This window comes from Lysinibacillus sp. NPDC056232 (assembly GCF_042267565.1).
Lineage (GTDB): Bacteria > Bacillota > Bacilli > Bacillales_A > Planococcaceae > Lysinibacillus.
On the sequence record NZ_JBHJTF010000001.1, the window covers coordinates 102603 to 160273 of the forward strand.

The 57671-nt window shown below is 37.2% G+C and carries 56 protein-coding genes and 2 pseudogenes (2 of these 58 cut by a window edge); 51 read left to right on the top strand and 7 right to left on the bottom strand.

Annotated features, from left to right (window positions below):
* Positions 1–1383 carry the 3' portion of a polyribonucleotide nucleotidyltransferase gene (gene pnp / locus ACFCYJ_RS00520; protein ID WP_376069244.1) on the top strand. It extends 732 nt beyond the left edge of the window, so the window shows 1383 of its 2115 coding nt (coding positions 733–2115); its start codon lies off the left edge, out of view; its stop codon occupies positions 1381–1383.
* 106 nt (positions 1384–1489) lie between these two features.
* Here pnp and ACFCYJ_RS00525 read toward each other — a convergent pair whose 3' ends face one another.
* Entirely contained in the window at positions 1490–1687 is a 198-nt protein-coding gene (locus ACFCYJ_RS00525; RefSeq protein WP_376069246.1) for a hypothetical protein, read from the bottom strand.
* A gap of 111 nt (positions 1688–1798) precedes the next feature.
* Here ACFCYJ_RS00525 and ACFCYJ_RS00530 point away from each other — a divergent pair, with 111 nt between their 5' ends.
* From ACFCYJ_RS00530 to ACFCYJ_RS00545, 4 genes are all read left to right on the top strand, one after another.
* Entirely contained in the window at positions 1799–3022 is a 1224-nt protein-coding gene (locus tag ACFCYJ_RS00530; RefSeq protein ID WP_376069248.1) for a M16 family metallopeptidase, read from the top strand.
* A 416-nt stretch (positions 3023–3438) separates the two neighbouring features.
* The gene (locus ACFCYJ_RS00535) at positions 3439–4164 is read left to right on the top strand and encodes an ABC transporter ATP-binding protein (protein ID WP_376069250.1); all 726 of its coding nucleotides are present in this window, start codon (positions 3439–3441) and stop codon (positions 4162–4164) included.
* A gap of 72 nt (positions 4165–4236) precedes the next feature.
* On the top strand, positions 4237–5064 hold the full coding sequence (locus ACFCYJ_RS00540) for an ABC transporter permease (RefSeq protein ID WP_376069253.1): 828 nt from the start codon (positions 4237–4239) through the stop codon (positions 5062–5064).
* Positions 5065–5078: 14 nt separating this feature from the next.
* Positions 5079–5861: an ABC transporter permease gene (locus ACFCYJ_RS00545; protein WP_376069255.1), complete on the top strand. Its 783-nt coding sequence runs from the start codon at positions 5079–5081 to the stop codon at positions 5859–5861.
* Between the two features lie 607 nt (positions 5862–6468).
* On the opposite strand, the gene ACFCYJ_RS00550 is transcribed toward ACFCYJ_RS00545, so the two are convergent.
* Both ACFCYJ_RS00550 and ACFCYJ_RS00555 read right to left on the bottom strand, forming a co-directional pair.
* The gene (locus ACFCYJ_RS00550) at positions 6469–7935 is read right to left on the bottom strand and encodes a HAMP domain-containing sensor histidine kinase (protein ID WP_376069257.1); all 1467 of its coding nucleotides are present in this window, start codon (positions 7933–7935) and stop codon (positions 6469–6471) included.
* Entirely contained in the window at positions 7923–8609 is a 687-nt protein-coding gene (locus tag ACFCYJ_RS00555; RefSeq protein WP_376069260.1) for a response regulator transcription factor, read from the bottom strand. Before ACFCYJ_RS00555 ends, ACFCYJ_RS00550 begins: the two co-directional genes overlap by 13 nt.
* A 323-nt stretch (positions 8610–8932) precedes the next feature.
* On the opposite strand from ACFCYJ_RS00555, the gene ACFCYJ_RS00560 reads away from it, so the two are divergent.
* Positions 8933–9124, top strand: a complete 192-nt coding sequence (locus ACFCYJ_RS00560; protein WP_376069263.1) for an ATP-binding protein — start codon at positions 8933–8935, stop codon at positions 9122–9124.
* Here ACFCYJ_RS00560 and ACFCYJ_RS00565 read toward each other — a convergent pair.
* Both ACFCYJ_RS00565 and ACFCYJ_RS00570 read right to left on the bottom strand, forming a co-directional pair.
* Positions 9118–9663: pseudogene (locus ACFCYJ_RS00565) on the bottom strand (ATP-binding cassette domain-containing protein). The gene ACFCYJ_RS00560 and the pseudogene ACFCYJ_RS00565 sit on opposite strands and share 7 nt — an antisense overlap.
* Positions 9664–10025 (bottom strand): annotated as a pseudogene (locus ACFCYJ_RS00570) (GntR family transcriptional regulator).
* Positions 10026–10166: 141 nt separating this feature from the next.
* Between ACFCYJ_RS00570 and ACFCYJ_RS00575 the strand changes: the two are divergent.
* From ACFCYJ_RS00575 to ACFCYJ_RS00730, 32 genes are all read left to right on the top strand, one after another.
* Positions 10167–10430 (top strand): YlmC/YmxH family sporulation protein, encoded by a 264-nt coding sequence (locus tag ACFCYJ_RS00575; RefSeq protein ID WP_376069266.1) that lies wholly within the window; start codon positions 10167–10169, stop codon positions 10428–10430.
* A gap of 9 nt (positions 10431–10439) precedes the next feature.
* Positions 10440–11219 (top strand): dipicolinate synthase, encoded by a 780-nt coding sequence (locus ACFCYJ_RS00580; protein WP_376069269.1) that lies wholly within the window; start codon positions 10440–10442, stop codon positions 11217–11219.
* Positions 11213–11803 carry a dipicolinate synthase subunit B gene (locus ACFCYJ_RS00585; protein WP_376069271.1) on the top strand — a complete coding sequence of 197 codons (591 nt, stop codon included), beginning with the start codon at positions 11213–11215 and terminating at the stop codon, positions 11801–11803. The genes ACFCYJ_RS00580 and ACFCYJ_RS00585 overlap by 7 nt, the downstream gene beginning before the upstream one ends.
* A gap of 82 nt (positions 11804–11885) precedes the next feature.
* A complete protein-coding gene (locus ACFCYJ_RS00590; RefSeq protein WP_376069274.1) occupies positions 11886–12923 on the top strand; it encodes an aspartate-semialdehyde dehydrogenase in 1038 nt (345 codons plus the stop codon).
* Positions 12924–12936: 13 nt separating this feature from the next.
* Complete coding sequence (gene dapA, locus ACFCYJ_RS00595; RefSeq protein WP_376069277.1) at positions 12937–13854, top strand: 4-hydroxy-tetrahydrodipicolinate synthase; 918 nt, start codon at positions 12937–12939, stop codon at positions 13852–13854.
* A gap of 440 nt (positions 13855–14294) precedes the next feature.
* On the top strand, positions 14295–15962 hold the full coding sequence (locus ACFCYJ_RS00600; protein WP_376069280.1) for a ribonuclease J: 1668 nt from the start codon (positions 14295–14297) through the stop codon (positions 15960–15962).
* A 335-nt stretch (positions 15963–16297) separates the two neighbouring features.
* Positions 16298–18586 carry an FtsK/SpoIIIE family DNA translocase gene (locus ACFCYJ_RS00605; protein ID WP_376069283.1) on the top strand — a complete coding sequence of 763 codons (2289 nt, stop codon included), beginning with the start codon at positions 16298–16300 and terminating at the stop codon, positions 18584–18586.
* A 186-nt stretch (positions 18587–18772) separates the two neighbouring features.
* Positions 18773–19501, top strand: coding sequence for a GntR family transcriptional regulator (locus tag ACFCYJ_RS00610; protein ID WP_376069285.1), 729 nt, complete (start codon positions 18773–18775; stop codon positions 19499–19501).
* 53 nt (positions 19502–19554) lie between these two features.
* Positions 19555–20643, top strand: coding sequence for a BMP family lipoprotein (locus ACFCYJ_RS00615; RefSeq protein ID WP_376069287.1), 1089 nt, complete (start codon positions 19555–19557; stop codon positions 20641–20643).
* A 596-nt stretch (positions 20644–21239) separates the two neighbouring features.
* Positions 21240–22787: an ABC transporter ATP-binding protein gene (locus ACFCYJ_RS00620; RefSeq protein ID WP_376069289.1), complete on the top strand. Its 1548-nt coding sequence runs from the start codon at positions 21240–21242 to the stop codon at positions 22785–22787.
* The gene (locus tag ACFCYJ_RS00625; protein WP_376069292.1) at positions 22787–23833 is read left to right on the top strand and encodes an ABC transporter permease; all 1047 of its coding nucleotides are present in this window, start codon (positions 22787–22789) and stop codon (positions 23831–23833) included. Before ACFCYJ_RS00620 ends, ACFCYJ_RS00625 begins: the two co-directional genes overlap by 1 nt.
* Position 23834: 1 nt before the next feature.
* Positions 23835–24794 (top strand): ABC transporter permease, encoded by a 960-nt coding sequence (locus ACFCYJ_RS00630; RefSeq protein ID WP_376069294.1) that lies wholly within the window; start codon positions 23835–23837, stop codon positions 24792–24794.
* A 257-nt stretch (positions 24795–25051) separates the two neighbouring features.
* Positions 25052–26323: an EF-P 5-aminopentanol modification-associated protein YfmF gene (gene yfmF / locus ACFCYJ_RS00635; protein WP_376069297.1), complete on the top strand. Its 1272-nt coding sequence runs from the start codon at positions 25052–25054 to the stop codon at positions 26321–26323.
* The gene (gene yfmH / locus ACFCYJ_RS00640) at positions 26320–27621 is read left to right on the top strand and encodes an EF-P 5-aminopentanol modification-associated protein YfmH (RefSeq protein ID WP_376069300.1); all 1302 of its coding nucleotides are present in this window, start codon (positions 26320–26322) and stop codon (positions 27619–27621) included. The genes yfmF and yfmH overlap by 4 nt, the downstream gene beginning before the upstream one ends.
* A complete protein-coding gene (gene ymfI, locus ACFCYJ_RS00645) occupies positions 27618–28346 on the top strand; it encodes an elongation factor P 5-aminopentanone reductase (RefSeq protein WP_376069303.1) in 729 nt (242 codons plus the stop codon). Before yfmH ends, ymfI begins: the two co-directional genes overlap by 4 nt.
* Positions 28347–28390: 44 nt before the next feature.
* Positions 28391–28648: a DUF3243 domain-containing protein gene (locus ACFCYJ_RS00650; protein WP_376069306.1), complete on the top strand. Its 258-nt coding sequence runs from the start codon at positions 28391–28393 to the stop codon at positions 28646–28648.
* Positions 28649–28862: 214 nt separating this feature from the next.
* Positions 28863–29645 carry a DUF3388 domain-containing protein gene (locus ACFCYJ_RS00655; protein WP_197141989.1) on the top strand — a complete coding sequence of 261 codons (783 nt, stop codon included), beginning with the start codon at positions 28863–28865 and terminating at the stop codon, positions 29643–29645.
* A gap of 39 nt (positions 29646–29684) precedes the next feature.
* Positions 29685–30602, top strand: coding sequence for a helix-turn-helix domain-containing protein (locus ACFCYJ_RS00660; RefSeq protein ID WP_376069308.1), 918 nt, complete (start codon positions 29685–29687; stop codon positions 30600–30602).
* 50 nt (positions 30603–30652) lie between these two features.
* A complete protein-coding gene (pgsA, locus tag ACFCYJ_RS00665) occupies positions 30653–31231 on the top strand; it encodes a CDP-diacylglycerol--glycerol-3-phosphate 3-phosphatidyltransferase (RefSeq protein WP_376069311.1) in 579 nt (192 codons plus the stop codon).
* A gap of 17 nt (positions 31232–31248) precedes the next feature.
* Entirely contained in the window at positions 31249–32505 is a 1257-nt protein-coding gene (locus ACFCYJ_RS00670) for a competence/damage-inducible protein A (protein ID WP_376069314.1), read from the top strand.
* A 99-nt stretch (positions 32506–32604) separates the two neighbouring features.
* A complete protein-coding gene (locus ACFCYJ_RS00675) occupies positions 32605–32772 on the top strand; it encodes a hypothetical protein (RefSeq protein WP_376069317.1) in 168 nt (55 codons plus the stop codon).
* 103 nt (positions 32773–32875) lie between these two features.
* The gene (gene recA, locus ACFCYJ_RS00680; protein ID WP_376069320.1) at positions 32876–33940 is read left to right on the top strand and encodes a recombinase RecA; all 1065 of its coding nucleotides are present in this window, start codon (positions 32876–32878) and stop codon (positions 33938–33940) included.
* Between the two features lie 692 nt (positions 33941–34632).
* Positions 34633–36192, top strand: a complete 1560-nt coding sequence (gene rny / locus ACFCYJ_RS00685; protein ID WP_376069323.1) for a ribonuclease Y — start codon at positions 34633–34635, stop codon at positions 36190–36192.
* Positions 36193–36298: 106 nt separating this feature from the next.
* On the top strand, positions 36299–37096 hold the full coding sequence (locus tag ACFCYJ_RS00690; RefSeq protein WP_376069326.1) for a tyrosine-protein phosphatase: 798 nt from the start codon (positions 36299–36301) through the stop codon (positions 37094–37096).
* A 289-nt stretch (positions 37097–37385) separates the two neighbouring features.
* On the top strand, positions 37386–38099 hold the full coding sequence (locus ACFCYJ_RS00695) for a YveK family protein (protein WP_376069329.1): 714 nt from the start codon (positions 37386–37388) through the stop codon (positions 38097–38099).
* Positions 38099–38782: a CpsD/CapB family tyrosine-protein kinase gene (locus ACFCYJ_RS00700; RefSeq protein WP_376069332.1), complete on the top strand. Its 684-nt coding sequence runs from the start codon at positions 38099–38101 to the stop codon at positions 38780–38782. Before ACFCYJ_RS00695 ends, ACFCYJ_RS00700 begins: the two co-directional genes overlap by 1 nt.
* Positions 38783–38915: 133 nt before the next feature.
* On the top strand, positions 38916–40007 hold the full coding sequence (locus ACFCYJ_RS00705) for an EpsG family protein (protein WP_376069335.1): 1092 nt from the start codon (positions 38916–38918) through the stop codon (positions 40005–40007).
* 35 nt (positions 40008–40042) lie between these two features.
* Positions 40043–40957 (top strand): glycosyltransferase family 2 protein, encoded by a 915-nt coding sequence (locus ACFCYJ_RS00710; RefSeq protein ID WP_376069337.1) that lies wholly within the window; start codon positions 40043–40045, stop codon positions 40955–40957.
* 121 nt (positions 40958–41078) lie between these two features.
* A complete protein-coding gene (locus ACFCYJ_RS00715; RefSeq protein ID WP_376069340.1) occupies positions 41079–41999 on the top strand; it encodes a glycosyltransferase family protein in 921 nt (306 codons plus the stop codon).
* Between the two features lie 228 nt (positions 42000–42227).
* Complete coding sequence (locus ACFCYJ_RS00720) at positions 42228–43766, top strand: lipopolysaccharide biosynthesis protein (protein ID WP_376069343.1); 1539 nt, start codon at positions 42228–42230, stop codon at positions 43764–43766.
* A gap of 18 nt (positions 43767–43784) precedes the next feature.
* Positions 43785–44804 carry a glycosyltransferase family 2 protein gene (locus ACFCYJ_RS00725; RefSeq protein WP_376069346.1) on the top strand — a complete coding sequence of 340 codons (1020 nt, stop codon included), beginning with the start codon at positions 43785–43787 and terminating at the stop codon, positions 44802–44804.
* A 176-nt stretch (positions 44805–44980) separates the two neighbouring features.
* Positions 44981–45778, top strand: coding sequence for a TIGR00282 family metallophosphoesterase (locus tag ACFCYJ_RS00730; protein WP_376069349.1), 798 nt, complete (start codon positions 44981–44983; stop codon positions 45776–45778).
* Positions 45779–45835: 57 nt separating this feature from the next.
* Here ACFCYJ_RS00730 and ACFCYJ_RS00735 read toward each other — a convergent pair whose 3' ends face one another.
* Entirely contained in the window at positions 45836–46090 is a 255-nt protein-coding gene (locus ACFCYJ_RS00735; RefSeq protein ID WP_376069352.1) for a hypothetical protein, read from the bottom strand.
* A 645-nt stretch (positions 46091–46735) separates the two neighbouring features.
* Here ACFCYJ_RS00735 and ACFCYJ_RS00740 point away from each other — a divergent pair.
* From ACFCYJ_RS00740 to ACFCYJ_RS00780, 9 genes are all read left to right on the top strand, one after another.
* Positions 46736–47002 (top strand): stage V sporulation protein S, encoded by a 267-nt coding sequence (locus tag ACFCYJ_RS00740; RefSeq protein WP_010858535.1) that lies wholly within the window; start codon positions 46736–46738, stop codon positions 47000–47002.
* A gap of 450 nt (positions 47003–47452) precedes the next feature.
* Positions 47453–49192 carry a 2-oxoacid:acceptor oxidoreductase subunit alpha gene (locus tag ACFCYJ_RS00745; protein ID WP_376069355.1) on the top strand — a complete coding sequence of 580 codons (1740 nt, stop codon included), beginning with the start codon at positions 47453–47455 and terminating at the stop codon, positions 49190–49192.
* Positions 49192–50058: a 2-oxoacid:ferredoxin oxidoreductase subunit beta gene (locus ACFCYJ_RS00750; RefSeq protein WP_376069357.1), complete on the top strand. Its 867-nt coding sequence runs from the start codon at positions 49192–49194 to the stop codon at positions 50056–50058. The genes ACFCYJ_RS00745 and ACFCYJ_RS00750 overlap by 1 nt, the downstream gene beginning before the upstream one ends.
* Positions 50059–50289: 231 nt before the next feature.
* Positions 50290–50445 carry a hypothetical protein gene (locus ACFCYJ_RS00755; protein WP_376069360.1) on the top strand — a complete coding sequence of 52 codons (156 nt, stop codon included), beginning with the start codon at positions 50290–50292 and terminating at the stop codon, positions 50443–50445.
* Positions 50446–50628: 183 nt separating this feature from the next.
* The gene (locus ACFCYJ_RS00760; RefSeq protein ID WP_376069363.1) at positions 50629–51336 is read left to right on the top strand and encodes a lantibiotic protection ABC transporter ATP-binding protein; all 708 of its coding nucleotides are present in this window, start codon (positions 50629–50631) and stop codon (positions 51334–51336) included.
* A gap of 1 nt (position 51337) precedes the next feature.
* The gene (locus ACFCYJ_RS00765; protein ID WP_376069365.1) at positions 51338–52066 is read left to right on the top strand and encodes a lantibiotic immunity ABC transporter MutE/EpiE family permease subunit; all 729 of its coding nucleotides are present in this window, start codon (positions 51338–51340) and stop codon (positions 52064–52066) included.
* A 3-nt stretch (positions 52067–52069) separates the two neighbouring features.
* Complete coding sequence (locus ACFCYJ_RS00770; RefSeq protein ID WP_376069368.1) at positions 52070–52825, top strand: lantibiotic immunity ABC transporter MutG family permease subunit; 756 nt, start codon at positions 52070–52072, stop codon at positions 52823–52825.
* A gap of 28 nt (positions 52826–52853) precedes the next feature.
* Complete coding sequence (locus tag ACFCYJ_RS00775; protein WP_376069371.1) at positions 52854–53516, top strand: response regulator transcription factor; 663 nt, start codon at positions 52854–52856, stop codon at positions 53514–53516.
* A complete protein-coding gene (locus tag ACFCYJ_RS00780) occupies positions 53504–54886 on the top strand; it encodes a sensor histidine kinase (protein WP_376069374.1) in 1383 nt (460 codons plus the stop codon). Before ACFCYJ_RS00775 ends, ACFCYJ_RS00780 begins: the two co-directional genes overlap by 13 nt.
* 243 nt (positions 54887–55129) lie before the next feature.
* Here ACFCYJ_RS00780 and ACFCYJ_RS00785 read toward each other — a convergent pair whose 3' ends face one another.
* Entirely contained in the window at positions 55130–55339 is a 210-nt protein-coding gene (locus tag ACFCYJ_RS00785) for a hypothetical protein (RefSeq protein ID WP_376069377.1), read from the bottom strand.
* On the opposite strand from ACFCYJ_RS00785, the gene ACFCYJ_RS00790 reads away from it, so the two are divergent.
* The 4 genes from ACFCYJ_RS00790 to ACFCYJ_RS00805 form a co-directional block, all read left to right on the top strand.
* On the top strand, positions 55338–55490 hold the full coding sequence (locus ACFCYJ_RS00790) for a hypothetical protein (protein WP_376069380.1): 153 nt from the start codon (positions 55338–55340) through the stop codon (positions 55488–55490). The two genes, ACFCYJ_RS00785 and ACFCYJ_RS00790, sit on opposite strands and share 2 nt — an antisense overlap.
* Before the next feature lie 265 nt (positions 55491–55755).
* Positions 55756–56130, top strand: a complete 375-nt coding sequence (locus tag ACFCYJ_RS00795) for a 2-oxoglutarate ferredoxin oxidoreductase subunit beta (protein ID WP_376069382.1) — start codon at positions 55756–55758, stop codon at positions 56128–56130.
* Positions 56131–56377: 247 nt separating this feature from the next.
* Positions 56378–57466 carry an ABC transporter substrate-binding protein gene (locus ACFCYJ_RS00800; RefSeq protein ID WP_376069385.1) on the top strand — a complete coding sequence of 363 codons (1089 nt, stop codon included), beginning with the start codon at positions 56378–56380 and terminating at the stop codon, positions 57464–57466.
* Positions 57456–57671: the 5' portion of an alkaline phosphatase family protein gene (locus ACFCYJ_RS00805; RefSeq protein ID WP_376069387.1), read on the top strand. 621 nt of this gene lie beyond the right edge of the window; the window shows 216 of its 837 coding nt (coding positions 1–216); its start codon is at positions 57456–57458; its stop codon lies beyond the right edge, outside the window. The genes ACFCYJ_RS00800 and ACFCYJ_RS00805 overlap by 11 nt, the downstream gene beginning before the upstream one ends.

Here is a 57671-nt window from a genome sequence, read left to right on the forward strand (position 1 = left end):
ATAAAAGCAACTTGTGAGACTGACATGCATGATGCTATTCAAACAGCTGAAAAACATGCACGTGATGAGGCTATTAAAGCAGTAAAAGATCGTGTTATTGCTTCTTATGAAGAGCAAGAAGCTGATGAAGTAACAATGAAGCAAGTTCATACAATTCTAGATAAAATGGTTAAAGACGAAGTACGTCGTCAGATCACAGAAGATAAAGTTCGTCCAGATGGTCGTAAGTTAGACGAAATCCGTCCACTTTCTTCTGAAACAGGCTTATTGCAACGTACTCATGGTTCAGCATTATTTACGCGTGGACAAACACAGGCCCTTTCTATTTGTACATTAGGTGCACTTGGGGATGTACAAATTATCGACGGTTTAGGTGTAGAAGAATCAAAACGCTTTATGCATCACTATAACTTCCCACAATTCTCTGTAGGGGAAACTGGCCCAATTCGTGGACCAGGTCGTCGTGAAATCGGTCATGGTGCATTAGGAGAACGTGCTCTTGATGCGGTTATTCCAGATGAATCTGTATTCCCATATACAATCCGTTGTGTATCGGAAGTACTTGAATCAAACGGTTCTACATCTCAAGCTTCTATCTGTGCTTCAACGTTAGCGATGATGGATGCTGGTGTTCCATTAAAGGCTCCTGTAGCAGGTATTGCAATGGGTCTTATTAAAAAAGGAGAACACTACTCTATTTTAACTGATATTCAAGGTATGGAAGACCACCTTGGAGATATGGACTTTAAAGTTGCAGGTACAGCTAAAGGTGTAACAGCACTTCAAATGGACATTAAAATTGATGGTTTATCACGCAATATTTTAGAAGAAGCATTAACACAAGCTAAAATTGGCCGTATGCACATTTTAGAATCAATGCTTGCTACTCTTGCAGACCCACGTGAAAAATTATCTAAATTTGCACCGAAAATTGTGATCGTGAAGATTAATCCTGATAAAATTCGCGATGTCATCGGACCTGGTGGTAAACAAATTAACAAAATTATTGAAGAAACTGGCGTAAAAATTGATACGGAGCAAGATGGTACAATTTACATCTCTTCTGCAGATGAAGAAATGAACGCTCGTGCAAAACAAATTATCGAAGACATCGTACGTGAAGCAAAAGTTGGCGAGTATTACTTATCAACAGTTAAACGTATTGAAAAATTCGGTGCGTTCTGTGAAATATTCCCAGGTAAAGATGGTTTACTTCACATCTCTGAAATTCAAGAGGAACGTACAAAACAAGTTGAAGATGTCTTAAAACTTGGCGATCAATTACTTGTAAAAGTTATTGAAATTGACAAGCAAGGTCGTGTGAATTTATCTCGTAAAGTAGTGATCCAAGAGGAAAAAGAACGCGCTGAGCAAGATAAATAATAAATTGTAGAAAAGGCTGCGTATAATGCGCAGCCTTTTTTAAATCAAGTATAAGGAATTTGGTTCAATAAGGGATATTTTGGGGGAAGCTTCACATTATGGTTCATCATAAAAGTCGTGGATGACTTTTAGTAAAACGTATACTATGTAAATAAGTTGATTGGAGTGGAGAATGGGCGACTCCTTGGGGATTAGCGATAGAGGAACGAAGGCTAAAACCATCACATCCTGTGATAACGCCTTCGTGACCAACATCGTGTTGGCCCGAGACCCTGGAGCGAGCATCGCGAGTGAAGCGGCTCATCGGACGCCCCCAGGAAAGCGTCCAGTCGGAACGGAAATCAACCACACGTTTTGGTGATGATCCCACATTATGCCTTTGATATAGAACCAGAGATAAATTGGGGGAGATTTTTTGGTACAAGTACATACATGTCAGAATGGTGTGCGTATTGTGTCTGAGCAAATCGATCATGTAAGATCCGTTGCGCTAGGCATTTTTGTTAATGCAGGATCTCGTTATGAGCTATCTGAGGAAAATGGGATTACGCATTTTATCGAACATATGCTTTTTAAAGGGACAAAAACTCGAACAGCTCGCCAAATTGCAGAAGAATTTGACCGTATTGGTGGAGAGTTAAATGCTTTTACATCCAAGGAAAACACTTGTTATTATGCAAAGGTTTTAGACCATCATGCTGAGCTTGCCGTTACAATATTAGCAGATATGTTCTTTAATTCTACGTTTGCAGAGGAAGAGTTAGAGAAGGAAAGACAAGTTGTACTAGAGGAAATACTAATGAGTGAAGACGCGCCTGATGACGATGTTCATGAAAAGCTATGGGAAGTCATGTATCCAAACGATGCACTGGGTCGTCCAATACTAGGAACTGCGACTACTTTAAAAACATTTACAGCAGATATGATACGTAACTATATGGCTAAACATTATGGTCCAGAATCAGTTGTTATTTCAATAGCGGGAAATATCTCTACAAAGCTTATACAAACAATTGAAGACTTATTTGGCCAATATCAGCCATCTCCACTTGTGGTTGAGCCTGTGCTAATGAATCCTCATTTTTATCCAGGAGAGATTTCAAAAACTCGCGATACGGAGCAAGCGCATTTAGCCATTTCTTATCCAGCAATTGGTGTAAAAGATCCAGATATGTATAGCTTTATTGCACTTAATAATATTATTGGTGGTAATATGAGTTCTCGTCTGTTCCAAGAAGTACGCGAAGAACGTGGTTTAGCCTATTCAATATTTTCTTACCAATCCTGTTATGCAGATGTTGGCGCATTTACGATTTATGGTAGTACAAGTCGTCAGCAATTATCACAGCTTCAACATACAATTGATGCGACATTACTTGATGTCGTAGCAGGTGGCGTGACTGAGGAAGAACTTATGAATGCGAAGGAGCAGCTGAAGGGTAGTTTTGTACTCGGTCTAGAGGGGACAGGCGCTCGTATGAATCGCAACGGTACAAGTGAGTTAGTGCATCGCAGACATCGTTCTGTAGACGAAGTATTAGCGTCCATCGATGCCGTATCAATAGACTCGATTGATCGCTTAATAGCAAAAATCTTGAAAGCTGAGCCAGCCATTTCAATTATTGGCCCAGAAGCTTAAAAAAAGGTTGCCCTAAATGGGCAACCTTTTTTTATAGTGTTGAAAAACAAAATGGACAAGGAAATCTTTGTGAATGTTGTGACGTTTAGATGAGGGGATTTCCGTTCCGGGCTTTTCGTTTTCTATGGACGAGCGTCGAGCCGCTTCCTCCGTTAAAATGTTGCTTCACTTTTGCAAAAAAACATTCGTCGTTGCTGCTAGGGGAGAAAGCGCAATTGGATCAGATATATGAATTGATTGAAGGCAGCAAAAAAGCCTTAATGAGATAGATTTTACTATGGGTTCACAATAATTAGTCAATAACTATAATAAATTTTAAAAAGTTGTTAAAAAGTTGATATCTGTATGTTTTTATAGTTATAAGGAGATGTTCATTCTTAGTTAAACTAAAAAACTTTTGAAGGAGAGGGATTAAAATGAAAAGCATGATCGAAGTTCAAAATGTAAGTAAGACTTTAAATAAACGAAAGGTTATTCAAAATATGACGTTTAATATTATGAAAGGAGATATATGCGGCTTTATTGGTCCAAATGGGGCTGGTAAAACTACACTTATGAAAATGGCTACCGGACTAATAAAACCTAACGATGGGGAAATTTTAATAAATGGGATTGATGTTCAAAAGGATAGAGAAAAGGCACTGTCTGGGGTTGGAGCAATAATAGAAGTTCCAGTGTTTTTTGAATATATATCAGGAAGAAAGAATCTCAGAAATCTTGCTAGATTAAATAGTGGAATGAATCGTAAAGAACAGTTAAATAAAGTTGAAGAAGTATTAGAACTTGTTGGACTAAAAGATAGGGGCAATGATTTAGTAAAAAACTATTCTTTAGGAATGAAACAAAGGTTAGGTATTGCACAGTCATTACTTAATAATCCATCCATTGTTATTTTAGACGAACCTTCTAATGGGCTAGACCCCGTTGGTATGAAAGATTTGCGTGAATTAATACTCAGTCTTGCAAAAAAATTCGAAATTACTTTTTTTATCTCTAGTCATCTTCTCGATGAGCTTCAAAAGATTTGTAATAAATATATATTTATTAAAGAAGGATGTATTAAATGGGTTGGGGATGCTGACAGCCTATTAATGGATAAAGAAAAAGATTTAGAAGAGATTTTTTTAGATCTCATGGCATAATTCCCGTTTTCATCGAAGAAAAGTTGAAAAATCCTGAAAAATTTAATAGATCTGAAACAAAGGATGGTTTTAATGTTTAAATCATTGTTTATATATGAGTTTGAAAAGTTTTGGTTTAAAAAGATAAATGTGGTCTGTTTTATAGCGATACTTATAGTGAATTTTTTAGCACTGAAATTCGCTTTACAATCTAACAAAACAGCAGAAATGACAGATATAGTATTTAGTTCAAGTCTTAACTTTCATATAACTAGTTTACAAGAAATGCTTATAACTGCTTTTAACGCAATTGTCATAACTTTTTGTATTTTGAGTTTTCATGAGGAATATAGAAAAGGTTATCTAAGAATGACATTTACCAGAGGAATTTCAATAAGCAAGTTATATATAGCAAAGTCATTAGTAATGTGTCTAAATATATTTTTAATAATTTTAATCCATTGTATAGTCTCTTTACTTTTTGCTTTAATATTTCTTCCTAAAGCGAATGTTTCACCATTATTTTTTAAAGAAGGGCTATACAGCGTAATAGATGTCATTTTGTTTTCTATAAAATACTATATTTTGGCATATTTGAGCCTTTTGACTTTTGGAAGTATTATCGAGTTTTTATCAATTAAATGTAAATCAATAGCCGGTGTTTTGGGCCTAAGTCTAGGCTTTGTATTTCTTAATATTGTTTATATTGCTTACGTACCTATCGTATTTAAAAACTATGCGGATAGTGATCCTATAGTACTGAATTATAGTTCAATATCCACTATATTTATCCAAGCAAAAGGAGCAGCATATTTTGCTGCTGGAATTACAGATGTTTTTTTATATAGTATGATTATCATTTTTCTAATTTTCAAATCTTTATCATATTTAGCTTTTACGAATAAACATTATTTAGAGTAATGGAGGACAGTTTTATGCTAAGAATTATTAAATCAGAATTCGGGAGAATGTTTTATAAAAAAAGCACAAAGATTATATACGCAATAACTATTTTATTTCCCATTTTAATCTTCTACTTTTTTCAACAGCGATGGGGTAACGACTATTATACAGTTGATGGCGTACAGTATTCATTAAATAATCTTAATTACCCAGTAACACAAATGCTCGAATTTAATGCGTTATTTATTTTCATTATTTTACCACTATTTTTTAGCGAATCTTTAAGTTCCGAAATTGACTCTGGCGGGTACAAAATGATCCTACTCAGACCTTTCAAAAAATGGAAGCTATTAATTGGAAAATGGATTGCGTTAATGCTAACATATATGAGTATGCTTTTGTTTGTATTTCTTATTAATTCCCTGATAGGATACTTATTTATGCCTAATGTAGAATACACAAGTTATTATAATATCAATGAAAATTTATATCTTTTTGACTCGATCTTTTATAATCTAAAGTTCTATTCAATTATATTCATAGTACATCTATCTATTCTCCCTATAATTGCATTATTAAGCATTTTGTTTAAAAAAACATTTCTGTCCTTTTTTGGAAGCATAGCACTACTGGTTGGAGGTATTTATATATCCGTACCTTTACAAAATATTCTTTTTAATACGCCCAATGTCGCTTACTCTATTTTAGGAGGAACATACGAGTTTATAAATATGTTGGTATTTATACTCGTAACCTGTTTGCTATTTAGTGTATCTATATGGATTTGGAATAAAAGAATTGGCAGTATTGTATAAAGGAGCTTACTATTGCTTCCCTTAATATTCGAAGCTATGCCAAAACACTTCCAATATCCTTAATAGTTCTACTTGAGGATATTAGCTTAAAGCACCAAAAAATTAATATGAACTGCACCTCGATTGTTTGAACTACTAGCTGTCAAGTAGACAGTAGAAATAATAAAAATGCTCAAGCGGCTTGAGCCCTGAATTTTAAGGGGCTCAGGTCGTTTTTGGCTTCCTCGAAATCTGGAGGCAATTCGATGGAAAATCCCTTTATGTTTATGACAATCGGAACAGTGTCTGAAGTACGGATTCTTGAATCGCTACCGGAAGTCACTGTGCTGGATGCGGTGGTGTTTGTGAGCGCGTTCTTTTAACCAAAGAGATACATACTTTGAACAGGTATTTCCTGTTTGGCACACCAAGCCGAGAAACGCTGTCTTGAAAGGCTTGAATACGTGAGTACCATAAGAGTTGACTTTCTGAACGGGGCATGAAAAAACCTCCTAATGAATGATTATCGAGATTGTCCCACGATTATTAATTCATTAGAAGGTGTGTAGTATTTGGCGCTTACATACAAACACGTGACGCCTTTTGATAAAGTGCCAAATACCCCAAATTAATTAGACTGTATTTTAGTTTTATTTTGTAATGATGGTGGCAAAAAAATTTCGATACTCGCGCCACCTGTATTATTATTAAAGGCTTTAATTGTTCCATTGTGTTTTCCTACAATAAGATCACAAATATAGAGACCAAGCCCTGAACTATTGGTAGATTTAACTCCTTTATCACCTTTATAATTTTTATTGAAAATGTACTCAAGCTCCTTCTCATTAAACCCGTTTCCAGTGTCGGAAACTTTTAAAAATAGGCCAGCCTCTTCTTTCTTTATTTCAAATTTTATTTCACCACTCTTAGTAAATTTTATTGAATTTGATATTATATTTTCAAGTACTTCATTCATTCTTATGGGATCAAAGCAGAATGTATCTTCTTTTTGAAAAGATGCTATGATTTTAAACGTAATATTTTTCCTTGAACAAATTTGCAGGAAATTATCATTTATTTTTCTGGTGAATTTATCCAAAGACATATCTTGGGTATACAAGGAAAAATTACTTCTTTCTAAATCCCAGATCTCGTTTAACTGATTAATCATTATTCGTATCCTATCAGCATTATGAACGATAGTATCCATAGACTCTTTTTTTTGTTTATTTGTTAAGTTTTGCTCATAACCGTTAATTAATTCTAAGTGACCATTAATAATAGTTATCGGTGTTTTAATATTATGTGTTAAAGAATGAATCATGTCTTTACGTTGTTCCTCCATTGTCCATTGTTTTTTTAATGAATCTTGGAGAGTTTTCCTCATATTTTCAAATGAGCTTAGTACTTGTCCTATTTCATTGTTGTAAGAGACATTGATTGAAAAATCTAATCGACCTTGTTTAATTTTTTCACTGGCACTAATTAATTCTTTTAGAGGCTTATTAATTCCTTTAGCAAATAATAAAGAAAAGATAAATACTATGATAAAAGGGCAGAGTATCAATATGGGAAAAAATATAAACAGATTAAAAAAGGCTCTATAACTTGTTTTATTAATTACCGAATTAATAAAATTAGAATTTAGAAACAAAGTGTTTTTATATTTTAGTATAAAGCCACCATCTATATTTTTATTGTGTAATGGTATATAAGAAATTATGTAATTTTCATCAGTTACTATATTAACTTCCTTTGTAGGGCGATTTTGTATAATATGAGATACTTCACTAGGCATAGTTTTTGGCGTGGAACCGTAAGGTATATTATCATCAGTTGTAAAAAGCCAATAATCAAAATCATCTGGTACTATACTTTTTAGATTTTTTTCATAATTCTGATCCAAAGCATTCTCAGCATTAAATTTAACATAATCCTTTATTTCGTTGACTTGTTTGAGATCATGAAATAAGAAAATAAAAATTAAGAGAAGTATGATACTAAGGAAAGCAGCTAAGAAAGCACTTAATATGAAAAATAGAAGAAACTGCGTTCTTAATTTTAACTTTCTATTCAGATACTTCAATCTCCCCATTTATATCCGACCCCCCATACTGTTTTTATATAACAGTTATCAAAGGATGTATTCGCGGAAATTTTAGAACGAATTCTTCTGATATGCTCAGTGATAGTGTTAATATCACTATCGCTAGTATCTTCCCATATTAATTCGAAGATTTGTTCCTTAGAAAACACTTGCCCCGGATGAATAGATAGAAGCTCTATAATTTCATATTCTTTTTTAGTAAAGTCAATTAGTTGGTCATTTATTTTAATACTTTTCGCCAAAATATCGATTTCGACTTCCCCTAATTTAATGAATTTTCTTACATGTTTTTGATCTGATTGAACTTGTTTTTTTATATGTACCTTTAATCTGAGTAGTAGTTCTTTTAAAGAAAAAGGTTTGACAATATAATCAACTCCCCCTACTAAGAAACCTTTAACTCTTTCTTGCTCAAGACCCTTTGCTGTTAAAAATATAATGGGACAGGAGTTAATTTGTTTTATTTTTTCGCAAACAGTAAAACCATCTATATCAGGAAGTCCAACATCTAATAATACGACATCAAATTTTTCCTTCATTTTACTCAAAGCTTCTTTTCCGTTTAAAGCATAGTCTACAATATAGCCTTCTATTTCTAGTGCAGGTTTTAAAAACGAAATAATGTCTTCATTATCATCTACGATAAGTATTTGTTCCCCCAATTTAAATATTTCCTCCCTCTATTCAACACTTTGACCCGTTGGTGGGTTCAAAAAATTTTTTACAATATTTTCATATTATACCACACGTGTTGATTAGGGAAAATTATATGGTAGATTTCTGATAAATCAGCTGTGCAGACGTCAAAATTTCGTTTATGTGCTTTCGCCATTCTCGTGGTAGAGCAGCACAAAGAAACAGGCGTGTAAAACCTGCGAAAGATAAGATTTTACATGTTTTTTTCTGATTAATTCGACCATGCAAAAATTTCAGAAGTACGTACGCAATGAGTGCAGCGAAGAGCTGACTAAATACGGCATTTCAGTTGATTCACCAATTATATGAGCAGAGTTCGTTAATTTTAACTTCGAATCGGAGTCCAGAAGAATGGACAGAACTTGTAGGAAATCAAGGGATGATGACAGCGATTTTAGATCGTCTGTTACATCGAGTAGAGGTTATTCATATGAACAATGAAAGTCATTGTTTGAAACACCAGAAAAAGATTTTTCAATGATAAAAAGTGTTCATCGCTAATGAGCAAAAAATGTTCATTTTGGGTTGACGGTTACACGGGTCTAGCCCACTCGTTGGTTCGTCTAAAATTAACAGCTTTGGATGATGCGACATGGCTAATGCAATGGACAGCTTCATCCTCATTCCGCGAGAAAATTCTTATATCTTCTTCCTCTCCGGAATTTTAAATTGTGCTAATCGCTCCAAATAATAGCCGGAATCCCACGTTTTAAACACTTTTTTCATAATTATGTCGAGTTGCGTCGCATGGAGCGTTTCGGGTACATGTAAATCGTCAAAAACCACACCGATGTCGTTTTTTATCGATAATTCATGTTCGACAATATCCTTACCGAATAGTAAAGTTTCGCCATATTCTTTTTTTAGTAAGTTAAGTATGCATTTAATTGTAGTAGAATTACCAGCGCCATTTTCTCCGACAAAACCCATGACAGTGCCTTGAGGTACAGAAAAACTTACATCATCAAGAGAAAATCCTTCAAAGCTTTTATTTAAATCACGAACTTCAATAGCATTCATTTAGTGGTCCCCCTCCAAAATTAATGAAAGTAACTCCTGTAACTCATCTTTTGTCATGCCTGCAGTTTTGGCCGTTTTTACTGCTCTTTGCATATGCTCTTCAACTTGGCGCTAATTCCTCGCGTAGAAAATTTTGATTTCGTTCTGTAACAAAGCTTCCTTTCCCAGCTATTGTTTCGATAAATCCATCTCGCTCTAAATCAGCATAAGCACGCTTCGGTGTCATAACGCTAATTTTTAAATCCTTTGCAAGTGCACGAATAGATGGTAGTGCGTCTCCTGCCTGTAATTTATTGGCTAGTATCGCTTCCTTAAGCTGCATAAATGGGTTTATCACTGGCGTTGCTTACATGGATATGCACAAATTCCGCACCTCACACATCCGTATATATACATTATTTACAGATATGCGGGTAAATGCACATTTCCTACTTTGGGTAAGGGTCACGAATTGCGAAAACTCAGCATATATTGGGGTAACGGTTCAAGGAGGGAGATGAGGGATGCTATTATCAGAGATGGTGGATAAAGAGTTAATTCAAGTTGAGGGTGGCGTACACTTTGGCATATTGGCACATACGGAATGTCTATTAGATGTGCAAACAGGAAAGATTCATGGTTTTGAGATTGTTAAAGATAAATTGCCATTCCAAAAAAAGAAAGTGAAAATTAGTGAAATGATACCTTGGCATGAAATTATACTAATTGGTGAAGATCGGATTTTATTTAACAAAACAACGACAGTGCAGTCAGACTTTTTACAGTGAGGTGAGCTTTTGGAAAATGAAAAATGGCTTGTTATCGGTGAGGATCTAAGGTTAAAGGAATTAGCTACCATGCTAAGAAGCCCATCGAGAACGGTATTTTATAAAAGAACATCAGTTTGGAATGAAGAGTTAAATAAGCTTGTATTAGAATTCCAACCAAATAGAATTATTCTTCCTATTCTTCCACTAAAAATTGAAGTGGAACAGCTTTATGGGATATCTCAAGTTAAGTTTTATACAGGGCGTTTAACTATGCATTGGAAGCAATTGCTTGAGAAAAATGAAACAAATTGCTATTTACAACAAGAATCATTTATATGGCAAAATGCAAGATTAACAGCTGAGGGATTTATCGCCACGTTTTACGGACTCGAGCAAAAATGTATTTACGGACAAAACTTTACGATCGCAGGATTTGGGCGCACAGCCAAAATGCTCGCTTCTTTACTCGTCAAGATGGGCGCTAATGTCCATATAGTAGCGCGTTCAGTTGTACAAGTGAGTGAAGCAAAAGCATATGGTTATAAAGCTACGGATTTAGATGACCGCAAATGGACAATTAATGATGGAATTTTTATCAATACGATTCCAGCTAAGTGGATTACTGAATCCTTCCAAGAACATGTCCCAGCTGTACTATATGATCTGGCTTCAGAGCCTGGCTGTTTAGATATAGACGCTGAACAATTACAAACGTACGTGCTATTGCCATCATTACCTGGGAAATACTTTGCACATGATGCAGCGACAATATTGTGCAAGGCAATAGAGGAGGAAGAAAATTGCTAACGGGGAAACGAATTGGTTTAGGTATTACAGCCTCTCACTGTACGTATGAGGAAGTAGTACCTAAAATCCAAAACTTTATAGATGTAGGAGCAACAGTTATTCCAATAATTACACACTCCGTTTTACATGCGGCTACGCGTTTTGGTACTGGGGAGGAGTGGATTGCAAAAATAGAGGAATTAACTGGAGAAAAGGTTGTTTCTTCTATTAAAGAGGCAGAACCATTTGGACCATCCAATCCATTGGATGCGATGGTTATAGCGCCGATGACAGGGAATAGTATTAGTAAATTTGCAAATGCAGCAACGGATAGTCCGGTATTGATGGCTGCGAAGGCAACATTGCGTAACGGTTCGCCTGTTGTTCTAGGCATATCAACAAATGATGCTCTCGGCTTAAATGGTATGAATATAATGAGGCTGCTAAATGCTAAAGACATTTATTTTATTCCATTCGGGCAGGACTCACCACATTCAAAACCCAATTCTTTGATTGCTGATTTTGATCAAATGGTCGCGACTGTTCATGAAGCGATTACGGAGAGAAAGCAATTACAGCCACTGTTGGTACAATATTTTAAATAATTCATGGATTACACACAATTTTCAGTATTTTTGTGATACAATAGCACACATTATGTAACTTGCATTCAAGGAGAGATGACAGATGACAAAGCAGTTAACAGTTGCGGTAGTTGGAGCAACAGGGGCAGTAGGCACAAAAATGATGGAACAACTAATTAAACGAAATTTTCCAATCGGGGATATTAAGTTTTTAGCTTCGGCACGTTCAGCAGGGAAACCAATCGAATTTAATGGTAAGACATATACAATTGAAGAAGCGACACCTGAAGCTTTTGAAGGCGTCAATGTCGCTTTATTCTCAGCTGGTGGTTCGGTATCAGCGGTGCTGGCGCCAGAAGCGGCAAAACGCGGTGCAGTAGTTATCGATAACACGAGCCATTTCCGCATGGATCCAGAGGTACCACTAGTTGTTCCTGAAGTAAATCGTGGTGACCTTGCTAAGCATAAAGGGATTATTGCGAATCCAAACTGCTCTACGATTCAAATGATGGCTGCACTTGAACCTATTCGTCATGCATTTGGCTTAACAAAAATTATTGTATCAACATATCAAGCTGTTTCAGGTGCAGGTATTTCTGCTATTCAGGAATTAAAGGCACAAAGTGAAAATTGGGATGCAGGTAAGGATGTAGAAGCAAATATTTTACCTTCTGGTAGCGACAAACGTCATTATCCAATCGCTCGTAATGTCATTCCACAAATCGATAAATTTACAGACAATGGCTTTACATACGAAGAAATGAAAATGATTAATGAAACGAAGAAAATTATGCATGCACCAGAGCTAAAAGTAGCTGCAACTTGTGTTCGCGTGCCAGTCGTTTCAGGACACTCCGAATCGGTTTATCTTGAAGTAGAAAAAGAAGCAACGGTACAGGAGATTTTTGAAGTATTACGCAATGCGCCTGGTGTAGTATTACAAGATGATATCGCAACACAAACTTACCCAATGCCTATCTATGCAGTAGGGGAAGATGCTACTTTTGTAGGTCGTATTCGTCAAGATTTAGACAATAAAAAAGGATTCCACTTATGGATCGTTTCTGACAATCTTTTGAAAGGCGCTGCATTAAACTCTATTCAAATTGCTGAAGCAATGCTAGAGGATAACTTACTATAAGAGGGGTGTAAGGATGAATTTAGGTCGAATTGGAACGGCGATGATTACGCCGTTTAAAGAAGATGGCACGATTAATTATCCAGAACTAGAACGTATTATTAATCACTTGATTGATAATGGTACAGATTGTATTGTCGCATGCGGCACAACCTCTGAAAACCCAACAATGTCCACAGAAGAAAAAATTGAAGTTGTACGCTTTACAGTAGAAAAAGTAGCAGGTCGTGTACCGGTTATTGCAGGTACAGGTGATAACGAAACTGCTTACTCTATAGCAATGACGCACAAGGCTGAAGAAAATGGTGCAGATGGTATCATGCTTGTAGCACCATATTATAATAAGCCAAATCAACGCGGTATTTTTGCGCACTTTGAAACGATTGCAAAAGAAACAAGTTTACCTGTCATGCTTTATAACGTGCCAGGACGTACAGGTGTCAATGTTGCCTATGAAACTTCCGTAGCTTTAAGTAAAATTTCTAATATTGCTTGGATTAAAGAAGCGAGTGGCAATTTAGATCAAATGGGCGATATTATTGAGAATGTTGATTCAGATGATCATTTCTTAGTGTATAGTGGGGATGATGGTTTAACACTTCCGCTACTAACAATCGGCGGAGCAGGAATTATTTCAGTAGCTGCTCATGTTGTTGGAAATGATATGCAATTAATGATTAAAGCGTTTGAAGAAGGAAATCACGAGCTAGCAGCCAAAATTCACCGAGCATTACTACCACTTGTACGTGCGCTGTTCGCACAGCCAAACCCATCGCCTGTAAAATACGCGATGACCAAATTGGGCTTTGATACACTTAATGTTCGTCTGCCAATGATGGAAATGACAGATGAAGAAAAAGCAAACTTTGATCGGATTTGGGATACGTATCAAGAAAAAGCGAGAAGCTTTAGAAAAGTAAGTACCTTTAGTTAATTTGTAATTGAAGCTAACTAATAGTAAAACCTCAGACCGTAGACAAACTTGAGATTTTTTAGTTTGTTTATGGTCTTTTTTCTTTTGTAAGAAATATAGAGGAATAAGACTGTTACTCCGGAGGGAGGCCCCTCATGGAAGATAGTATCCGCTCAGGTAAGATTGAAATCCTCTCAAGCGCTTTAACAACCTTACATAGAATGGCTTACAAACGGCTTTATATCCCATCCCCAAAAGCTACGTCGCTTCCTAAAAGACAAAAATTAAACCTTTCACGATGCTACATCCTCATCCTACTTTCCATCTATTAGTAATAAAATTAGCAATAAATTTCTGTTTCTATCATGAAAGATGTATTTTTGATTTGTGCAAAAGCTTTGCAAACCGTATAATAAATCTTAAGTGGTTGCTGTTCGGGATATTTTTTAGGAGGAAATAAATTGACAAAAAAGAAAAATGAATTAATTCGTATCATCCCACTTGGTGGCGTGGGCGAAATTGGGAAAGCAATGTACGTAGTAGAAATTGACGAAGAGCTATTTGTAGTTGATAGCGGGTTGATGTTCCCTGAAGACGAAATGCTGGGCATTGATATCGTAATTCCAGATATTACGTATTTAGAAGAAAATAAAGAGCGTGTGAAAGGAATTTTCTTAACACATGGTCATGAAGATGCAATTGGCTCAATTGCTTATGTATTACAAAAAGTGAAAGCGCCAGTGTACGGATCAAAATTAACAATTGCACTAGCAAAGGAACATTTAAAAGAATTGCCTGCACCACATCAGGTGAAATTCTTTGAGGTTACGAACCGTAGTCGTATGAATTTTAACTCAACGTATGTGACATTCTTCCATACAACACATAGTATTCCCGATTCGTTAGGGGTAGTGTTCCATACATCTGAAGGAGCAATTGTTCATACAGGTGAGTTTAAATTTGATCAATCAGCGACAGGTAAATTTAAGCCTGATTTAGCAAAAATGGCTCAGTTAGGAGAAGAAGGCGTATTTATGCTGCTATCTGAGTCGAGTGAAGCTGAGCGACCAGGTTATACGACATCTGAGATTGTGATTGAAGAGCAATTATCAAAAACATTCCATTCAGCACCAGGTCGTATTTTAGTTGCTGTTTATGCATCGAATTTTATTCGTCTACAGCAAGTATTGACACAAGCTCAAAAGTCGTTCCGTAAAGTAGTCATTGTAGGAAAACCTTTAGAAAAAGCTGTGGATTTAGGTGCACAGCTAGGTTACTTAACGGTAGAAGAAGATACAATTATCCCTATCTCAGAAATGCAAAAGTATCAAGATGATGAGATTATTATTATTGCTACAGGTAATAAAGGAGAGCCACTTGATGCATTAGAAAAAATCGTCCGCAAACATCACCGAGACATTAAAATTAAAAAAGACGATACCGTATTAATTACGTTTACACCGTCTCCTGGTATGGAAGTACAGATGGCTAATACGATGAACTCTATCGCAAAAGCAGGTGCTGAAATTCTCACATCTAGCAAAAATGTACATGTATCGGGTCACGGTAGCCAAGAAGATTTAAAATTAATGCTAAACTTAATGCAACCAAAGTACTTTATCCCTGTGCAAGGTGAGTACCGCATGCTTATTGCTCACTCTAAGCTTGCACAACAGCTAGGTATGCAAAAATCACAAATTTTTATCGCCGATAAAGGGGATATTGTAGAATATAAAAATGGTAAAATGCGAATGAGTGGCCGTGTACAAGCTGGTAATGTATTAATAGACGGTATCGGTGTTGGTGATGTAGGGAACATAGTACTTCGCGATCGTAAGTTATTATCGCAGGATGGTATTTTCATTGTTGTTGTAACATTAAACCGTGCTCAAAAGAAAATTGCATCTGGTCCAGAAATTTTATCGCGTGGTTTCGTATATGTACGCGAATCAGAAGAATTAATGATGGAAGCTTCTGATATTGCTAAAAATGTTATTGAAAAATACGTTGGTAAAGATACATTTGAATGGACAAATATTAAACAAGAAATTCGAGATACACTGAATACGTATTTATTCCAAAAAACGAAGCGCCGCCCAATGATTATCCCAATCATTATGGAATACTAAAAATGAACGATCATCGTTGAATGAAAAAGGATTTTCTAACCGAATGTAAACGGTGGAAAATCCTTTTTTGACTCAATCCAGAAAGGTAGAGATGACATTTGTTGTAATATATTCCATGTGTAGGCTCATCACCAAAAGTTGTGGATGTCATTTGTTAAAACATAGGCCATGTATAATGAGTTGATCTTCGTTACGGCTGGACGCCCCCAGGAAAGCGCCCAGTCGGAACGGAAATCAACCACACGTTATGGTGGTGAGTTTTTTTGAAATAATCGAGTTCTACATGTTATTATTTGCTACATATAAAGAATGGATTGCAAAAGAAGGTGAAATAGATGGCGACTAGAAAAAAAAGAAAAGTCACGAAAGGAAAAGCGACTACAGAAAAAAAAGAAATGCATCCGCTTATGTATGAAATTTTAGGTCTTATCTTAATTGCATTTGCGGTTATTATGATTTTTGAATATGGCATGATTGGCCGTATTCTACAAACAATCACAATGTTTCTATTAGGAAATTTACATTTTGCTGTGCCGTTTATGCTTATATTTGTTGCAGTGTTACTGATGATTGGGCGGAAAAAAATAAGCATTTATGATCGTCTCATATTAGGGATGCTCCTAATTGTTATGAGTTTAACAATTTTTAGTCACGGCATTTTGTTTGAACAATTATCAAAATCTGGTGGATTATTATCAGACTCTGTTTTGCGAGAATCTTGGCGGATTTTAATTAACTCTGAGGGGGTCATCCATCGAAGTAATGCACTTGGCGGAGGCATGGTTGGTGCACTGTTATTTAGTGCTCTACATGTATTATTTGAGGCAACGGGTGCGAAGGTCGTTGCATGGGTTATTTTCTTTATCGGATTAATTTTAGTAACAGGAAAGGCACTTGTTCCATATTTAGCGAAAAAAATGCCTGACCTTTTTGGCAAATGGCAAAAGAAACATCGTGATAAGAAAAAGAATATGCCGAAAAAACCTAATAATCGCCGTTCAAAAGTAGAAAGCAAGGATGAAATTGCGGCTGTCGATCAGGAGCCTGAGGTACAAGAGGAAGAAGAGATTTCTCATGAACCAATCATCTCTGCCTTTACTCAGAATGTGTCTCATGAACGAGAAGCATTTACTACAGCCGAAAATGAAGGCATTGAACATGGAGAGATTGTCGATGATGTCCATATAGAAGGCGCAGATGCTGTGGAAAATGCAGATTACCAACTTCCAACTTATAATCTATTACAATTACCGCCACAGCATGACCAAAGTGGTGAATATTCTGTCATACAGGCAAATGCGAAAAAGCTTGAGCAAACTTTGCAAAGCTTTGGAGTAAAGGCAAAAGTAACGCAGGTTCATTTAGGCCCAGCTGTAACAAAATACGAAATATTACCTGATGTAGGTGTGAAAGTAAGTAAAATTGTAAACCTACAGGATGATCTTGCCTTAGCACTCGCTGCGAAGGATATTCGTATGGAAGCACCTATTCCGGGTAAGTCAGCGATTGGCATTGAAGTACCAAATAGTGAGGTAGCTATTGTTACACTACGGGAAGTGTTAGAGTCTAAGGACGGTGCAAAGCCAGAAGCATTATTGCAAGTCGCATTAGGTCGTGACATTACTGGACAAGCAGTTCTTGCTGAGCTTAATAAAATGCCACATTTACTTGTTGCGGGTTCGACGGGTAGTGGGAAAAGTGTGTGTATAAATGGTATTGTCGTATCAATTCTAATGCGTACAAAACCACATGAGGTAAAGCTGATGATGATTGACCCAAAAATGGTGGAGTTAAATGTTTATAACGGAATTCCTCATCTACTGGCACCAGTTGTTACAGATGCACGTAAAGCGTCTCAGGCTTTAAAGAAAGTTGTGTCAGAAATGGAACGTCGTTATGATCTATTTTCTCATACAGGCACTCGTAATATCGAAGGCTACAATGGTCATGTACAAAAAGTCAATGAGCAAACAGATGAAAAACATCCGAAATTACCTTATATTGTGGTAATTGTAGACGAGTTAGCGGACTTAATGATGGTTGCCTCAAGTGATGTAGAGGATTCTATTACACGTTTAGCACAAATGGCACGTGCAGCAGGGATTCATTTAATCATTGCAACCCAACGACCAAGTGTAGATGTGTTGACAGGTGTTATTAAAGCAAATATTCCTTCGCGCATTGCCTTTGCGGTGTCGTCGGCAATCGATTCTAGAACGATATTAGATATGGGTGGAGCAGAGCGTTTACTCGGTCGAGGAGACATGCTGTTTTTACCTGCAGGTGCATCTAAACCAAAACGTGTGCAAGGTGCCTTTTTATCAGATCAAGAAGTTGAGTCAGTTGTTAACTTTGTTATAGAACAGCAAAAGGCGCAATATCAGGAGGAAATGATTCCGACCGAAGAAGAGACAATTTTAGAGGAAACGGATGAATTATTTGACGAAGCTGTACAGTTAGTTGTCAGTATGCAGACGGCCTCTGTTTCGATGTTACAACGTCGCTTCCGTATCGGTTATTCGAGAGCTGCTCGCATTGTCGATCAAATGGAACAACGCGGTATTGTCGGGCCTTCAGAGGGAAGTAAACCTCGACAAGTGCTCATTCATCAATACGATAATTAGTGCCAAAATAACGTCAAAAGATTGAACAATGCTGTATACATCGAGTAGGCCCAAATTCATTTTAAAATTCGAAAGCAATTACACTAAGTGTAATTGCTTTCAGTCTATAAAAATGTTATATTTATGAACGATTAGTAGGAATGTTGTACATCAGATGTCTGATCTCTGATTTTGGTGGTGATATATGTGACTATTAAAGCTGATCATCGTCATCTCTATCTTCAAGTAATTGATCGTTTAAAGTCTGACATTGAAAAAGGCGTTTTTAAAGAAAATGAAAAACTGCCTTCAGAGTTTGAATTATCGAAATCACTAGGAGTCAGTCGAGCAACGCTTAGAGAAGCGCTACGACTGTTGGAAGAGGAAAATGTTATTGTGCGTCGACATGGGGTGGGCACATTTGTAAACCCTAAGCCGTTGTTTACATCGGGCATCGAGCATTTATCGAGCATTTCCTCCATGATCGAGGCAGCAGGTATGGAACCCGGTTCTCGCTTTTTAAAGGCGACGGAAAGCATACCTTCTGAGGAAGATTTAAAACGCTTCCAATGTGATGGCGAAGATAAAATACTCACAATTGAACGTGTCAGAACAGCGGATGGTGAGCCGGTAGTTTATTGCATAGACAGATTACCAGCAAGCTTCCTGCCAACTGACTTTGTAGAAAAAAAAGAAGTTTCACTTTTCTCTGCACTTGAACAATCCGGTAAAATTCATGTAGCCTATGCTGTTACATATATTGATCCTATCGGGTACCATGAGCAAGCTTCACCGATTTTAAATTGCGGACGTGAAACAGCTCTTTTAGTATTAAAGCAGTTACATTACGATGATCATGATCAAGTAGTGCTGTATTCAAAAAATTATTTCCGAGCTGATAAATTCAGCTTCCATGTAGTTCGTAAACGGGTGTAGAACATTTCTAATATTTTTCCTGCTAATTACAATACCTTTGGGGGGTTAATCAAATGAAAAAACGTAAATTTGGCTTAGTATTATCATCAGTTTTAGCTGCAAGTGCAATCTTAGGTGCATGTGGTACGAAAGACGACGACAAACCTGCAAAAGAAAAAGAAAATGAAAACGCTTCAACAGAAAGCAACAAAGATGCGTTCTCAGTAGCAATGGTTACTGACGTAGGTGGCGTTGATGATAAATCATTCAACCAATCTGCTTGGGAAGGTGTTCAAGCTTACGGTAAAGAACATGGCCTAAAAAAAGGTGATGGTGGCTTCGACTACTTACAATCAAAATCAGATGCAGACTATGATTCAAATTTAAACGCATTATTACGTCGTGATTTTAACTTAATCTATGGTATTGGTTTCATGATGGAAGATTCTATCGCTGCAATTGCTGAAGAAAATCCAGATAACAAATTCGCAATCATTGACGCTGAAGTAAAAGCGGACAATGTAGTATCGGTATTGTTCAAAGAGCAAGAAGGTGCTTTCTTAGCGGGTGTAGCTGCTGCGAAAATGTCTAAATCAGGTAAAATCGGCTTTGTGGGTGGCGTAGATATTCCAGTTATCAACCGCTTCGAGGCTGGATTCTTTGAAGGTGCAAAAGCTGTAAATCCAGAAATCGAAATCCAATCAAAATATACTGCTGCATTTGATAAAGCTGACCTTGGTAAAGTTACTGCAAACAGCATGTACTCTTCAGGTGTAGATGTAATCTTCCACGCTGCTGGTGCAACTGGTAACGGCGTATTCTCTGAGGCAAAGGAACGCAAGAAAAAAGATCCTAATGCAAACATTTGGGTAATCGGAGTAGATGCTGACCAATACGAAGAAGGTAAAGTAGACGACAAAACAAATGTAACTTTAACTTCTATGTTAAAAGGTGTTAACACAGCAGTTGTAGATATTTCTAATAAAGCGAAAAATGGTGATTTCCCAGGTGGCAAAACGCTTACTTATGGTTTAGCTGAAGACGGCGTGAAGCTTGCAGATTCTCGTGGTGCAATCCCAGAAGATGTACAAAAGGTCATTAACGAATATAAAGAAAAAATTGCTAAAGGTGAAATTAAAGTTCCAGAAAAAGTGAAAAAATAATTCACCTTTTGATCATCATAAGGGACTTTTTTGAAGACCCTTATGATGATTTTTCAATCTATCGTTATATTTTGATTATTCGCAACGTTCTGTTTGACTATATTGATCATTACCATAGAGGTAGAAATTTTATAGGAGTTTATCGCAAGAATAGTAATGATGGTAACAAGTTAATAGAAGAAAGGTTTCTAACGATGACCTTTCCTGTATTAATTTATCAAATATTTGATATCTACCTCTATTGGTGCGACAAGATATAAGTGATTTTTTTTTGTTGATTTTTGTTAACAGGGTACATAATGCCCACTGAAAGAAGATGGAACCTCTAGCTGAAGCATTGTAGTGCGATGTAAAAAAACGTTGAGCTAACAGTGACTATAGCTAGTATTTAGATTAGTTTATTATTTCTATATAAAATTAAGATTGTCTCAAAGAAATCTAAATAACGTTTTCGAAAACTGGGCGTATTGTTTATCTGTAGCGACAGCGGCATTGTTTGACTGCGCGAAAGCGAAGCGGCAAATGTTTTCTGTGGCGATAGCCACAATTACGTCAAGGCGAAATTGATAAAAGTGCCTATTAAGGGAGTGACAAAATTGGAATACGTGATTGAAATGCTAGGAATCCGAAAAGAGTTCGGTAATTTCGTGGCGAATAATAACATCACCCTCCAACTGAAAAAAGGCGAAATCCATGCATTGCTAGGTGAAAATGGTGCAGGTAAATCGACTTTAATGAACGTCCTTTTTGGTTTGTATCAACCAGAGGGTGGCGAAATTCGAGTTCGTGGGAAGGCTGTTAAAATTACAAACCCGAACGTGGCCAATGATTTAGGAATTGGTATGGTCCATCAACACTTTATGTTAGTGGAAAACTTCACAGTGACCGAGAACATTATTTTAGGTTCTGAACCAACGAAAATGGGGATTGTTAACATTAAAGATGCGGCGAAGAAAGTACAAGCACTTTCTGAAAAATATGGTTTAGATGTTGACCCATATGCCAAAATCGAGGATATTACTGTGGGGATGCAACAGCGTGTTGAAATTTTAAAAACACTATACCGCGGTGCAGAAATTTTAATCTTTGATGAACCAACTGCATCTTTAACACCACAGGAAATTACAGAGCTTATTCAAATTATGCGTCGCTTAATTGCAGAGGGCAAATCTATTATTTTAATTACCCATAAATTAAAAGAAATTATGGAAGTCTCTGACCGTGTGACAATTATTCGCAAAGGTGAAGGAATTGGAACCGTTACAACTACTGAAACAAATCCTAACCAATTAGCTGAAATGATGGTAGGACGTCAAGTCGAATTTAAAACAGAAAAAACAGAAGCAAAACCAACTGATGAAGTACTTTCAATCGATGATTTGGTTGTTACAGACTACCGTAATATCGATAAAGTAAAAGGCCTGAACTTAAAAGTACGCAAAGGTGAAATTGTTGGTATTGCAGGTATCGACGGTAACGGACAATCTGAGTTAATCGAAGCCATAACTGGTCTACGCAAAATAAAGAGCGGTACTGTTCAATTAAATGGCAAAGATATTACAAATATGAAGCCTCGAAAAATTACTGAGGAAGGCGTTGGACATATTCCGCAAGATCGCCATAAGCATGGTTTAGTATTAGATTTCCCGATTGGTCATAATATCGCACTACAAACATATTACCAATCTCCAATTGCTAAGGGCTTTGTTATGGACTACAAGAAAGTATCTGAAAAAGCACGTCAAATTATCGAAGAATATGATGTGCGTACTGGTAATGGTGAAATGACACCGGCTCGTGCCCTTTCAGGTGGTAACCAGCAAAAAGCAATTATCGGTCGTGAAATTGATCGTAATCCAGATTTATTGATCGCTGCTTTACCAACACGTGGTCTTGACGTAGGGGCAATTGAATTTATTCATTCTCGCCTTATTGAGCAACGTGACAAAGGAAAAGCAGTACTGTTAATTTCATTTGAATTAGATGAAGTCATGAATGTTTCTGACCGTATCGCTGTTATTTATGATGGTCAAATTGTTGATGAGTTAAATCCAAAAGAAACAACAGAACAAGAGCTTGGTCTATTAATGGCAGGACAAAGTAGTAAAAATAACATGAATGATGCGAAGGAGGGGAACGACTAATGTCAAATCGTGTCATTAATATACTCGTTCCTATCATCTCTATTATTATTGGTTTAATTGTTGGTGCTATCGTGATGGTAGTCAGCGGCTATGACCCAGTACAAGGTTATAGCGCTCTTTGGACAGGTATTTTTGGAGATTCATATTCAATTGGGAACACAATTCGTCAAATAACACCGTACCTATTGGCCGGGCTTGCAGTAGCATTTGCCTTCCGCACAGGTTTATTCAACATCGGTGTTGAAGGTCAGCTGATTTTAGGTTGGCTAGCAGCAGCTTGGGTAGGATCTGCATTTGACCTACCTAAAATTATTCACTTACCATTAGCATTACTTGCGGCAGCAGCTGCAGGTGCATTTTGGGCCTTTATTGCAGGTTTCTTAAAAGCGAAATTTAAAGTTCACGAAGTCATAGCGACAATTATGTTAAACTACACTGCGCTTTATATTGCGAATGCAGTGATTAAAAAATTGTCTGACGGTAGCTTTAAAACAGAACGAGTTCATGAATCAGCTTCATTACGTTCTCCGTTTTTAAGAGAGCTTACAGACAATTCAAGTCTTCACTATGGCATCATTGTTGCACTGTTAATGGTAATAGTTATGTGGTTCATTTTAGAAAAAACAACACGTGGATATGAGCTAAAAGCGGTAGGCTTTAACAAGCATGCTGCAGACTATGCTGGTATGAGCGTTAACAAAAACATTATTTTAGCTATGACGATTTCAGGTATGTTCGCTGGTCTTGGTGGTGCTATGGAGGCACTAGGTACTTTCGGAAACGCCTCTATTAAACCAGGCTTTACTGGTATAGGTTTCGATGGTATCGCCGTGGCCTTACTTGGTGCCAACACACCACTAGGGGTAGTATTTGGGGCTTCATTATTCGGCTCACTTAAATACGGAGCGCTAAATATGCCGAATGCTGCAGGGATTCCAGAGGAAATCGTGTCTATAATTATCGCGTTAATTATTTTCTTCGTGGCATCAGGCTATATTATTCGAGTAGCATTACAAAAGTTGAACAAGAAAAAGGAGGGGCAATAACATGAGCTTTTTAGAAATGTTATATTTCATCGTCCCTACTGCAATTTTTTATGCAACACCTTTAATTTTTACGGCAATCGGTGGTGTATTCTCTGAACGATCTGGTGTTGTAAACATCGGACTAGAAGGTTTAATGATTGTTGGTGCATTTGTTGGTATTTATGTCAATTTAGAATTGGCTTCAACATTTGGTGCAGCAACAATTTGGGTGGCTATGCTGGCAGCTGTCATTATTGGAGGAATCTTCTCACTTCTCCACGCTGTTGCTTCAATTTCCTTCCGTGCTGATCAAACGGTATCAGGGGTTGCAATAAATTTATTAGGTTTAGCGGTAACTGTATTCTTAGTGAAAATGATTTACGGTAAAGGTCAAACAGATATGATTGCCCACTCAATAAATCGTTTCGCTATCCCATATTTAGAGGATATTCCGTTCTTTGGTCCATTATTATTCCGTGATGTCTATAGTACATCAATTTTAGCTTTTGCAGTAGCTATTGGAGCATGGTTTATCATTTATAAAACGCCATTCGGTTTACGTTTACGCGCTGTCGGTGAACATCCAATGGCTGCAGATACGATGGGAGTAAACGTTAACAGAATGCGCTATATTGCTGTTGTCATCTCTGGGGCATTAGGTGGTCTTGGTGGTGCAGTGTACGCACAATCAATTACAGGCGATTTCTCACATGCAACAATTGCGGGTCAAGGCTTTATGGCCATTGCTGCAATGATTTTTGGGAAATGGCATCCGATCGGTGCATTAGGTGCAGCTTTATTCTTTGGAGTAGCACAAACGTTAAGTGTTGCAGGAAGCGGAATTCCTTACATTCAAGACATTCCTGCTGTATACCTACAAATTTTACCGTACGTACTAACAATCCTAGCATTAGCAGGATTCATCGGTAAAGCAAATGCACCAAAAGCTAGTGGTCAACCTTATATTAAGGGGAAACGCTAAAAAACAGACAATTATTTACACTAAAGACTGGGCGGAAATGCTCAGTCTTTTTCCTTGTACATATCTCAAACGTTTGGGAAAATAATGGTTGGAGGCTGATCTTTATTTGCTAGTATAAGCAGGTTCATTAATTAACCAAATGCAATTTCACACTTTTCATATACATACTTTGGATTCTTTTTGCAATTATAGACAATAGACATGTATAGTATGTGTAGTACTTTGTTATATTAAGAAAGATAAGGAGGGTTCTATATATGTTTAAAACAATCCCTTTTGCAAAAGGTGTTAATTTGCATATCCGACAAACGACCCAATTTAAAACCGTAAATTTTTCAATTAAATGGAGAAGAGCATTAACGGCTACAAATGCGTCTGAACGCACAGTGTTAACAAATGTATTGCAACATAGCAATGCTAAATATAAGACAACAGCTGCATTCCGTAGTTTCTTGGATGACTTGTTTGGCACAGTGCAATATTTTGATACATCCAAACGTGGTAATGAGCATACAGTACTGATGAATGTAGAAACCGTTAACGATCATTATTTGGCAAATACAAGTGTTTTAAACGAGGTACTTGGTTTATTGCACACAGCAATCTTTGAACCGAATTTAGAAAACGGTGTATTTAAGGAATCAATTGTGGAGCGTGAAAAGAAAACGGTCATTCAGCGTATCGAGTCTATTTTTGACGATAAATCTCGATTCGCACAGCAACGTATTCAACAGATTTTACGTCCAAATGAACCGGCCTCTATTTCTGCTAACGGAACTGTCGAGGACATTCAGAAAATTACCCCTACATCATTGTTTGAAGCATATCAATCCATGCTTGCTAACGATAAAATAGACATTTATGTCGCGGGTGATATAAATGAGGACGAAATGGTGGCTCAATTGAAAAAAGCGCTACCATTTAATGATCGTACACCTGAAGAAATTCCTGCTGTGCTGCCGCAACAGCATCCACAAAATGATTATGTACGTGAACAACAAGAAATGAAGCAAGGAAAAATGCATATTGGTTTTAGTACACCAGTACGATTTGGTGACGCTGATTTCGCCAAAATGCAAATTTTTAACGGCGTATTCGGTGGCTATCCTCATGCCAAATTATTTATGAATGTTCGTGAAAAGGAAAGTTTAGCTTACTATGCGTCTAGCTCATATGCATCACATTATGGCTTAGTCTTTGTTGTGTCTGGGATTGAACCAAAGAATGAAGAAAAAGCACTATCACTAATTAAGGAACAAATTGCTGTTATGCAAGCAGGCAACATTACAGATTTGGAATTAGAGCAAACAAAGGCCATGCTGACGAATCAGCTAAGAGAGTCATTGGATTCTGCTCGAGGACAAATAGAAATTTTTGACCAATATAAAGATTTACCCGAGGAGTTCTCTGTTGAAACTTGGGCAAATAAATGGAAAGCTGTAACGAAAGAAGATATTGTTGAAATGGCGAAGCAAATACAGCTAGAAGCGGTCTATTTCTTATGTGGAAAGGAGCAAGCCGCACAATGAAAACAATTGAATTCAAACAATTAGATGAAACATTGTATTATGAAAAATTAGAGAATGGCTTAGATGTCTATATTTTACCAAAAAAAGGCTATTCCAAAACATATGTGACGTTCACCACTAAGTACGGTTCTGTTGATCGTACATTTGTGCCAATTGGAAACACGGAAAGTATTTCAGTTCCAGATGGCATTGCTCACTTTTTAGAGCATAAAATGTTTGAAAAAGAAGATGGGGATGTATTCCAAAAGTTTAGTGAATTCGGCGCTTCAGCCAATGCCTTTACTTCATTTACACGGACGGCGTATTTATTTTCTTCGACGGACAATATTTATAAAAGCACAGAAACATTATTAAATTTTGTGCAAGAACCTTACTTTACAGAAGCAACAGTGAATAAGGAGAAGGGTATTATTGGTCAGGAAATTACGATGTACGATGATCAGCCAGATTGGCGCCTATATTTTGGTACGATCGAAAATATGTATCATAATCACCCAGTAAAAATTGATATCGCGGGTACAATCGAGACGATTGATGGCATTACTGCGGATCACTTATATACGTGCTACAATACATTTTATCATCCTTCCAATATGTTATTGTTTGTTATTGGCGCAGTAGATCCAAATGAAATGATGACGTTTATTCGTGACAATCAAGGTAAAAAAGAATTCCCTGAACCAACACCAATTCAACGCTTCTTTGATAAAGAGCCGATTGAGGTTGCTATCAAAGAGCGTGAGTTGCATATGGATGTACAAAAGCCAAAGGTTTATATCGGCTTAAAAGCAAAAGAAACAAATCTTTCTGGCCGTGATATGTTAAAACATGAGCTGTCTGTTCAAATTGCACTTGAACTTATTTTTGGACGTACATCTGAATTTTATGAGCGCATCTATGAAGATGGCTTAATTGATGAAACATATGCATTTGATTTTACACTAGAAAATGGCTTTGGTTTTGCGATGATTGGCTCAGATTCTACAGATCCGGCTGCTTTAGAGAAAGCTATAAAGGAAGAATTAGCAAGGTATGATCGAGATGCACAATTTGAAAATGCCGATTTAGAACGAGTGAAACGTAAAAAAATAGGGTTCTTCCTACGTGCACTAAACTCTATTGAATTTATCGCCAACCAATTTACACGTTATTCGTTTAATGAGATGAACTTGTTCGATGTTGTGCCTGTACTAGAAGAACTAACGATTGAAGATTTGAAAAAAGCATTTTCTTCAATTCAAGGTGAATCTCAACAAACTGTCTTTAAAATTTTACCTACAGAGAAGGGCGAACAGTGAAAAAGTTTGCCCTCGTGTTAGGTGCATCGGGTGAGATTGGTCGTGCTATTTGTCAGAATCTGGCAGAAGGCGGCTGGTCCATCTACATACACTTTTCAAACAATGAAAAAGCGGCGCAGGCTTTATACCACTCTCTTTCAGAAAACTTCCCTGCACAGGAATTTATGCTTGTACAGGGAGATTTTTCGAAAGCATCCGGTGCACAATTGCTAGCATCGCAAATTTTTAATGTGCAAGCGATTGTCTTTGCAAGTGGTCAGGCGCATTATTCTCTACTGGAAGATACTACTGTGGAGGATATGGATGCATTATGGCGCGTCCATGTGCAAAATCCAATGCGTCTGACGGCTTTGCTGTCATCAAAGCTTCGTGCTCACGATGTCAGCTATGTACTTTTTATCGGTTCGATTTGGGGGGAGGCTGGATCGGCTGGTGAAGCTCTTTACTCAGCCGTGAAGGGCGCCCAACATGCTTTTGTGAAATCTTATGCGAAAGAAGCGGCACTGTCACGTATTCGTGTTAATGCCATTGCACCTGGTTTTATTAATACCTCGATGAACAGTCATTTAAGTGAAGAGGAGCTTGACTATATTTTAGAGGACATTCCGCTAGGTATAGCTGGACAAACAACGGATGTTGCTAAAATGGTGCGCTTCTACCTTTCTGGAAATGCAGATTATGTAACGGGACAAGTAATTCGATTAAACGGTGGCTGGTACATATAATGTTCTTTTTTGCACATACTACATGTGTAAAGGAGGAGGAACATATGACGATTTTAGAAAACTGGCAAAAATGGACATCGTTTTTAGGTCAAAATGTTATGCAAGCCGAATCAAGTGGCATGCCAAAGAAAATGATTCAATCGGCTGCTGTACAAATTGGGGAATATTTGGCGACAAATGTCGATCCTAAAAATGAACAAGAACGAGTGCTGTCGGATTTATGGGGCGTTGCCTCTGAAGAGGAAAAACATGCACTGGCGAATTGTGTCGTTAAACTTGTACAAAATAAACCTGTACAGTAAAACAAAGAGGAGAGCGATCTCCTCTTTTTTTAATTTTTACATAGAAAAGGGAACGTATGTAAGCCTATTTAGTATGTTCAAAAAAAAAATAGTAAATTTTTAAAAATAACGCCATAATTCCATGTATTCTAACTTTCCATTACATAAAAAATCAGCTATGATGGAACTTATAAGGGATTTTTTACGTTAACTAATAGGAAGGGAACGAGTGTGTTTGAGCGATTGGTACTTTGAATATGAAATTCAGGTGAATCGCCCTGGATTATTAGGAGATATTGCTTCACTTTTAGGGATGCTTCGTGTCAATATTATTTCAATAAATGGTGTCGATGAGGATCGACGTGGTATGTTAGTGCATACAGACAACGATGAGACAATTGAGCGTTTTCGTACAATTGTTTCGACAATGGAACATATTAACGTGACCAAATTTCGACAACCTAAACTCCGTGATCGTTTAGCCATTAGGCACGGTCATTATATTCCTCGAGATGCAGATGAAAAAAATACCTTCCGCTTCGTACGAGATGAACTTGGTATTTTAGTTGACTTTATGGCGGAGCTCTTTAAAAAAGAAGGGCATAAGCTCATTGGAATACGTGGAATGCCTCGTGTAGGCAAAACTGAATCGATTGTAGCGGCTAGTGTATGTGCCAATAAAAAATGGATTTTTTTATCATCTACAATGATTAAGCAGACTGTTCGCAATAAACTCGCTGGTGATGAATTCAGTGACAATAATATTTTTATATTAGATGGCATTGTAACACGTCGTTCATCTGATGAGCGGCATTTGCAACTAGTGCGTGAAATGATGAATATGCCTTCCATAAAGGTCGTCGAGCATCCAGACATGTTTGTTCAGCATTCAGATTATAGGATAGAGGATTTTGATTATATCATTGAATTACGTCATCACCCAGATGAAGAAATTACGTATGAGATAATGGAAAAAAACCATATGATGTCCGAATCCAATTCATTTGGAGGATTTTAGGATTTAATTATTAAATTGATGTTAAAGTAGGTGTTTTGAGTGGCAGAATTAGGGACTCGACTGAAAGAGGCGAGATTGTCTAAAGGCTACAGTTTAGACGATTTACAAGAAATAACAAAAATACAAAAACGATATTTAATAGGTATTGAAGAGGGCAATTATTCGATCATGCCTGGTTCGTTTTATGTACGAGCTTTTATTAAACAATATGCTGACGCTGTAGGTTTGAACGCAGAGGAAATTTTAGAAATGTATAAAAGTGAGCTACCGGGTACTCCAAACAATCAAGTTAGTCAATCGATGACAAATAGCCCAAGTAGAAGAAAAGTTTCAAAAGGCCCCTCTACTAAAATGATGGAGGCAATGCCGAAAATAATCGTCGGTTTATTTATCATTGTCATTATTGTGGTCATTTGGGTGCTTATGCAGAATAGAAATAGTGCAGGGCCAAATGATACAGACAGTACAAATCCACCAGAAATGCAATATGATACAAAAGTAAAACCAATAGATACAGAAAAAGATAAAGAAAAAGAAAATAAAAAAGCTCAAACAAAAGACAAACAAGAGTCGACAGATTCAAAAGACTCAGCAAAGGAAACAACTGACGAAAATCAAACTGAAGAGGGTAAGCAATTGATTTCAGCGGGGACTGTTGAAGCGGATGGTGCTACAACTTCTTATACGTTAACAGGTGCAGAAACATTTAAAATACGTATTGAAGTATCAGGTCCTACATTTATCGGTATACGCAATCAACAGCAACAAGAAATACTAACAGATACTCGTGTATATAATACAGGAGAAGTAGTAGAATTCGATGCAACATCTCAAAATTACGCTCGTATCCGCTTAGGTAATTCAACGCAAGCCAAGGTATACATTAATGACGAGCCTTTAACGTATGCACAGCAAGCTGTAACGCAAAACATCGTCATCAATTTCAATAAAGAATAGTAGTCATCTAGTGATGACTACTTTCTTTCATCATGAAAGGTGTTAGAAAAATGAACATTCCAAATAAAATTACCATCTCTCGAATTTTACTTATTCCGTTCTTTGTCATTGTTATGATGTTTGATTTTGGCTGGGGGACAATGTCACTATTCGGTGCGGATATGCCTGTTCATCATTTTGTAGGTGCACTCATTTTTATTTTTGCTTCAGCGACTGATTGGGTGGATGGTTTTTACGCACGTAAGTATAATCTTGTGACAACATTTGGTAAGTTTTTAGACCCACTTGCTGACAAATTGCTAGTTTCAGCAGCTTTTATTTTAATGGTAGAGCTTACAATGGCGCCTGCATGGATAATTATTATTATTATTAGCCGTGAGTTTGCAGTAACTGGCCTTCGTTTAATATTGGCAGGTGAAGGAGAAGTTGTTGCAGCGAACCAGCTTGGTAAAATTAAAACATGGGCTCAAATTATGGCCATCGGAGCAGCACTATTACACAATACAATCTTTACACTTATTGGTATTCCATTTGATACAATTATGCTATATATCGCATTGTTCTTTACACTGTGGTCTGGATGGGATTATTTCTATCTAAATCGACGTGTCTTACTTGATTCTAAATAAGAGAGGTCTTGAGGATCATGAATGCTGAAATTCTTGCAGTTGGCTCAGAGTTATTGCTTGGTCAGATTTCAAACACAAATGCAAGATTTATTTCTAGTCAGTTGTCCGAATTAGGGATAAATGTGTATTATCACACTGTTGTTGGAGATAATGCACAACGTTTAGAAGAAGCTATTTCCATTGCAGAGGCTCGTGCTGATTTACTCATTTTCTCTGGTGGGCTTGGACCTACAAAGGATGATTTAACAAAGGAAACGATTGCGCGTCATCTTGGCGTTACGCTCGAATTTGATGAGATCGCACTGGCTAATATTGAGCAATTTTTTGCAAAACGAGGACGTCCAATGACGGATAATAATCGTAAACAGGCTTTAATATTAGCAGGTAGTGAGGGGCTTGCAAATCATCACGGCATGGCACCTGGCATGATAATAACAAAGGATGGGCGTACGTATATTTTGCTTCCAGGGCCACCAAAAGAGCTTGAGCCAATGTTCCAGTTTGAAGCAAAACCAAAACTTGGTGCACTGTTAAATGCTGGAGGGGTTATACTTTCGCATGTTATGCGTTTTTATGGCATTGGAGAGGCGGAGCTTGAGGTGCGTATCCAAGATATTTTAGATTCGCAAACAAACCCAACTGTTGCTCCACTTGCTTCTGATGGTGAGGTTACATTGCGTGTAACTGCCAAAGCAGAAACGGAGCAAGAAGCGCAGCACCTTATTGCCGCAAAAGTAGCAGAGATCCAAGCGGTTGTTGGGAACTATCAATACGGTATAGATGATGATTCTCTTGCCTCTAAAACAGTAGAAATGTTACTAGATAATAAGTTAACAATTTCTGCGGCAGAAAGTTTAACAGCGGGATTATTTCAGTCAGAGCTTGCAGAAATACCAGGTGTAGGGGATGCCCTTGTTGGTGGCGTTGTTACGTATACAGAAGTGGCTAAGATAAAGCAGCTCGGTATTTCTAAAGAATTATTAACTACACATGGGATTGTAAGCAGTGAATGTGCAGCGGCTATGGCTAGTGCTGTACGTAAAAAGTTTGATACCGATATTGGTATTGGATTAACAGGTGCGGCAGGTCCTACAGCCCATGATCATCAACCAGTGGGGACGGTTTGGATTGGTATTGCAATTGGCGATGAGACACCGATCACGTATTTACTTCATTTATCGGGCATGCGTAATACAAATCGACTTCGCGCGGCGAAATTTACTTGTCATTATTTAATGCAGCTTTTAGAAGAAAGAGGCTTTAAAAAACGTTAATCAATTATGACTCGGCATAATATAGGTTCATCACCAAAAGTTGTAGATGACTTTTGTTAAAACGTCTACTATGTAAATAAGTTCATTGGGGTGGAGGCTGTGCGAAAGCGAAGCGACAGCAATAATGTTTTAACTGTGCGAAAGCGAAGCGACAGCAACAAAGCGCACAGTCGGAACGGAAATCAACCACACGTTTTGGTGATGATCCATAATATAGTTAAAAATAGAAATTTGGGTAATGGAAAGTTACCCAAATTTTTATTTTGAAGAAAAACGAATAAATGTTCGCTTTTTTCTTGCGTCTTCTCTTAAAAACAAGTATAGTAGAGATAGAGAAAAACAGTGAACAGTTTTCGAAGGAGGAAAATGAATGAGTGATCGTAAAGCTGCCTTAGAACAGGCGTTAAAACAAATTGAAAAGAATTTCGGCAAAGGTTCTATCATGAAACTTGGCGAAAAGACCGATTTAGAAATCGCTACATCTTCAAGTGGTTCGTTAGCACTTGATGCTGCATTAGGTGTTGGTGGTTATCCACGTGGACGTATTATTGAAGTATACGGCCCTGAATCATCAGGTAAAACAACGGTTGCTCTTCATGCCATTGCAGAGGTGCAGGCAAATGGTGGACAAGCAGCGTTTATCGATGCTGAGCATGCGTTAGATCCAATCTATGCACAAAAATTGGGCGTCGATATTGATGAGCTTTTATTATCTCAACCAGATACAGGAGAACAGGCGCTTGAAATCGCAGAAGCATTAGTACGTAGTGGTGCTATCGATATCATCGTTATTGACTCAGTAGCAGCATTAGTTCCGAAAGCAGAAATAGAAGGAGATATGGGTGATTCGCATGTTGGTTTACAAGCGCGTTTAATGTCTCAGGCCTTACGTAAGCTTTCAGGTGCTATCAATAAATCAAAAACGATTGCTATTTTCATTAACCAAATACGTGAAAAAATTGGTGTTATGTTCGGAAACCCAGAAACAACACCTGGTGGACGTGCACTTAAATTCTATAGCTCCGTTCGCTTAGAAGTACGTCGTGCAGAAGCTATTAAACAAGGCAATGACATTATGGGTAACCGTACAAAAATTAAAATTGTGAAAAACAAAGTAGCACCACCATTCCGTACAGCTGAAGTTGATATTATGTACGGTGAAGGAATTTCAAAAGAGGGCGAAACAGTCGATTTAGGTGTTGAACTAGACATCGTTCAAAAAAGTGGTTCTTGGTATGCTTACGGTGATGAGCGCCTAGGTCAAGGTCGTGAAAATGCTAAACAGTATTTAAAAGAAAATCCAGCAGTACTTGACGACATCGCAAATAAAATCCGTGCTTCTTACGGTATTGCATCTTCATCTTACACAATTGCTGCGCATGATGAAGCGGAAGATATGGATGAGGAATTAAAGCTTCTTCTTGAAGATAAATAATATAAATGCATTGTTCCCACTCTTTATAGTGAGAACAATGCATTTTTTTATTTACACATACTGGGGAATGTGGTTTTATAATATTAATTAGGATATTCATTCACTTAGCTCATCACCAAAAGTTGTGGGCCTTAAAGAGAAATGGGGAAGCTTCAATAGTTTTGTAAAAATAATTCCTAAGTACTGCTTCTAGCATAAATGTAAAAAGTTAAAATAAGCGTTAGTGTAAAAAGTAATAGGTAATTAATTCTCCTAATGGATATGACTGACTTTTTTTCTTAGGAGGGCGAACAGATGCCCGACTATCCTTGACAGAGCTTGAGGCTAGCTATACAATTAAATATGTATAATTTCTGAATTATGACTTTAAATAGGCAGTACATTCTGACTTCATTTATAAGGCCTTTGAAGACCTATTAAATGAAGATGAAGACCCTGGCAGTCAAGGATTTTGAAAGAAATGAATAATAAGATGTTAGCCTTAGATCTCCGGATCATGCGAAAACGGCTAACGTATCTGCAACGGTAAAAACGCCACTTCCTGTGACTTTACCGAGAGCCAGACATTGTGTCGACTCCCCGTGCAGACCTGAACATCATTCAAAATCCGGGACCAATTATTATGCCAAGGCGAAATGGATGTAAGCGCCGACTGAAACTGTATTACCCAAATAGCAAGAGGAGGTGTTCATATGGATGGAATTACTATCATCTCCGCTTTGCTTGGACTCATCGTTGGTGCCGCTGTTAGCTATATCTACATGAAAAAAGTGAATGACTCAAAAATCACTGGTGCTAAACATGTCGCTGAAACAATCGTTGAAGAAGGAAAACGAGAAGCGGAGGCATTGAAGAAAGAAGCACTACTTGAAGCCAAAGATGAAACTCACAAATTTCGTACTGAAGCAGAAAATGACATTCGTGAACGTCGTTCAGAACTTCAGAAACAAGAGAACCGTTTATTGCAAAGAGAAGAGAATCTTGATCGCAAGGATGATGCTCTAAATAAGAGAGAAGCAAGTTTAGAGCGTAAAGAACAAGCTCTAAGCGAAAGACAACAGCATATTGAACAGATGGAAAGCAAAGTGGACGAGCTCGTTGCCTCGCAAAAAACAGAGCTAGAAAGAGTTTCTGCTTTAACTAGAGATGAAGCAAAAGCTATTATCTTAGGAGAAGTAGAAAAAGAACTAGCAACTGATATTGCTGTGATGACGAAGGAAGCTGAGACACGTGCGAAGGAAGAGTCAGATAAAAAAGCACGTGAAATTTTATCACTGGCACTGCAGCGTTTTGCAGCAGACCACGTTGCAGAAACAACAGTATCTGTCGTGAACTTGCCAAATGATGAAATGAAAGGTCGTATTATAGGTCGTGAAGGTCGTAATATTCGAACTTTGGAAACGTTAACAGGTATAGATTTAATTATTGATGATACTCCAGAGGCAGTTATTTTATCAGGCTTTGATCCGATTCGTCGTGAAACGGCTCGACTTGCACTTGAAAAACTTGTACAGGATGGCCGCATTCACCCTGCTCGAATTGAGGAAATGGTGGAAAAAGCTCGTCGTGAGGTGGATGAACAAATCCGCGAAACAGGTGAGCAAACAACATTTGAAATAGGCATTCATAACTTACATCCAGATTTAATGAAGATTTTAGGCCGCATGAAATATCGTACAAGCTATGGACAAAACGTCCTAAAACATTCAATTGAAGTCGCATATTTAGCAGGCTTGCTTGCTGCAGAACTTGGTGAAGATGTAGCATTAGCTCGCCGTGCAGGCTTATTACATGATATTGGTAAGGCAATTGACCATGAAGTTGAAGGTAGCCACGTCGAAATCGGTGTGGAATTAGCAACAAAATACAAAGAACATCCGGTCGTTATAAACAGTATTGCTTCTCACCATGGTGATACAGAAGCAACATCTGTTATTGCCGTATTAGTAGCTGCAGCTGATGCGTTATCAGCAGCTCGTCCAGGTGCTCGAAGCGAGACGCTTGAAAACTATATCCGTAGACTTGAAAAGTTAGAGGAAATTTCCGAAAGCTATGATGGTGTAGAAAAATCCTTTGCGATTCAGGCTGGTCGTGAAATACGTATAATTGTACAACCTGAAAAAATTGATGACTTAGCTTCACATCGCTTAGCGAGAGATATCCGTAAGCGAATTGAAGAAGAACTTGATTATCCAGGCCATATTAAAGTAACGGTTATTCGTGAAACACGTGCCGTAGAATACGCAAAATAATGGTAAATGTTAGAGGCTTCTCTAGATGAAAATCTAGAGAAGCCTTTTTTATAGGTGAAATTGTCATGATTGAAAGCTTTCTATCATAAAGAAAAGAAAGGGGTTAATGATAATTTCAAAGAAAGTTGTGATCGTAATGATTGATATGCATACACATATTTTACATGGAGTAGATGATGGTCCGAGAACTGAAGAAGAATCATTACAAATGTTAAAGCGTGCTGTAAAAGAGGGAATTACGGAAATAATATCAACTTCTCATGCCCTTAAACCGCAGTTTCATGTAGACTATGCAACCGTAGTAAAACAACTAGACAGCTTACGTGAATTAATCAAACACCACGATATACCGCTAACATTACATACCGGACAAGAAGTTCGATTAAATAATCATATTGGCAACCTACTTAATGATAATCAGCTACATGTGTTGGCAAACTCAAAGTATGTGCTGATTGAATTACCGTCAAATATAATTCCTATTTATACAAATGACTTGATGACAAAATTATTAATAGCAGGGTATACACCTATTATTGCCCATCCAGAACGGAATCGTGCTATTGCTAAGAATCCGAGTCGGCTAGAGGTCCTTATACGTAATGGTGCATTTGCTCAAATTACAGCTGGAAGTCTTAGTGGACATTTCGGAAAAAAAATTCAAAAATTTTCATTAGAGCTTGTTCGAGCAAATTATGTACATACATATGGCTCGGATGTTCATAATTTGACTACAAGACCCTTTCATTTTGAGAAAGGACTTCGATATTTAGAAAAGAAAAAAGAATTAGATGCAGTTGATATTTTATTGGAAAATAATAAAAGAATCATTAATAATCAACCTTTAATTTTACTGGAGCCTGTGGAATTAAAACAACGAAGTATTTTCTCTCTAAAAAGATAGTGTAGAAATAGCAAATCAATGGCTCATACTAGTTTGTGGTTGACTGTTCAAACATGTCCTCTCGTAATGGAGTGGGTCACGATGAAATAGCCATCACAACTTTTGGTGACGAACCCGAAATGTAGAAGAATTTGGTTAAATAGAGGCTAAAAAATAAGACCATTTCAGTAGAGCTGTGCTAGATGTAATAGGACGTCAGTGCGGTTTTTTGTTTTTAAAGTTATATGTTTTTTAATTTGTGAATAGACTAATAAATAAAGTGAAAAGTCTATGCTGGAGGGATATTGTTGTGAATGAAGTTATAACACTGCAAAATTCATGGAAGATAATAAAAAAAAGAGGATTACTTATTATTTTACTAGCCATTTTTGGGGCGGGCATTGCCGCAACAGTGAGTAGTTTTATGATCACACCGATTTACGAAGCAAAGACACAAATTTTAATCAATCAAAAGGAGTCAAAAGCGCAACAAGTAGCTACAGACTTACAACTTATAAATACGTATAACGTAATTATTACTAGCCCAGCCATTCTTACAAAAGTTATTGATCGTCAGTCATTATCAACTACTCCAGAACAATTAATGAAGAGGATTATTGTTTCGAGTGAGCGGAATTCACAAGTAGTGACTATTCAGGTTTTAGACAAGGATGCTAAGAAGGCAGTCGATATTGCGAATGAGGTGGCAAATGTCTTTAACGAGCAGGTTCCTGTTTTAATGCAAGTGGATAATGTAAATATTTTATCCACTGCTAAATTACCTGAACATCCGAAGCCGGTAAAGCCAAAGAAATTGTTCATTATCGTAGTGGCTGCGGGAATTAGTTTATTAATAGGTTTCGCGCTTTCTTTTTTATTGGATTTGTTAGATTCGACTGTAAAAACGGAAGAAGATATTGAATCGATTTTGAATGTGCCTATTATTGGGATTGTCAGTTCATTTTCATTAAATAGAGAGGGCGATTTATCTTTTCGAAATCGTAAAATAAGGAGGGGCCATTAATGTTTTTTACGAAAAAAAAGAAAAAGCTCTCCACAATGGCAAGAAAGCTTGTCACAATCTCAGATTCTAAATCTATTATTTCCGAGCAATTTCGAACAATCCGCACAAATATTACATTTTCAATGTCGGATACAGATTTAAAGACTATTTTAGTGACTTCATCGATTCCAGCTGAAGGCAAATCGACAACTGTAGCAAATATAGGAATTGTATTTGCGCAAGAAGGAAAAAAAGTACTTATTATCGATGCAGATATGAGAAAACCAACTTTGCATCATACGTTTCATGCTGAAAACGTAACCGGACTTTCGAACGTACTTACTAGACAGTCGCCAATTTATGATGTTATTCAGGAGACACCTATTGATGGTCTTAATATAATGACGAGTGGTCCAACCCCACCAAATCCTTCTGAGTTATTGGCGTCTAATCAGCTAAAAGCGTTAATCCTAGAAGTAAGTAGAGATTTTGATTTAATTTTCTTTGATGCCCCGCCACTATTACCTGTAACAGACGCACAAATATTATCCAATAAGTGCGAGGGAACTTTACTCATTGTAAATTCTGGTGTTGTTGAGAAGATGCAGCTCCAAAAGGCTCACAGTATTTTAAAAGCGTCGCAGGCAAAGCTTTTAGGGGCTGTGCTTAATAATTGTGAAATGCAGTCCGAATACTATTATTAATAAAAATGATAAGTAATGTTTAAATCAATGAGATATTCTTCAACCCGATCGATTAATAGGTTTAGGAGCTAAGGGCATTCTTTTATTGGGCTCATATGATAGAGATTTTATTTGCAGCGGATGGTGATTATTTTTGTATTATATTCTTATATTCCTCTTAATATATGCTGTGATAACTAGTGAGCTTCTACGTGGAAAATATGAGCATTTCATTCGTTTCACCATCATTATTTTATTTGTCTTTTCTATTTGTCTGGTTGGTTTTCGTTATCAAGTTGGTACTGATTACGCAACATATGAGACATGGTTTCACTTATGGTATGACGAGCCATCTATCGAGTGGATTTATGCAATGCTAAATTATTGGGTAAAAACTAGTGGTGGGCAATTTTACTATGTAACATTTTTTATGGCTGTTTGGACTCATAGTTTTGTGTTAGCAGGTATTCGAAAATGGGGTTTGAAAAATGAACAACTAGTGCTAGGTTTTGTTATTTTTTGCAGCTCCTATATGTTTTACTTTATGAACGGGATGAGACAAGGTGCAGCAGTTGCAGTATTTTTATTTGCCTCCTATTTCATTGTAGAACGTAAGTTTTGGAAATACCTATTTTGGCTAATAATTGCTGCGGGTTTTCATATTTCCATCCTTATAGTACTACCGTTGTATTGGTTACCTCATTTAAAAATCAAAAATAGTGTTTACATTGGCGCCATTTGCTTAGCATATATAATTGTAGCAACTGGGATTGCAGGGCAATTGTTCGAAATATTGTTGAATGCAAGCTTTTATAACGCAAAGTACGAATCCATCTTAATGGGGGATGAAGATTTAACAGCTACAAGTAGTAGTTTATTTAGTCCTGGCATATTAGTATCGGTCGTGACATCCGTAGTACTCCTCTCTTTTAGAGAAGGTTTACCTTCAAAGTACAATGTAGCCATAAATTTTTATATGATCGGAATGATCATTCAAATATTGGCTATTTCTACATATATGTACAATCGATTGGGTATGTATTTTCAAATTTTTAATATTATTTGTAGTGCAGTACTATTAAAAAATATTCAGGAACCACGATTGCGATTTATAGCACACTTTTTTTTCTATGCAATATTATTCGTCGTTATGTATAAAGTAGTTATTTATAGTGCTGAAGAGGGGAATTTTATTTATAAAAATATCTTCTCAGAGGGCCATACAAACTGGATTTTCAGTGAATAAATTTTTATTGAATTAGGAATGAAAGGATGGAATTAATGGATACGGTTTCCGTAGTTATTCCGGTCTATAACAAAGGGAAATATGTGATAGAGTCTGTTCAAAGTGTGCTACAGCAAACGTATCCGTATTTTGAAATTTTACTTATTAATGATGGCTCTACTGATAATGGTGAGGAATTCATGCTACAACTACAGCGCCAGGACTCTCGAATTCGTTATCTACACCAATCAAACCAAGGTGTTTCTAAAAGTCGAAATAAGGGCATAGAGCAGGCAACTGGAAAATATATATGTTTTTTAGATGCTGATGACTTGTATCATCCACACTTTTTACAAAAAATGATTGCAAGTATTAGGGATAATGAGGTTTGTTATTGTGGGCAAAATTTAGTCTATGACAATGGTAAGCACAAAAAGGGGCCAATGAAGTTTCTAAAGGGCGATATTTTAGAAGCGTATTTCTATAATAAATGCACCCCTAATACGAATAGCTGGATGTTTAAAAGGGATTTTATTTTACAGCACCATATACAATTTAATGAAAATCTAGACTGGGGAGAGGATATGCTCTTTTATGCACAAGTTTTAACCTTCAATACAGCAGTTCAATGTGTAAAAGACTACCTAACGTTTTACCGTGTTGGGGTAAAACAATCGTTGAGTACTGTTAATATAGATAAATTATATAAAGATATTGATTGGTTAAGTGAATATAAGGTCTTTTTAGAAAAGGTAGATCTTCCCCTTTCACGTAAACAGGCTGTTTTGTCTGCCATTGATGGGTATCGATTACCTGCATTACTCATTTATGGTTTATGGTTGAATAAAAAAATAATCAGTAAAAGAAAGTATGATCAGGTGCGCCAAGAGGTCGAAAATTTGATTAAACCAATCCAACTAAATAATGGTTTAAGGAGCTTAAAGTTATATTTTTACAGTAAGTTCATTTAGTAAGGCAAGGACTCGGTTTTCCATTTATGCAAACATTTGCGGAATAGTAGCTTCTTTTAAAGAGTATATTTTGTTGAATGCAAAAAGAAGTACTGTGAATAATTTAGAGGAGTTGTATACTTTGAAAATTGGGTTTGTGCATAGTGAAAAATCCTATTTACCTGAAATACATGCCTATGAGGCTTACTGTAATAACCAAGAAAAAATAGTAGCTGAAATCATCACAAATGAGGAACTAGTAGATATAAATGATAATGACTTCGATGTACTATGGAAATTCCCTGGAATTGATGTAAGGCGAAATTTTAAAAATGTCAAAGTCATTCACGAATATAATTCATTATCTACTGGCAATTTCCCATTAATCAAAAATTATTTGAAACGAAAGTACAATATGACGCCAGATGGTAAAGTATTTTTAAATGAAAAAGTGAAACGTGATATGAACACAGCAGATAAAATGCCAGTATTAATACGAGATATGGGCATAGCCAAACAATTTTTTACACAAAATTCAAAAAAAGAATTTGACTTTGTTTATGTAGGAGCTATGGGGAGGAATAGGGGGTTGTCATTTGCTCTACAGCCCTTTACTTCAACACTAAAGCATAAAAGTATTCTATTAATCGGCAGGCCAGATAATGATTTATATGCACAATATAAAAATAATGCAAATATCATTTTTACTGGAGTAATACCTTATGCCGAAATTCCAAGTATTGCATCCAAAGCAGTATTTGGATTTAACTATATGCCAGATATATATCCATTCAATGTACAGGCTTCTACAAAATTACTAGAATACTGTGCACTTGGCTTGAAAATTGTGACGAGTGAATATTTATGGCTACGTGAATTTGAAAAACAAAGAGATGGTTGTTTTTATAAATTAAATGCGAATCTAGATAATTTTACATCAAACGAATTAGACCGTTTTCAATTTAAGACGCCAGATGTGCAGGATCTTGAATGGAATCAACTTTTTCATAAAATCGATCTTTTAGGATTTTTGAATCGTGTGGTGCGGCATACAGCTTTTTAGATATATAAGTTGACTTAAGAATTCTCCATACTGTTACGTACACATTCGCACTGGACGTAGGTTCCGCATGAGCCCACAAAATGTGTGCGGTCTCATTCTTCTAGTTCATGCGGCATGCTAGGCGCGAATGTCCACAGTATTGCTTACTCGCTCGAATCTTTAGTTCAATATATAGGCCAACTCATTAGGTAAATGACATATGATTAGAAAAGTTGGAGGTTGATAAATATGAAGGAAATAAGGAACGGAGCTATTCTTTCATATCTATCAATTTTTCTGACTTTTTTTGTCTCTATTGTGTATACGCCTATTATGATACAAATGCTCGGTCAAGAGGAATATGGGCTTTACGCATTAATGATGGTACTTGTTGGGTATTTTTCAATTTTGGATCTGGGCTTTGGAAATGCGATTGTTCGATATATTTCGAGAAATCGTGCAACTGGTGACAAAGTAATGGAAGCTGCATTAAATGGATTCTTTTTGAAATTATTTATTGCCATTGGCTTCATAGCACTTGGAATTGGGTTCATTTTATATACGCAAATGGATATGATTTTTGGCAGTAGTTTAACAATTGAACAACTGAATAAGACAAAAATGATGCTGATTTTCATGACAATCAGCATGGCACTGCAGTTTCCATTAAGTGTTTTTACATCGATTTTACAAGCATATGAAAAATTTGTCTTTATCAAATTCATCTCGCTTTCACAAGCTATTCTGCAGCCGCTTACGATGTTGTTCTTTTTATTAAATGGAGCAGATTCAGTGGCAATGATCGGCATTGTCGCTTTTTACAACGTTTTGTTTTTAATGATAGAAGCTTTTATTTGTATGAAAATCCTTGATATTTCATTTACCTTTAGACGAAATAGTGGGATTTTAAAGAAGGAAATTTTTGTTTTTGCCTTTTTTATTTTTGTCACAGTCATTGTGGATAAGATTTACTGGCAAACGGATCAAATGCTATTAGGAATTATAAAAGGAACGACAGATGTTGCGGTTTATGCAATTGCTATGCAAATTGTGATGATATTTATGTCCCTTGCTTTAGCGATTAGTAACCTCTTTTTACCTAGAATGTCTATTTGGGTCACAGAAGAAGATAGTGTGAGCCAAATTAATCAATTGTTTATAAAAGTAGGTTCAATTCAGTTTTTGATTATTAGCTATGTGCTTGGGGGTTTTTTCCTTTTTGGAAGAGAATTTATTGCCATGTGGGTTGGGCAAGAGTTTTTAGATGTGTATAAAATTGTGCTAATTATCATGCTTCCTTTTACAATCGACCTTATTCAAAATTTAGGTTTAAGTGTGTTAAAGGCGAAAAATTTATTTAAGTTTCGGACATTACTTTTAATTAGTATTGCTCTCGTTAATTTAGTTCTTTCCATTCCAGCGATTCAGTTTTTTGGGTTAATGGGAGCTGCGATTATTACAGCTTTCTCTTTATTAATTGGCAATGTTATTATCATGAATGTTTACTATTATAAAAAATTGCAGCTAGATATTAAAGGATTTTGGGCAAGAATTATTAGGTTATTAGTTGGGGTTTCTTTAGCAACAGCTACTATGAAATTAATCGTAAATATTTTTAATCCAAAAATATCGTGGGTTTCATTAGTAGGCTTTATTTTGTTATATGGGCTTTTTTTAGGAATAAGTATTGTGCAGTTTGGTCTAAGTGGTAATCAAAGGAAAATAGGTATACTTATGGTCAAAAAATTATATAGCAATATATTGAATAAGAGAATAGAGCAGGAATAGTTTGAGGAGGGCAAAGGAGTGGGTGTAAAAGTTAGTGTCATTTTACCAGTATATAATGCAGAAAAATATATTGGAAAGTGCTTGGAAAGTCTCAGTCAGCAGAAGCTCCGAGAAATCGAAATTATCGCGATAAATGATGGAAGTCAGGATCAGACCCTATCCATTTTAAATAAATATAGAGCGTTAGATGAACGAATTATTATTTTTAATACGCCAAACAGAGGGGTAAGCTGCGCAAGAAATTTAGGGATTGATAAAGCAACGGGAGACTATCTAACTTTTGTTGATGCGGATGATTGGATTGAGCCTACGATGCTAGAAAAGCTTTACAAGGCTTGTTTAGACACGGGCTGTGCGATTTCAAAATGTGATGTTTCCTTTGTAACTCAGGAAGAGATATCTAAGTTGAACTATGCATCACAGAAGTATCAATTGTACGACACTTTGGCATTTTTTGAAGCGTTATTTACTGAGGTTTATGAGAATCATTTTGGTTATGCCTGCGGTAAATTGTATGAAACCTCGTTTATTCAGAAGAATGGGCTACTATTTGAAGAAGACATGAATTTTGCAGAGGACACGTTGTTCATTGCAAAAGCAGTTGTTCAAAACGGCCATATTTGTTATGTTCCTCAGCAACTTTACTATTATAATATAGCAAATGAACATTCTTTAACTAGAGGAGGCGTGCAAAATTTACAGGAGAAATATGAAGTACTCTATAATCGACTTCAAGAAATACTAATAAAAGAGAATGTATTTAAGCAAGTAGAAAATAGTTTTTTAAATTACCAATTAGAAGGTTTAATGAATGTAACGCACAATAAACATGGCCTTACAAGTAATTATCATCACATAACAAGTGTACTTAAAATGGAGATACAGGATTTTCTACAAAAATATCCAAATGTAATAAAGGTAAAGCCTCTAGGAAAAAGTAAAAAGAAGCAATTATTGCTTTTCTTATTAAGAGTGAAAGCTTTGCATTGCTCCACCGTGCTTATTTATTTCAACTTGAAAAGAAATAAAGTGATTTAAAGTTAATGATTACCAAAATATGTACTTGATTGTACTTTCCGCCTATAGTGAAACGTGCTGCTGTAAACTCTAATTGCTGGATGTGGTTGCCAAATACCTTTTACTGCTCATTGCGAATCCCTGTGAGAAGGTGGTAAACTAAAGTGTGCTAATTAAAGAAAGAGTGGTTTTGCAAAATGAAAGTACTATTTATAGGGGATATTGTCGGTTCCATTGGTCGCGATGCAGTGGAAAAATATTTACCACGCTTAAAGAAAAAATATAACGCAGACGTTATTATTGCCAACGGTGAAAATGCAGCAGCAGGACGTGGAATTACACGTAATATTTATAATGACCTATTGCAAATGGGTGTAGATGTTATTACAATGGGCAATCACACTTGGGATAATAAAGATATTTTTGATTTTATAGATGATGCAGATTATTTAATACGCCCTGCAAACTTTTCAAGTGATGCCCCAGGTAAAGGTATGGTGCAAATTTCAAAAAACGGTGTAACACTATCCGTTATTAATTTACACGGTCGAGTGTTTTTACCTCCTCATGAGGATCCATTTGCGATGGCAGAGAAATTAATCGAAGAAGCACATAAAACGTCACCGCTTGTATTCGTGGATTTTCATGCAGAAGCGACAAGTGAAAAAATTGCCCTTGGGTGGCACTTAGATGGAAAGGCCTCGGCAGTCGTTGGTACACATACACATGTACAAACAGCCGATGCACGTATTTATCCAAATGGAACAGCCTATATTACGGACGTTGGTATGACAGGTCCATACGATGAAATTTTAGGGATGACGAAGGAAAGTGTCATTTATAGATTCCAAACAAACATGCCATCTCGTTTTGAAGTGCCTAAAAAAGGACGCGATGTGTTAAGTGGTTTCTTTGTAGACATTGATGATAAAACAGGAAAGGCTCGACATTGCGAGCGAATTTATATAAACGAAGATTATCCGTTCCAAGCATAAGAAGAGAAACTATTGTGTATAAAAAAATGCACAATAGTTTTTTGTTTTGAAAATTTGTTAATTCAATGAAATTAAAGCATCATAATAAAATATGACTCTTCGGCAAAACGAGGGGTTGATTTCCGCTCCGACTGGGCGCTTTGTTGCTGACGCTTCGCTTTCGCACAGAGCAAAGCTTCCTGGGGGCGTCCGATGAGCCGCTTGGGCCAACACGATGTTGGTCACGAAGGCGTTATCACAGGATGTGATGCTCTTAGCCTTCGTTCCCCTATGTGCTCGCTCCAGGGTCTCATCTGTGACGCTAATCCCCAAGGAGTCGCCCAGTCTCCGCTACAATCAACCTCTTCATTTAGCATGTATTTTCTGGCATGTTAATCTAATTTATAGGGATAAAATCAAGCTTCAACAAGATGCGTTATTTGTGCGAAAGCGAAGCGGCAGCAATGATACATATATACAATCACCTTAACTGTTTTAAGTTTCTATTCTGAAGAGAGTAACCATTAAGGTTCACTTTTGAAATACTTAAATTTTATAAAAGTTCTACACTATTGTTGATTGCAGTGGAAGGCAACTCGACTCCCGTGGGATAGCGAGACAGGCGAGACCCTGCACGGAGCGTAGCGGAGGAAGCGGCTCGACGCTCGCCCACAGGAAGCTCTGCTCTGCGCGAAAGCGAAGCGTCAGCGGCAAAGCGAGTAGCCTGGAACGGAAATCACCCTCACGTTTTCATGAGCTCCACTACTTTTAATATGATATCTTTATTTCATTGATCCAGTAAATTTTCTACGTTGAATTTTCAATCTTTTTAGATTGTTTTGATATATAAGAAATGAAAATAGTCTATTTCCTTCTCGCCGAGCATAAAATGACCTATCGACAATAACTTGAGGTCCAAACAAGGGGGACATGAGTTGTTGAGCGTAAACACTATTCGCGAAACGGGGAGGAATAATTGTGGATTCATTAAAAGTATCATCACGCTCTAATCCAAATTCAGTTGCAGGTGCATTAGTCGCGGTAATCAGAGAAAAAGGGCAAGCAGAAATGCAGGCAGTTGGGGCAGGGGCACTTAACCAAGCCGTGAAAGCAGTGGCCATTGCACGCGGATTTGTAGCGCCAAGTGGCACAGATTTAATTTGCGCACCGGCGTTTGCCGATATTTTAATTGCTGGTGAGGAACGTACAGCCTTAAAGCTTCTTGTGGAAAAACGTGTTCGATAAAAAGTAATAAAGTAAAATGCCTTGCACATAATAAGCTGCAAGGCATTTTTTTTGTTTTAATAGGTTGCGTAGTTCGTGCTTTACATATTTGTTAATACGTATCCCATATTAGTTTATTTCCGTTCCAACTGGGCGGCTCCTTATGGATTCGGTAAAAACGCCACGTCCTGTGGCATTATCAAAATGACCGACATCGTGTCGCCCCTCGTACAGACCTAAGCTCAAAGCCGATTCCGGACGCATTGTTTATCTGCGCGACAGCTACAATTATGCCGAGGCATAATTGATTATTTAGCGAGTTTGAAATTTACAACTTTATGAACGCTATTTTCAGTCAAAGGTCTGAATTTCGCTGAAATCGCGTAATAACAATAGTGCAGACCGTTTCTTCGTGTTAAACTTATGAAGGAAAAATAATAGTATACACATTGGATCTAAGGAGTTGTTGACATGTTACATCAGCTTTCATGGAAAGTCGGTGGGCAACAGGGTGAAGGGATTGAAAGTACAGGGGAAATTTTCTCAATGGCAATGAATCGTTTAGGTTACTTCCTATACGGTTATCGCCATTTCTCTTCTCGAATTAAAGGTGGCCATACGAATAATAAAATTACAGTTCGTCCAACAGAAGTACGTACAATTGCGGATGATTTAGATATTTTAGTAGCGTTCGACCAAGAAACAATCGACGTCAATTATAAAGAACTAACAGAAAATGGCATTATTTTAGCGGATGCAAAATTTGGTCCAGTGAAACCAGAAGATTCAAAAGCGCCATTATTTGCGGTGCCTTTTACAGAGGTAGCTGCAGAGCTTGGCACTTCGTTGATGAAAAATATGGTAGCGATCGGTGCAACAGCTTCATTGTTAAATTTAGAGGATGAAGTGTTCCAAAATGTTGTAGATGATATTTTTGGCCGAAAAGGTGAAGAAGTTGTTCAGAAAAATATGGAGGCCATTGCACGCGGTCATGAATTAATGAATGAGCTTTTAGGCGATCGTGTAGGTGAATGGGCTTTAGCACCAGCAGACGGTAAACGTCGTATGTTCATGATCGGGAACGATGCAATAGCACTTGGTGCACTTGCTGCTGGGACACGCTTTATGGCAGCCTACCCAATTACACCAGCTTCTGAGATTATGGAATACCTTATAAAAAAATTACCGAAATTCGGTGGTACGGTTATTCAAACAGAAGACGAAATTGCTGCAGCGACAATGGCAATTGGGGCAAACTTTGGTGGTGTTCGTTCCTTTACAGCTTCTGCTGGCCCTGGTCTTTCATTAATGATGGAAGCACTTGGTCTTTCAGGTATGACAGAGCAGCCACTAGTTGTTGTGGATACACAACGTGGTGGTCCATCAACAGGGTTACCAACAAAACAAGAGCAATCAGATTTAATGGCGATGTTATATGGTACGCATGGTGAAATTCCAAAAGTAGTCATTGCACCTTCTACAATGGAGGAAGCATTCTTTGACACAATCCAAGCGTTTAACATTGCAGAGGAATTACAATTACCAGTTATTTTAATGACTGACTTGCAATTATCTTTAGGTAAACAATCTGTAGAGCCATTCGATTACAATAAAATTGAAATTCGTCGCGGTAAAATTGTTACAGGCGACATTGAAGAAGCGGCTGATAAAGCATACTTCAAACGGTATGAAGATACGGAAGACGGTATTTCACCGCGTGTGTTACCTGGTACGTTGAATGGTATTCACCATGTAACAGGGGTTGAGCACGATGAAACAGGTAAACCATCTGAAGCAACTGGTAACCGTCAAGTACAAATGGATAAACGTTTCCGTAAGCTAGCGGCATTGAAATTTGATAATCCAGTATTTTCAAATGCGCCACACGAAGAAGCCGATATTTTATTAGTGGGCTTTAACTCAACACGTGGAGCTATTGAAGAAGTACAAGAACGCTTAAATGCTCAAGGGTTGAAGGTGAATCATGCACATATTCGTTTAATTCATCCATTCCCATCTGCTGAGGTGGCACCACTTGTAGCAAAAGCGAAAAAAGTAGTCGTTGTAGAAAATAACTACACAGGTCAATTAGCAAATATTATGAAGATGAATATTGGTGGTCACGATAAAATCGAGACTATTACAAAATATAATGGTACACCATTCTTGCCAGGTGAATTAGAAAATCGTGTGAAGGAGTTGACTCGCTAATGGCAACATTTAAGGATTTTCGTAATACAGTGAAACCAAACTGGTGCCCAGGCTGTGGTGACTTCTCTGTACAAGCAGCGATTCAGCGCGCCGCGGCTAACGTTGGAATTGAACCAAACGAACTAGCTGTTATCTCTGGGATTGGCTGTTCTGGTCGTATTTCAGGATACATTAATTCTTACGGTTTCCACGGTATTCATGGTCGTGCATTACCGATTGCACAAGGCTTAAAAATGGCTAACCGTGATTTAAACGTTATTGCTTCTGGCGGTGACGGGGATGGCTTTGCGATTGGTATGGGTCATACAATTCATTCCATCCGTCGTAATATTGACATCACATACGTTGTTATGGATAACCAAATTTATGGTTTAACAAAGGGGCAAACATCTCCACGTTCTGCTGCTGGATTTATTACAAAATCTACGCCAGGTGGTGCGATTGAGCCTTCATTAAAACCATTAGAAGTAGCTTTAACAAGCGGAGCTACATTTGTCGCACAAGGTTTCTCTACGGACATTAAAGAATTAACAGCTTTAATTGAAGCTGGTATTAATCATAAAGGCTTCTCATTCATCAACGTATTCTCACCTTGTGTTACGTATAACAAAGTGAACACGTACGATTGGTTTAAAGAGAACTTAACGAAGCTTGCTGATATTGAAGGTTATGATAACTTTGACCGCGGTATGGCAATGCGTACAGTGATGGAGCATGAAGGTTTAGTAACAGGTATTATTTATCAAGATACTGAAACAGCTTCATATCAAGAAAAAGTACCAGGCTATTCAGAGCTACCATTAACGGATATTGATATTAAAATGAGCGAAAATGATTTTAATGATTTAGTAAAAGAATTTATGTAAATCAAATTTCATATAGCATGACAAAAAGCATTTGGGATGTCCTCATTCCAAATGCTTTTCATTTTTTTTATAAAGTGTGCTTCTTCTGCAAAGCGAGGGTTGATTTCCGTTCCGGCTGGGCGCTTTCCGGGGGGCATCCGATGAGCCGCTTCGCTGCAGGGTCTCGGGCCAACAGATGTTTTTTGCGTGAAAGCGTAGTGCTAACGCAGCGTCAGCAAAAGGTTTTCGTTTGTGCGAAAGCGAAGCGTCAGCAACAGCACCGATGTTGGTCACGAAGGCGTTATCACAGGACGTGATGTTCTTAGCCTTCGTTCCTCTATTGCTGATCCCCGAGGAGTCGCCCATCCTCCACTCCAATCAACTATTCCAAAAAGCATATTACTCTAATATAGTCATAAAACGAAACTTCAGTAAGAGGGCTTAGTCTGTGCAAAAGTGAAGCACTACAACATTCACAAACCTTGACCAAATTGATTTTCATAGTGAATCTCACAAAAATCTTCGATATCCTTATAAAATCCTTATAATCATTTTTTACACTATAATCATCGAAAGGAAGATGATTATCAGATGGAAGATATTATTTTACAAACAGAAAATCTTAGTAAAAGCTTTAAGAGGCAAAAAATTGTAGAGGACTTGTCGTTAACGATACCTCGCAATACTGTTTACGGTTTACTCGGTCCGAATGGTGCAGGGAAATCAACAGCGTTAAAAATGATAACAGGGATGCTGCGTCCGAATGCAGGGAAGATACTTTTTAATGGACGTGAATTGAATCGTAATGATTTAAAAGACACTGGTGTATTAATTGAAACACCACCGCTTTATGAAAATTTAACGGCAAGGGAAAATCTAAAGGTTCGAACGATTGCACTAGGATTACCAGAATCGCGGATTGACGAAGTATTAAGAATTGTTGACTTGACCAATACAGGGAAAAAACGAGCAGGACAGTTTTCCTTAGGGATGAAACAACGCCTAGGAATAGCTATTGCGCTATTAAACTATCCTAAACTTTTAATTCTTGATGAGCCGACAAATGGTCTCGATCCAATCGGCATTCAAGAGCTTCGAAAACTGATTCGGTCATTTCCAGAGCAAGGAATTACAGTTATTTTATCTAGCCACATTCTTTCAGAGGTAGAGCAGGTCGTAGATGAAATTGGAATCATTGCGGGAGGAAAATTAGGCTATCAGGGAGTTGCCCCTAAAGGTCAGGAATTAGAATCATTATTTATGCAGGTTGTGTCTGCCAATAGAAAGGCAGGCATGTAACATGATATCAATTATGAAGGCTGAAAGATTGAAGTGGAAAAAGACTTTTATTCCTAAATTAGTTTGGCTGGCACCCATTGTGGCGATCTTACTAACTGCAGTATTAATGGGAGGAAGCTTTTTTCAAAGTGGCGCTTATAATTGGTGGTATACAATGCTCCTGCCGGGTGCACTGACGATATGTTGTGCATTGGTGATCGAAAAAGATGCTAAATTGAAATACCATAGTATTCTCGCAATGCCGCTCGATCTTAAGAAGGTTTGGTTTGGCAAAATACTTGCATGTAGTGCCTGGTTGTTATTAACTACACTTATTTTCTTTGCTGGTATTACTGCTGGTGGAATACTGTTTGGCACTAGCTATTCTTTAACAAATAGTCTTACAGGTAGCTTGTTAATTTTCTTAACGTTATTATGGCAAATTCCACTTTGCCTGTTTCTTGCGGCAAAATTAGGAACTTACATGGCTATTTTAATAAATTTAGTTGGCAATATGGTTGGTGTGGTTGCATTTGCGGATGGAGAGTTTTGGTATAGCGTTCCTTATGCCATTACAGCAAGACTAATTTGTCCAACACTAGAAATTTTACCAAATGGTCTACCAGTACCTGAGGACAGCCCGTTATTAAGCATATCGGTTATAGTTCCTGGTATATTAATTGCTTTAGCTTGGTTTGCATTAATCAGCTACTTTACTGCACGTTGGTTTCAGAAAAGAGAGGCGAAATAGTATATGGTAATGTTAAGATTACTTAGAGCAGAGTTTCTTAAAATAAAAAGAACGCCATTTTTACTAATTCATCTCCTTATACCTATTATTATTTCTGGGCTGTTTTTAGCATACTACTCCTATTCACCATGGGATTTCAATGGGAAAGTATCCGCTTATTTTCAGGCTCTCGCGTGTGGTTTTCCGACTATAATTGGATTAGTTTGTTCAATGGTATCGGAGCAAGAAGCTACAGCAGGACATTTTCAGGAGATGCTGACAGCGTCTAAAACAAAAATAATGGCCTTTTTAAGCAAGATACTACTCTTATTATTGTTTAGTTTTGGAGCAATATTATTGTCTATTGGTATTTTTAGTGTTGGTTTTATTGAGCTTTTACACGAGGATACTTTTAGCTTTCAATTTTATTTAATAGCTGGATGTATTCTATTTGTAAGCTTTGTATTTATATATATTTTACATTTTTTTGTTAGTCTTCAATTTGGTAAAGGCGCCTCCATAGGATTAGGTATTGTGGGATCACTATTAGTAGCCTTACTACTCACTGGAATAGGTGATGGTATTTGGTCATTTATACCTTATGGTTGGGGTGGTCACTTTGTTTCGTTATGGACAATGAAGGCGTCAGGGCTTGACCTATCAACGGTGGAAATAGGACTACAGGAAGGTATTATTGCTTCCGTTTGCGGAACATTGTTAGCGTTAGTCTTATCTTGTTTATGGTTTTGGAAATGGGAAGGAAGAAAGTCTGATAATTAGGGTATGAAGAAATGATGAGGGTAGAAATATGGCGAAAATATTGGCGGTAGATGATGAAAAAGGTATTTTAATATTGATAAAAAATGCATTACTAAAAGATGAACATCTAGTAACGGCAGTCTCTGATGCAACAGAAGTAAGTAAAAAGGATCTTGGTGCCTTCGATTTAATTTTATTGGATGTGATGATGCCCGAAATTGATGGATTTACTTTATGTGGCCAAATACGTCATGCTGTAGATTGTCCTATCCTTTTTTTAACAGCTAAATCATTAGAAGAAGATTTAATGTATGGTCTAGGTCTTGGCGCTGATGATTATATTATCAAGCCGTTTGGCATTGGAGAGCTGCGTGCAAGAGTGAATGCGCATTTGAGACGGGAAATAAGAGAAAGACGTAGTATCCTTTTTGTAGATAACATTCACTTCAATCTATCTGGCAAAGAGCTGTTTGTAAATGAGGAGAAGGTATTGCTGACAAAAAGCGAATATGAAATATGCGAATTTCTAGCTCGAAACCGAGGACAGGTGTTTTCGAAAGAAAAGATTTATGAAACTATTTTTGGGTTTGATGGGAAGAGTGACAGTACGGCTATTACTGAGCATATTAAAAATATTCGTTCAAAGCTACATGCCTTTAATGTTGACGCCATTGACACTGTTTGGGGGATTGGATATAAATGGAGACAATAAAGCCTACTAAAGGAACACGACTACATACTTTTTTTCTTCGATACCTCCTTTTCCTAAGTCTAGGCACCATTCTGTTAGTAGTACTGCTAATCGGTTTAACGATGTTTGCCCTTTCTACCAACTTCATATTACCAGCAAATTATGCAGAAACTCAAATTTCATTATCAAGAGATCGTATTGCGTCTAGTAGTTCGGTTACAGCTGATATGATCCCAAACCTTGTTGATTACGCCGTCTTTTCTAAAGAAGGTAAATTTCTTGCAGGGAATCTTTCAGAGAAGGAAGCTTCTAAAGCTTGGGATGCAATGAAAAAAGACCAATCTCAAGGTATCACCCAATTTTACTCGTTTATAGAGCGAGAAAATGAGATTTGTATTTTACGGTATGGTATGTTGCCTCAGTATCGTTCGGCTATTTTGAGAAAATATTTACCTAACCCGCAACTATTAGATATTCTATTATTTATTATAGGAGTAATAACTCTACCAACTGTCCTTGCGATCCATTTTGGAAGAAATCTTAAGAAAAAAATGTTTGGCTTGCAGGAAGCGATTGAAAAAATACAAAATCAAAATTTGGATTTTACAATAAATACTTCAGGAATTCGTGAAATAGATGAAATATCCATTTCTCTTGAACATATGAGAGAGGCTTTAAACAGCTCTTTAAAACAGCAATGGGAATCAGAACAGGCACGTAGAGAACAAATTTCTGCTCTTGCCCACGATCTGAAAACACCACTTACCATTATTCGGGGGAACGCAGAGCTTTTACAGGATACTGTCCAAGATGAAATTCAAAAAGAATATAATAACTATATTTTGAAAAATACATTAGAAATAGAAAAGTTCACGAATGAGCTGATTGATTTATCGAAAATGGGAAAAAATATCGCCCGTGAAAAAACGAATGTTAAAACGGATGTATTTATGACAGAAGTAGAAGATCAATTGAGAGCTCTTTCGTTGGAAAAAAAACTTCAAGTGGATGTCCAAAAGAAAATTCTCCCTGCGCTTATTTTTATTGATGAAGAGCAGTTCTATCGAGCGATGTTAAACGTTATTGCCAATGCGGTAGAGCACACACCTGAAAATGGCAAGGTAACATTAACTGTGCAAGGTGCTGCTGATGATATTCAATTTACCGTTATTGATAGCGGCTGTGGATTTTCTCCGAAGGATTTAAATGAGGCTACCAAACAGTTTTATCGCGGAGACCCAAGCAGAAATGCAGGAAATCACCATGGGATGGGACTTTATATTGCCCAATCAATTGTTCAGAGTCATGGTGGAGCACTGCTAATTGACAATGATTTATCAGGTGGAGGAAAAGTGACCATAACAATCCCAATTAATTTCGCCTTGGCGTAATTGTTTTTGCTGTTGCTTTGCTTTTGCACAGATATAAATTATTTGAGATGCGGTGAATTATTTACTGATCGAAGGATTTTTTGTTGATAATTTACTTATGCCTTTTGGTACGGAAATTAGCTTCTTCTATGAAGTTCAATAATATAACATTGGATAAAATGTATACCATGAATATGAGTTGATCTTCGTTACGGCTGGGCGACTCCTTGGGGATCAGCAATAGAGGAACGAAGGCTAAGAACATCACGTCCTGTGATAACGCCTTCGTGACCAACATCGTGCTGTTGCTGACGCTTCGCTTTCGCACAGACGAAAACCTTTTGCTGCCGCTACGTTAGCACTACGCTTTCGCGCAAAAAACATCTGTTGGCCCGAGACCCTGGAGCGAGCAGGCAGAGGAACGAAGGCTAAAACCATCACATCCTGTGATAACGCCTTCGTGACCAACATCATGTTGGCCCAAGCGGCTCATCGGACGCCCCCAGGAAGCTTTGCTCTGTGCGAAAGCAAAGCGACAGCAATTGTTTTATCTGTGCGAAAGCGAAGCGACAGCAACAATTGTTTTAACTGTGCGAAAGCGAAGCGACAGCAACAAATGTTTTAACTGTGCGAAAGCGAAGCGACAGCAACAAATGTTTTAACTGTGCGAAAGCGAAGCGACAGCAACAACAAAGCGCCCAGCCGGAACGGAAATCAACCCCACGCTATGATGGCGAGCCTTAAATTAATAAATATCTTGAGAAAAGAATGATTATGGCAAATTTGCTAATATCATTGTTTTTGTTTTTGTTTGAAAGGAAAAAATGGGGAGCGAGTTCGGGCAAGAGTATTGTAATAAATGCTACAATAAAAGAAAAAAAGAGGAGGCGATGACGCACGTGGATAACGTCATTGATTTTATTGCAAAGAAAAAAGAATGGGAAGAAAGACAGCGCGCGCAGGACTTAGAAAAGTATGTTGCGACACAATGTAATTTCCATCAACCAGAAAATATTGATGCACTTGTTGATGGAAAAGTGATTGAGGTCAAGGACCATACGTTGTTTTTAGGTTTCCTCTCAATATTAAAAGATGAAAAAATTGATCCACTCGATATTTTTCAGGATGTATTTACATTAGAACCTTCTCGCTTTGAAATGTCCTACAATATGAGATGGTGGTCAGTCGTACAGCTTGCATTTACATTTTTAACAATTTTAAAGGAAAACGAGCCACATACATATGCAGATTTTCTTGGTTTATAAAATTAATAAAGTGTGTGCACGTCTTGCAAAGCTACATAAACGTGCACATACAGAACTAGATTCCTTCTGATTTCCTCTAAAACTTTTACTTTCCCCTTAAATTAATTATTGTTCATAGATTTTCATATTTCCTTAATAATTTTTACTAAATATTTTACTGTCCTCCATACTTGCTTAATGTTTGTTTCTTAATATAACTGTTGTAAGGCAAATGAAAACAAACATAAACAAATGGAGGTTCCAACTCATGGCAATTCAAAAGTTGTGGAAGAAAGGTCTAATCGGAGCATTAGCAATTTCAATGTTGGCGGCTTGTTCGGACGGCTCATCTAGTTCTAATGAAGTGAAAAGTGATTTAACGCTTGAAGAGGTTACGAAAAAAGCAAAAGAAGAAGGCACTGTAAATTCTGTCGGTATGCCAGATACGTGGGCTAACTGGGTGGAGACTTGGGATGAGCTTGGTACTGAATATAGCCTTAAGCATAAGGATTCAGATATGTCGAGTGCTGAGGAGCTAGCAAAGTTTGAGGCAGAAAAGGATGATGCCACTGCTGATATTGGTGATGTCGGAATTGCCTTTGGACCGATTGCCAAGGACAAAGGTTTAACATTACCGTACAAAACATCTTATTGGGATGAAATACCTGACTGGGCAAAGGATGATGAAGGCCATTGGATCGTCGGTTACACGGGAACCATTTCATTTTTAACTGATAAAAATAACGTCAAAAACGCCCCGAAATCTTGGGATGATATTAAAAACGGAGATTACACTGTCAGCATTGGTGACGCTTTAACAGCGAATCAAGCACAGTTTGCTATTTTAGCAGCCGCTATGGCATTTGGTGGCGATGAGTCAAATATTCAACCAGGGATAGACTTTTTTGCAGACTTAGCAAAACAAGGGCGTTTAAAAGGAGATCCAACTGTAGCGAATTTAGAAAAGGGTGAAATTGACGTAGCTATCTTATGGGACTTTAATGCACTTGGCTATCGACACCAAATCGATGAGAAACGTTTTGATGTCGTCATTCCATCAGAAGGCTCTGTAACATCAGGCTATGCAACGATCATAAATAAATACGCTAAAAATCCTTATGCAGCAATGCTTGCTCGTGAATATATTTTATCTGATGCAGGGCAAGAAAACTTAGCGAAGGGTTATGCTCGTCCAATTCGTGACAAGGTTCAATTGTCTCAAGATGTTCAAAAACTATTATTACCTGCGGACATGTACAAAAATGCACAGCCAGTAAAAGATCAAAAAAAATGGGAAGAAACAACAAAGCAAATTCCACAACTCTATCAGGAGCAGGTATTAATTCATGGGAAATAAAAAAGTTGTTTTAATTGTCATAGATGCACTTCGCTTTGATACAGCCTGTACCCATATGGGATTTATGCACCATTTAATTGAACGTAAGATTGCAGCACGCTACAAGGTTTGCGCAGAGGTCCCGTCTCTATCAAGGCCTTTATATGAAACAATTTTAACGGGGACACCCCCCATTGTACATGGGGTAACGAGCAATATGACAGTA

Coding starts and splice junctions, on each gene's coding strand:
- ACFCYJ_RS00525 (WP_376069246.1), bottom strand. CDS start 1,687: ATGAGCCGCTTCACTCGCGATGCTCGCTCCAGGGTCTCGGGCCAACAC.
- ACFCYJ_RS00535 (WP_376069250.1), top strand. CDS start 3,439: ATGAAAAGCATGATCGAAGTTCAAAATGTAAGTAAGACTTTAAATAAA.
- ACFCYJ_RS00540 (WP_376069253.1), top strand. CDS start 4,237: ATGTTTAAATCATTGTTTATATATGAGTTTGAAAAGTTTTGGTTTAAA.
- ACFCYJ_RS00545 (WP_376069255.1), top strand. CDS start 5,079: ATGCTAAGAATTATTAAATCAGAATTCGGGAGAATGTTTTATAAAAAA.
- ACFCYJ_RS00550 (WP_376069257.1), bottom strand. CDS start 7,935: ATGGGGAGATTGAAGTATCTGAATAGAAAGTTAAAATTAAGAACGCAG.
- ACFCYJ_RS00575 (WP_376069266.1), top strand. CDS start 10,167: ATGCTATTATCAGAGATGGTGGATAAAGAGTTAATTCAAGTTGAGGGT.
- ACFCYJ_RS00590 (WP_376069274.1), top strand. CDS start 11,886: ATGACAAAGCAGTTAACAGTTGCGGTAGTTGGAGCAACAGGGGCAGTA.
- dapA (WP_376069277.1), top strand. CDS start 12,937: ATGAATTTAGGTCGAATTGGAACGGCGATGATTACGCCGTTTAAAGAA.
- ACFCYJ_RS00605 (WP_376069283.1), top strand. CDS start 16,298: ATGGCGACTAGAAAAAAAAGAAAAGTCACGAAAGGAAAAGCGACTACA.
- ACFCYJ_RS00615 (WP_376069287.1), top strand. CDS start 19,555: ATGAAAAAACGTAAATTTGGCTTAGTATTATCATCAGTTTTAGCTGCA.
- ACFCYJ_RS00625 (WP_376069292.1), top strand. CDS start 22,787: ATGTCAAATCGTGTCATTAATATACTCGTTCCTATCATCTCTATTATT.
- ACFCYJ_RS00630 (WP_376069294.1), top strand. CDS start 23,835: ATGAGCTTTTTAGAAATGTTATATTTCATCGTCCCTACTGCAATTTTT.
- yfmF (WP_376069297.1), top strand. CDS start 25,052: ATGTTTAAAACAATCCCTTTTGCAAAAGGTGTTAATTTGCATATCCGA.
- yfmH (WP_376069300.1), top strand. CDS start 26,320: ATGAAAACAATTGAATTCAAACAATTAGATGAAACATTGTATTATGAA.
- ACFCYJ_RS00650 (WP_376069306.1), top strand. CDS start 28,391: ATGACGATTTTAGAAAACTGGCAAAAATGGACATCGTTTTTAGGTCAA.
- pgsA (WP_376069311.1), top strand. CDS start 30,653: ATGAACATTCCAAATAAAATTACCATCTCTCGAATTTTACTTATTCCG.
- ACFCYJ_RS00670 (WP_376069314.1), top strand. CDS start 31,249: ATGAATGCTGAAATTCTTGCAGTTGGCTCAGAGTTATTGCTTGGTCAG.
- recA (WP_376069320.1), top strand. CDS start 32,876: ATGAGTGATCGTAAAGCTGCCTTAGAACAGGCGTTAAAACAAATTGAA.
- rny (WP_376069323.1), top strand. CDS start 34,633: ATGGATGGAATTACTATCATCTCCGCTTTGCTTGGACTCATCGTTGGT.
- ACFCYJ_RS00690 (WP_376069326.1), top strand. CDS start 36,299: ATGATAATTTCAAAGAAAGTTGTGATCGTAATGATTGATATGCATACA.
- ACFCYJ_RS00700 (WP_376069332.1), top strand. CDS start 38,099: ATGTTTTTTACGAAAAAAAAGAAAAAGCTCTCCACAATGGCAAGAAAG.
- ACFCYJ_RS00710 (WP_376069337.1), top strand. CDS start 40,043: ATGGATACGGTTTCCGTAGTTATTCCGGTCTATAACAAAGGGAAATAT.
- ACFCYJ_RS00720 (WP_376069343.1), top strand. CDS start 42,228: ATGAAGGAAATAAGGAACGGAGCTATTCTTTCATATCTATCAATTTTT.
- ACFCYJ_RS00730 (WP_376069349.1), top strand. CDS start 44,981: ATGAAAGTACTATTTATAGGGGATATTGTCGGTTCCATTGGTCGCGAT.
- ACFCYJ_RS00745 (WP_376069355.1), top strand. CDS start 47,453: ATGTTACATCAGCTTTCATGGAAAGTCGGTGGGCAACAGGGTGAAGGG.
- ACFCYJ_RS00750 (WP_376069357.1), top strand. CDS start 49,192: ATGGCAACATTTAAGGATTTTCGTAATACAGTGAAACCAAACTGGTGC.
- ACFCYJ_RS00760 (WP_376069363.1), top strand. CDS start 50,629: ATGGAAGATATTATTTTACAAACAGAAAATCTTAGTAAAAGCTTTAAG.
- ACFCYJ_RS00765 (WP_376069365.1), top strand. CDS start 51,338: ATGATATCAATTATGAAGGCTGAAAGATTGAAGTGGAAAAAGACTTTT.
- ACFCYJ_RS00770 (WP_376069368.1), top strand. CDS start 52,070: ATGGTAATGTTAAGATTACTTAGAGCAGAGTTTCTTAAAATAAAAAGA.
- ACFCYJ_RS00775 (WP_376069371.1), top strand. CDS start 52,854: ATGGCGAAAATATTGGCGGTAGATGATGAAAAAGGTATTTTAATATTG.
- ACFCYJ_RS00780 (WP_376069374.1), top strand. CDS start 53,504: ATGGAGACAATAAAGCCTACTAAAGGAACACGACTACATACTTTTTTT.
- ACFCYJ_RS00790 (WP_376069380.1), top strand. CDS start 55,338: ATGTTGGCCCAAGCGGCTCATCGGACGCCCCCAGGAAGCTTTGCTCTG.
- ACFCYJ_RS00785 (WP_376069377.1), bottom strand. CDS start 55,339: ATGATGTTGGTCACGAAGGCGTTATCACAGGATGTGATGGTTTTAGCC.
- ACFCYJ_RS00795 (WP_376069382.1), top strand. CDS start 55,756: ATGACGCACGTGGATAACGTCATTGATTTTATTGCAAAGAAAAAAGAA.
- ACFCYJ_RS00800 (WP_376069385.1), top strand. CDS start 56,378: ATGGCAATTCAAAAGTTGTGGAAGAAAGGTCTAATCGGAGCATTAGCA.